Source organism: Herbidospora cretacea (assembly GCF_001570605.1).
Taxonomy (GTDB): domain Bacteria; phylum Actinomycetota; class Actinomycetes; order Streptosporangiales; family Streptosporangiaceae; genus Herbidospora; species Herbidospora cretacea.
On the sequence record NZ_BBXG01000019.1, the window covers coordinates 1 to 57,671 of the forward strand.

Below are 57,671 nucleotides of genomic sequence, written 5' to 3' on the forward strand. Positions count from 1 at the left end.
GCGGGGGCTGGTGCGGGGTCCGCTGCGCCGTTCTTCCAGGCCGGGCCAGCCTTCCTGGTGGTAACGGCGGACCCATCGGTGAGCGCATTGGCGTGAGACGCCCAGTTCGGCGGCCACGTGCGCGACAGGTCGGCCGTCGAACACGACACGGCGAACCAGCAGGCATCTGCCGTGAAACGTCAGCCGGGCGTTAGCGTGACCCATCAAGACCTCCGTGCGTGGGTGAAGCGGCTAACTCCACTACGCCCGGAGGTCTTCTTCATGATCAATCACCTGCGGCCACGTGTCACCAAGATCTCGGCCAAGTACACCTAGAGCAGCCCTTCGACCAGCGCCTCGACCACGTCGTCGGCCGGGGTGCCGGGGTCGATCGGGACGGTGAGCCGGTCGAACAGCAGCCCGTCGACGGCGTAGTGGAACAGCGCGATCTCCGCCGCCCCGCCCGGCAGCCCGGCCGCCTCGTTGTAGGCGACGTCGGCGCGGAACCCCTCCAGCAGGACGCCCCGCATGAGGTCGGCCACCTCGGGCCGCCGCGCCGCCTCCAGCCGCAGCTCGAACCAGGCCAGCGTGACCTCCGGGTGGGCGCTCAACCGGCGCACGATGTCACGCAGGTGACGGGCGAACGACTCCCGTCCGGGCGGCAGGGCGGCGAGCTCGGCCAGCACCTCCGGCGTCGGGGCGAAGCGTTCGCCGATCCGGGCGACCAGGCCTTCGAGCAGCTCGGCGCGGGAGCGGAAGTAGTTGGACGCGGTGCCGGTCGGCGCGCCGCACTCGGCGTCGACCGCCCGATGGGTCAGCCCCCGCGACCCCTCCCGCGCCAGCACCCTGATGCCGGCGTCGGCCAGCTCCGCCCGTCTCCCCGCGTTCCGCGCCATGGGAAAGAGAGTAGCGCAACCACGACACATGTAGTAGTTTCGAGTCAATCACTACAGGTGCTGTGGATGGAGAAGCGCATGCGAGAACTGACCTACTACGTCGCGGTGTCGCTCGACGGCCGGATCTCCGGCCCGGCCGACGACTTCTCGGCCTTCCCGGTCGAGGGCGACCACATCGAGATGATCAAGCGGGACTACCGCGACACCCTGCCGGAGGTCGGCCTGCGGATGCTCGGCCTCACCGCCGACGGATCGCGGTTCGACACCACGCTGATGGGCTGGAACACCTACGCCGCCGGCTTCGCCCACACCCGCGACCCCTACCCGCACACCCGCCAGTACGTCTTCTCCCGCACCCGCAGCGAGCAGGACGTCCCCGACGGCATCACCCTCACCGGCGAGGACCCGGTGGAGGTGGTCAGACGCCTCAAGAAGGAGGAGGGCGCCGGCATCTGGCTCTGCGGCGGCGGCCTGCTCGCCAGTGCCCTGATCGACGAGATCGACCGGCTGGTCCTCAAGGTCAACCCGGTCGTCCTCCAGGACGGCGTCCCGCTGTTCGCCGCCCCCTACGCCCCCCGCACCTTCCGCCTGGAGCGCACCACGCCCTACGAGTCAGGCGTGGTGGTCAGCGAATATGTTCACGGCTGAGGCTTGCAGATGTTCTGGGTCGCCGTGCGGGCCGCCGGGGTGGCCGCCGCCGACGGGGTCGGGGTGGAGGTCGGCACGGTGACCTTCTCGACCTTGTTGTGCTTGGTCCCGATGATGACCTCGATGCCCTCGACGTCGGCCTGGCGCATCTCCGCGCCCGGGAGGGCGGCGGCGACGGTCTTGGCCGAGTCCTCGCGGCCCGCGGCGTAGCGGACGAAGGTGTCGGTGTAGTCGCGGCGGGCGGTGTCGCCGGCCGTCTGGGGGACCAGGAAACCGGCGGCGAGCAGGGCGTCGCGGGTGCGGGCGCCGAGACCGGTCTGAAGAGTGCCGTTGAGGACGCGGATCTGGATGCGGTTCGGCGGCACCGACAGCGGGGTCGAGCGGCTCAGCGTCGGGGTGGGCGAGGCCGTGGTCGAGGGCTTGGCCGACGGCGACGGCTTGGCCGGCTTGGCGAGGTCTTCGTCGTTGTCGATGCGGCGGAACATGTCGGCGGCGGCCGTCTTGTCCCACAGCACCGCCGACTCACCGGTCGGCGTCGTGTAGTTGACGTCGGCGATCGGCACGGTCGCGAACGACACGTCGTCGGTCGACACGTCTTTGAGCTGGGTGGCCAGGCCGAGCATGTTGTCGGACAGCTCGCTGTCGACGGTGAGGGTGCGCAGGCTGGAGTTGACCAGCGCGCTCAGCTTGACCGGGTTGGCGAGCGTGCCGCCGCTGAGGGCCTGCTGGAGCATGGCCGAGATGACCTGCTGCTGGCGGTCGATGCGGTCGAGGTCGGAGCGGGCGGTGGCCCGGGTCCGGGCGTAGGCGAGGGCGTTGATGCCGTCGAGGTTGTGGGTCCCGGCCGTCAGGACGAGCTTGGTCTTGTCGTCGTTGATGGGGACGGGTGTGCAGACCGTGACGCCGCCGATCGAGTCGACCACGTCGATGAAGCCCAGCACGTTGACCTCGACGTAGTGGTTGATCCGCATGCCGGTGGCGGCCTGCACGGTCCGGACGGCGAGCTTCGCGCCGCCGAACTGGTAGGCGCTGTTGATCTTGTGGGTGCCCTGGCCGGGGATCTCGGTCCACGTGTCACGCGGGAGCGAGACCACTGTCACCTTCTTGTGGTCCTCCGACACGTGGACGACCATCATCGTGTCGGTCCGCTGGCCGACCTCGCGGCCGAGGTGGAGCTGGTTCTGCTGGCGGCGGGACAGGTTGTCGCGCTTGTCGACGCCCACCAGGAGGATGTTCATCGCGCCGCGGGCGGCCGATCCGGCGGTGCCGGCGTCGACCGAGGTGATGTGGCCGGACACGTAGTTGGGCAGCGCCCACGCGAAGCCCGAGCCGACCAGGACCAGACCCGACAGGGCGCCGGTCAGCATGATCGACCGCATGCTCGCCCGGCGGTGGCGGCGGCCCCGGCGGGGTGCTGCTACTCGGACCCCTCCGTAGGCGTCCCCGCCCACGTGAACACCCGAGTCCTCCACGCGCTCCCCCTTTGAGGTTGCCGTCCACGCCCCCTCGTACAGTAGCGTGAGCGCAGCCATGAACCCCTTCCTCGACGCGCCCCCCGCGGTCTCCGTCATCATGCCGGTGCTCAACGAAGAACGGCATCTACGCGAAGCGGTCCAGCAGGTCCTCGACCAGGACTATGCGGGCCCGATCGACGTCGTCCTGGCCGTCGGGCCCTCCCGTGACCGGACCCAAGAAGTCGCCGAGTCGATCGCCGCGGCCGACTCCCGGGTGACCCTGGTGCCCAACCCGACGGGTCGCACCCCTCATGCGCTCAACGCCGCGATCAACGCCTCCAAGGGCGAGGTGGTGGCCCGCTGCGACGGCCACGCCATGCTGCCCAGAGACTACGTGCGCACCGCCGTGGAGACCCTCCAGGAGACCGGCGCCGACAACGTCGGCGGCATCATGGCCGCCGAGGGCGTCTCGCCGTTCGAGAAGGCGGTCGCGCGGGCGATGACCTCGAAGATCGGGGTCGGCAACGCCGCGTTCCACGTCGGCGGCGAGGGCGGCCCGGCCGACACCGTCTATCTGGGCGTCTTCCGGCGCACCGCCCTTGAGCGGGTCGGCGGCTACGACGAACACTTCCAGCGCGCGCAGGACTGGGAGATGAACCACCGCATCCGGGAGACCGGCGGCCTGGTGTGGTTCCAGCCGCGCATGCGGGTCTCCTACCGGCCGCGCGCGACCGTCCGGGCGCTGGCCAGCCAGTACTTCCACTACGGCCGGTGGCGCCGGGTCGTGGCCCGGACCCATTCCGGCACCATCAACCTGCGCTACCTCGCGCCGCCGATCGCCGTCACGGCGATCGTGCTCGGGCTCGTCGCCGGGTTCTTCTGGCCGCCCGCCTTCGTCGTGCCGGTGGGCTACGTGCTGGCCATCGCCGCCGGTTCGGTGCTGACCGGCAAGGACCTCGAACCGGCCGCGCTGCTGCGCCTCCCGGTCGTCTACGCCACCATGCACCTGTCGTGGGGCACCGGCTTCATCACCAGCCCGAAGCGGCTGCGCAAGAAGTCCGAGACGGTCGGGTTACAGGACCTGTTTCACTAGCCCCTGCCGGTAGGCCTCGTCGACGGCCGCGGCGAACCGGGCCATCGGTTCGCCGTCGCCGAGCAGGTAGTCGCGCAGGCCGAGGCGGGCGTCGGCGAGTTCGTCCTCGCCCGGGTCCTTCGAGAGCTGGGCCAGGATCCCGGGGAGCTCCCGCAGGTCCTTCGACAGCAGGTAGGCGGCCCCGGCCGACGGATAGCGGGCGACGAACTCGGCGCGCTCCCGGTCGGCCACGTTGGTGACGACATAGGGCTTGCCCGAGGCCATGAAGTCGGCGACCACACTGGAGATGTCGCTGATGAGCAGGTCGGCGTCGTTGAAGCAGTCGTACAGGCTCGGGGCCGGGCCCATGACCACCGCGCCCCCGTCGGGGTGTTCGCGGCGCAGCCGGTCGACGATCGCGCCGTGCGCGCGGCGGACCGCCATCGAGCGGTGCCCGGTCAGCGGGTGGGGCTTGTAGACGACCCTGACCCCCTCGGCGAGCAGCGCGTCGACCAGATGGGGCCCCATCGTGGCCACCGAGCTGTGGAACAGGTCCTCGGTCCAGCCCTCCCACGTGGGCGCGTAGAGCACCGACCGCGTGCGCGGCCCCTTCTCGCTGATCCCGGCCAGCTGCGGCCGGCCCACTTCGACGATCGCCTCGTCGCGCACCCCGACACCGGCCCGCCGGTAGCGGTCGCGACCGGCCGGTCCGGCCACCCAGACCTGGTCATAGACCTTCGTGTACGGATTGAACGACGCCTCCTTGTCGCTGTCGCCGTGGCCGACGAACACGCTCACCACCCCCGGCACCCGGAGCATGTGGATGTTGTTGCCGACGTTGGAGGCGAACAGCGCCACCCGGGCGCTGTCGAGCCCGCGGAAGTTCATCATGTCGACGGCCGACGGGATGCACAGCACCGGCAGCGACGTCGGGGCCAGCGCCTTCAGCAGCGGCCGTTCGCGCAGCACCACGATCGCCCGCCGGGGCAGCGCCTCCAGCACGGGCAGCCACATCGACGCCTGGTAGACGGCGTTGGCCGATCCGGAGAAGTACAGGATGACCTCGGGGTCGTAGGCCCTGACCCGCTCGTCGACCAGGTGCGCGACCCGCCGCCGGTCGGCCACCGGCGCGGCCCGCCGCAGTCGCAGCCCGAGCACGGCCGTCACCGCCGCCATGCCCGCGAGCGTCACCGCCGTCCCGGCGTCGGCCGGCCAGGCCACCCCGGTCAGCCCGGAGAGCGCGGCCAGCACGACCGGCGGGACGTCGAAGTAGAGCAGCCGGGTGCCGCGCTGGCCGAGCAGCGACTCCGGCGGCGGCTTCGGCAGGGTGACCGCGAGGTTGCGCGACTCGACCGGCCGCAGGTGGTGCCACCGGTGCAGGAGCAGCGCCAGCCCGGTCTGGGTCGCGCGCATCGCGTGGAAGACGAACAGCCCGCCCGCCAGCGCCGCGAACGGCAGCCCGAGCCGGGCCAGCAGCAGCACCGCCGCCATCTCCCTGGCCAGGAACCGGACCGTCACCCCCAGGTGCACCCGGCTGAGCTGGTCGGCCGCCGCCTTCGGCAGCGCCAGTTCCGCTGTGTACGACACCAGCACCGCCGCCGCGAACACCCACGGCGCCGGGGCGAGCGCCGCCGCCGCCAGCACCGGATACGAGCCCAGCACAACGCCGGTGACCAGGACTTTCTTCCCCATAGGGGAGGGTTACCCCGTCAGTCGCACATCGATCACCTGTCCGGTCAAAGGCGACACCAGCACATCGATGCTGGTCTGCGCCACGGCGTACGGAGACAGCAGGGACGTGGGCGGCTCGTCGCCGAACGCGCGCTGCCGCATCGGCGTGGCGGTGCGTTCGGGGTTCACGCAGTTGACCCGGATGCCGTGGGGCGCCCACTCGTCGGCCAGCGCCTGGGTCAGGTTGACGACGGCGGCCTTGGTGGAGGAGTAGAGGCTGTAGTCGGCCCGGCCGCGCGTGTAGGAGGAGGAGGTGTAGAGCAGCAGGTGGCCGCGCGACTCGGCGAGGTACTTGAACGCCGCCCTGGCCACGTTGACCGGGCCCAGGTAGTTGACCCCGACGGCCTCCTCGACGGTCGTGAGGCCGGTGTCGGCCAGCTTGCCCATGTGGAGCACGGCGGCGGTGTTGACGACGTAGTCGATGCGGCCGGTGGCGGCGTACACCCCGTGAAGGGCCTCGGCCACGGCGGCGGCGTCCTGCACCGGGACCCCGCCGCGGGTGCGGGAGAAGACGTGGGTGTCGGCGCCGTGCTTGCCCGCGAGCTCGGCGACGTCGGCGCCGATGCCGTAGGAGCCGCCGAAGACGACCACCACCCTGCCGGTGAGGTCGAGGCCGGGCTGCGGCTCGGGCGGGGTGGCGGCGGCGAGCTGGAACAGCTTGTCGGCGATGTAGACGTCGACCGGGTGGGTCACCTTCATGTTGTGCTCGCTGCCGGGCACGATCGAGATCGGCACGTCGGGCCGGTAGCGCAGCATCACGCCGCAGTCGTCGGTGGCGGGCCGCCTGTCGAAGTCGGGGTCGGCCAGGGCGCGCCGGTAGGCGTCGCGGATCACCGACAGCCGGAAGCACTGCGGGGTCTGCCCGCGCCGCAGCCAGGCGCGGTCGGGGATGTCCCGGATGATCTCGCCGGACGGCCCGGGGACCGCCACCACCACGGTGTCGCTCGACGGGATCGCGACGTCGACCGCCTGGAACTCCTGGAGCTTCCGCACGCACTCGGCGATGATGCGCGGCTCGATCAGGGGCCGCACGGCGTCGTGGAGCAGGACGTCACATTCCTCGTCACCCAGGGCGGAAAGGGCTCGCCAGGTCGACTCGGTCCGGCTCGAACCTCCGTCGATCACCTTGCTGACCTTCGTGAAACCGTTACGCTCCACGAGCGCCCGCACCTCGTCGCCGAACCCGGGGGTCATCAGCACGACGACCTCGTCGATGTCGGGGTGACCGTCGAAGACGGACAGGGTGTGCTCCAGGATGGTCCGGCCAGCGATCTTGAGGAGCTGCTTCGGCGTGTTCAGCCCGACCCGCTGGCCGACGCCTCCGGCCAGGACGACACCGACCGTGCGCAACCGTGATTCGATCATCTTGATCCTCCCCGCCCGCACCATACCCGCCGGGGTGATTGCCCATTAGTGATCACTCGGTTACTTTTCGGGTTACGGCGGGCGTCGAGCGAAATGGGGTCTGACATGCAGGTTCAGCCCGACACGGTCACGCAGACCGTGGCGGTCGTGCTCGCCAACACCCCTGCGGCCCGGCTGGTCTGCGACGGGGGCACCGTGCTCGGACGGCTCACCGAGCAGCTCACCTCTATTCCGGTCGCGGTCAGAGTGGTCGGGCGCGCGGGCGGCGACCTCGCCGAGGACCTCAGGGAGATCGCCGTCGTGGCCAGGGCCGGCTCCGCGCCGCTGGCCATCATCTCAGGTGACGTGGTCGCCCACACCCAGGCCATCGCCGGACTGCTCGCCTACCCGGGGCGCGGCACCGGCGCGCTGGTCGGCCCCGACGGGCCCGGCCCGAGCCCGGTCCGGGCCGAGGACGACCGCGTCGTGGCCGCCGGGAACTCCTTCCACCAGCTCGTCGGGGCCAACGCGACCTTCCGGGGCGTGCTCCAGGTCGGCGCGGCCGATCTGCGCGCGCTGGCCTCGGTCGCGGCCGAGCTGAGCGACCTGGCCCGCGACGACCTGCTCGGCGGCGCCCGCGACGACGAGGCGGCCGACCTGCTGCTGGCCGGGCTGGTGCGCTCGGGCGTCCGGGTCGCGGCGGTGCCGCTGGGGCGGCTCCACGCCGAACGGGTGGCCGGGCAGGAGGCCGCCGACGCCGCGTTCGGCCGTCTCGGCGCGGTCGACGAGGAGCGCGCCCGCCTCGACGCCGCCGTCAAGCAGGACGACGGCTTCTTCGCCACCTACGCCGTCAGCACCTGGTCGCGCCACGTCGTGAAGGCGGCGGCCTGGCTGCGGCTGACGCCCAACGGGGTGACCGGCATCTCGGTCGGGCTGGCCCTGATGGCCGCGATCTGGTTCTCCAGCGGGACCCGCGCCGCCCAGCTCGCCGGGGCGGTCGCGCTCTACCTGTCGTTCGTGCTCGACTGCGTCGACGGGCAGCTCGCCCGCTACACCCGGCAGTTCTCCCCGATGGGGGCCTGGCTCGACGCGACGTTCGACCGGGTCAAGGAGTACGTGGTGTACGTCGGGCTGGCCATCGGCTACTCCGGGGGAGCGGTGGGCGGGCTCACCGGGCCCGACGGCATCTGGGCCCTGGCGGTCGCCGCGATGCTGCTGCAGGCCGTCCGGCACATGATCGATTTCTCGTACGCCGGTGCGGTCGCCGACGCCGCCAAGGTGGGTTCGGCCTACCGGACCCCCAGCGGCACTGTGGCGGTGGCCGCCGACGGCGTCGGGCTGGTGCGGCTGGCCGGGAGGTTCGAGAAGGGCGCGGTCACCCGCTGGGCCAAGAGGATCGTGGTGCTGCCGATCGGCGAGCGCATGGCGCTCATCGCGATCACGGCCGCGTTCTTCAACGCCCACGTCACGTTCGTCGCCCTGCTGGTCTGGGGCGGCATCGCCGCCCTCTACACGCTCACCGGACGGATCGCGAGGTCATTGTGAGGACACTGCCGTGACGACGGTTCACCTTTCGCCGGTGCCCGCCGGGCACGTGGTCGCCTACCGCGACGACGGCCCGCTCTCCGGCGCGATGGGCACGATGGTCTCCGGCCAGATCCCGCCGCTGCCGCCGGCCCTGGTGGGCATGGTCGTGACCGGCGTGCTGCTGGTCCTCGGCATCGCCGGCACCGACGGCCCGGCGGTCTTCGCCCCGGCGGTCGCGCTGCTGCTGGCCGGGCCCGGCTCCTCCCACCGGCACGACGGGCGGCTCGACTGGCTGGTGCCGCCGATCCTGCGCGTCACCGAATACGGCTTCGTGGCCATGGTCGGCTTCGCCCACGGGGTGCCCCCGGTGATCATCTTCCTGCTGCTCGGCGCTATCCTCTTCCACCATTACGACCTGGTCTACCGGGTCCGCCAGCACGTCTATCCGCCCGCGTGGCTCGCGGCGGCCGGGCTCGGCTGGGAGGGCCGGATGCTCGTGGTCGCCGCCGGGGCCTGGTTCGACGGCGTCGCGGCGGTGTTCGTGCTGCTGGCCGTCTACCTGTGGGGGATGTTCGGCTGGGAGAGCCTGACCTGCTGGCTGGCCGCCCCGCGTACCGGGACAGAGGCCGCCAATCTCGGCATCCAAGATTAATCTGAACATTAGCCCTCAAGCGGATTACACGTTCGGGTCCGGTTGGCAACTAACCTGTGGGGTTACACGCAGTTCGACCCCAAGGAGCGCACGTTGCTGGGAATGGTGCTGGCCGCCGGAGCCGGCCGCCGTCTAAGGCCCTACACCGACACTCTGCCCAAGGCGCTGGTGCCGGTCGACGGGGAGACGACGATCCTGGACATCGCCCTGGGCAACCTCGCCGCGGTGGACCTCCGCGAGGTCGTGGTGATCGTGGGCTACCAGGCGCAGGCCGTCGTCGACCGCAAGGCGGCCCTTGAGGAGCGCCACGGGGTGAACCTGACGCTGGTCTTCAACGACAAGGCCGAAGAGTGGAACAACGCCTATTCGCTGTGGTGCGCCCGTGACTACTTCTCCCACGGCGTGCTGCTGGTGAACGGCGACACCGTCCACCCCGTCTCGGTCGAGCACACCCTGCTGAACGCCCCCGAGACCAGCGACATCCTGCTCGCGGTCGACGACGTGAAGACGCTGGGCGACGAGGAGATGAAAGTCACCCTCGCGGGCGACGACCTCAAGCGCATCACCAAGCTGATGGAGCCCTCCGAGGCCTACGGCGAGTACATCGGCGCGACCCTCATCCGGCCGGGCGCCGCCGAACGCCTGGCCGACGCGCTGCGTACCACCTTCGAGCGCGACCCCCAGCTCTACTACGAAGACGGCTACCAGGAGATGGTCGAGCGCGGCGAGGCCATCCACGTCGCCCCGATCGGAGACGTGCGCTGGGTCGAGGTCGACAACCACGACGACCTCGCCAAGGCCCGCACCATCGCCACCACCTACTGAGAGGGGGGCACATGCCGATCCTGGCGAGGATGCTCCCCGCCCCCATCACGATGGAAGTACGCCGGGGCGCCATCGCGCAGCTCGGGTCGCTGCTGTCCGACAGCCGGGTGGCGACCTCCGGCCGGGTCGCGGTGGCCGTCGGCGCGGGCCTCGGCGACCGCATCACCAAGGTCATCGCCCCCTCCCTCGGCGACGCCGAGGTCTTCCGGGTGCCCGACGGCTCGGTCGACGCGGCCGTCGCCCTCGGCGCCGACCTGCGCAAGGGCGCCTACGAGGCGCTGGTGGGCATCGGCGGCGGCCGGACCATCGACGTCACCAAGTACGCCGCCTCGCTGGCCGGGATCCCCATGGTCGCCGTGGCGACCAACCTGGCCCACGACGGCATCTGCTCGCCGGTGGCCTCCCTCACCCACGAGGGCGGCAAGGGCTCGTTCGGCGTGCCGATGCCGCTGGCCATCATGATCGACCTCGACTTCGTCCACGACGCCCCGCAGGCGCTGGTGCGCTCGGGGGTCGGCGACGTGATCAGCAACCTGTCGGCGATCGAGGACTGGCAGCTCGGCAACGCCGAGCGCGGTGAGCCGATCGACGGGCTGGCCTGCTCGATGGCGCGGACGGCCGCCGAGGCCATCATCGGCAGGCGCGACTCCGTCGAGTCCGACGCGTTCCTGACCGTCTTGGCCGAGGCTTTGATTCTTTCCGGCATGTCGATGGTCATCGCCGGGTCAAGCCGGCCGACCAGCGGCGGCGATCATGAAATCATGCATGCCGTGGACCAGCTCTTCCCCGGGACCTCCAACCACGGTGAGCTGGCCGGGATCGGCGCCGCCTTCTGCTACTACCTGCGGGCGGACGAGGCGCGGTTCGGCCAGGTCGTCGAGTGCCTGCGCGGGCACGACCTGCCGCTGACCCACGGCGACATCGGCCTGACCGCCGACCAGTTCGTCGAGGCGGTCATGCTGGCCCCGTCGACCCGCCCGGGGCGGTTCACCATCCTGGAACACCTGCGCCTGTCCGAGTCCGAGATCCGTGATCGAGTTGAGGGTTATGTCCACGCCGTCGGTCGCTGAGGTACGCGCCAAGGCGCAGCCCGAGATGACCCTGGAGCGCCGCAACGGTGAACACTGGGCCGGCCTGCTCTACATGCGCAAACTGTCCATCTACGTCACCTGGGCGCTGGCCCGCACCCCCATCACCCCCAACCAGGTCACCGGTCTGATGATCGTGACCGGGGTGGCCGCGGGCGCGGTGCTGGTGCTGCCGGGGCTGGCCGCCGCCGTGCTGGCGGCGATCCTGGTGCAGGTCTACCTGCTGCTCGACTGCTCCGACGGCGAGCTCGCCCGGTGGACCGGCCGCACCTCCCTCACCGGGGTCTACCTCGACCGGGTGGGCCACTACTTCGCCGAGGCCGCCATCCTCATCGGCCTGGGCTTCCGGGCCTCCGAGACGTGGCCCGACTGGTACACCGTGCTCGGGTTCGCCGCCGCTCTGGGCGCGATCCTGATCAAGTCGGAGACCGACCTGGTCGACGTCGCGCGGGCCCGGTCGGGGCTGGTCGCGGCGACCGAGGTCTCGGCCACCCAGTTCCAGTCGCGCAAGCTGGCGCTGGCCCGGCGGGCGGCGGCGGCGCTGCGGTTCCACCGGGTGATCCAGGCGGTGGAGCTGTCACTCATCGTGGTGGTCGCGGCCGTGCTCGACTTCTGGTTCCCGGCGACGCGCATTCTTGTCGTGGCGTGCGCGATCATTGCCGGTGTGCAACTTATTCTGCACTTGGTGAGCATTCTCGCCTCACGGCGGCTCGCTTGAGTTTTGCGGCGATCTCTCTTCTCCGGACACTTCGTGTTTGGTGGGTGTTCGCCGCTGGTTCCGATACGCTTAGTCCGGATTTGCCCGCCCAAAAAGACTCGGTGATCATGAAATCGTGTGTCTCCCACCTCGCGCCGGGGCGATGACGCATGAAGATTTCCTGTGTCATTCTCACGATGGGTAACCGCATCCCGGAGCTCGACCGCGCCGTCGAGTCGGCGTTGACGCAGGTTGACGGGGATATCGAGGTCGTCGTGGTCGGCAACGGCGTCGACGTGCCGCCGCTGGGCGTGGCCCCGCCGCCCGGCTCCTCCGCCGTGGTGAAGACCGTGCGCCTCGACCACAACGTCGGCATCCCCGAAGGACGCAACCGGGGGACGCAGGAGTGCTCGGGCGACGTCGTGCTGTTCCTCGACGACGACGGCTGGTACGCCAACGACAAGGTCGCCTCCCACGTCCGCGAGCGCTTCGCGGCCGAGCCCGACCTGGCCGTCATCTCCTTCCGGGTGATGGACCCCGACGGCGGGGTCGTGCAGCGCCGCCACGTGCCCCGGCTGCGGGCCGGCGACCCCGAGCGGAGCTCGCCCGTCACGACCTTCCTGGGCGGCGCCTGCGCCATCAGGCGGTCGGCGTTCCTCCAGGTCGGCGGCCTGCCGGAGAAGTTCTTCTACGCCCACGAGGAGACCGACCTGGCCTGGCGGCTGCTCGGCGAGGGCTACCGGATCGAATACGACGCCGAGACGGTCATGTTCCACCCGCTCGTGCTGCCGACCCGCCACGCCGACTTCTACCGGCTCAACGCACGCAACCGCGTCTGGCTGGCCCGGCGCAACCTGCCGTGGCCGCTGGTGCTGCTCTACCTCGGCAACTGGATGCTGCTGACGCTGCTGCGCGACCGCTCGCCGTTCGCGCTGCGCGCCTGGTTCCGCGGCTTCGCCGAGGGCTGGCGCGAGTCGGCGGGCGAACGCCGCCCGATGGCGTGGCGGACGGCCTGGCACATGCTCATGCTCGGCCGCCCCCCGATCGTCTAGCTAGAACGCCTCTCCGAAGCTCATGGCGACGTGGGCGGCGGTCATCGACCCCAGCGCGCGCTTGGGCAGCCCGAGTTCGCTGAGCTCCTTGGCGATCGGGTGGTTGCCCAGCCGGATCAGCGCGCCGCCCGGCCGGGCCCGCACCCCGCTCGCCTTCACGCTCCAGCCGGTGCGCCGGGTCGCGCCGTCGCGCTGCGCGAACGCCTCCAGCGCCGGCAGCCCCGCGTTCGGCACCGGCACGCCGGGGCGGAGCAGGATGTCGAGCACGAGCCGCCCGTCCTTGCGCAGCACGCAGCGCTTGTAGGGCGTGCTCTGCCGGACGTCGATGTCGGCCAGTTCCTTCGGGAAGCCCCAGATCACCCGGCCCGCCTCCAGCGTGAACGTCTGGTCGACCGGCAGCCAGTGGACGAACGCGGCCGACCCGCTGGCCCTGATGTCGAGCACCCCCGCCCGCGCCGACCGGCGGGGCGGCGGCCCGGCCTCCGGAGGACGGACCCAGAAGACGACCCCGAACTCGTGGTAGGACCCCAGGTCGGAGTCCTTGTAGTCGGCGAAGAGGAGCGTGCACAGCGCCTTGCCCGGGAGGATCTCGGTCACGTCGAGGCCCGAGTAGGCGATGACCGCCCGAGCCGCGTCGGCCCGGACGAGATAGGTCGCCGCGCCCGCCGTCGCGTCCCTGACCTCCACCGGAAGGTCCACCCGGCGGCCCTGGATGAGATGGCTAGCCATAACCCCAGTACATCAACGCGGGCCCCGGAACGTACAGACTCACACCGCTACGGCGCGGTGCCCGCCGCGGACCGTCACCCGGCCGCGGGCCGAGGCCCAGTTCTCCAGCAGGCCGACGAACTCCGGCGCCCGGTCGGGCCAGTGGAAGGAGGCGCGCGCCTCGGCGTGGCCCTCGGCCGACAGCTTCGCGCGGTGCGCCGGGTCGTCGCGGAGCGCCAGCACCGCCCGGTAGGCGGCCTGCACGTCGCCGAACGGCACGACCGTGCCGCAGCCCTTCATGGCCTCGACGGCCCTGGGCAGCGGCGTCGTGATCACCGGCACGCCCTGGGCCATGTACTCGATCACCTTGGTCGGCGTGGAGTCGCGGTAGTTCGGCACGTCGTGCAGGAGCGACAGGCCCGCCAGGGCGCCCTGGGTCATCCGCAGGGCGTGCCGGTTGGGGACGTATCCGAACCAGTCGAGCAGACCGGTCCGCTGCGCGTCGCGGAGCATCGGGCGCACCTCGGCGTCGGCCGGGCCGATGAGGTCGATCCTGATCCCGTGGGGGCGCAGCAGCCTCGCCAGCTCGATCATCTCGGCCGCGCCGCGCGCCTCGGAGATGTGGCCGACGTACACGACCCGGGACTCGCCCGGAGGGGGTGGGGCGACCTCGGAGACGTAGGTGTGGTTGGGCACCACCGGGTGGTCCTGGGTGAACCGCTCGCGGTAGGACTCCTCGGCCAGGATCAGGTGCAGGCGGCGCTCCGCGCGGGCCTCGACGTTCCGCAGCAGCGGCGGGAGCGTGGTGCGGGCCCAGTCCGGCAGGTACGGCTTGGCGTCGAGGGCGGCGACGGTGTCCTCGTGCACGTCCCACACCGTCACCGGACGCCGCCTCGGCAGCGCCAGCAGCAGCTCGATGTCGTGGACCAGCAGAAGGTCGGCGTCGGCGCAGCCCCGCTTCAGCGCGCTCCGCGCCGCCCGCAGCGCCTTGGCCCGGCGCAGGCCGACGGCGCGCGGCACGTCGATCGCCCGGATGCCCGGCTGCGGGGTCACGTTGCAGTGGGTGAACGGCGCCACGTACGTGACCTCATGGCCCGCGTCGAGCAGCGCCCGGATCTGGCGGTGCATGATCCGGGCGTCCTCCGGATGGTGGACGACCGTGCCGACACATACCTTCATGCAGCGAGGCTGACCGGCAGGTCCGACATGCCCGGATGCGGGGCGTTAACCGCAGCCGAACTACGGCTGAACTTCCGACTGCGGCTTCCGGTAGAGCCAGGTCAGGCGCGGTTCCAGCACCCACCTGAAGACGGCCCTGGTGACCGGCAGGCAGAGGATGATGGCCAGCACGAACGAGCTCACGATGATCGCCAGGGTGCCGAGCGGGCCCTCCAGCCACGACAGCTTCAGCAGCCCGAAGTCCTTGAGGATCAGGATCGGGATGCCGTGGAGGAGGTAGGCGTACAGGGTCCGGGTGCCGAGGTCGCTGAACCAGGTCTCCCGCTTGGGGATGATCGACAGGATCGCGAAGCACAGCGCCAGCACGCCGGTCATCCAGGCCAGGCGGAAGCCGAGGGCGTACAGCCACTCCTGGTTGAGGTCGGCGTAGCTGTACCGGTTGTAGAAGACCTTCAGGCCGAGGTCGGGCGCGAGCACGACCGCCGCGGCGGTCCAGGCCGCCAGGACGAAGGCGCTGATCATCCGCACCCACGACTTCTGCAGCCACTCGAAGTGGTGCGGCTGCAGGATCATGCCCAGCACGAAGAACGGCAGCAGGCCGAAGAACCGGTCCATGCTGAAGTCCTGTTCGAGCTGCGAGAAGCCCGAGATCAGATAGACCGCGACCGCCACCGGGAACGGCCAGCGCAGCCGCCTCCACACCGGCACGGTGATCCGCCACAGCAGCAGCGCGACCAGATACCAGTTCATCCACGCCGGGTCGGTGATGGTCAGCGACCACTTGCCGCCGAGGCCCCACCGCAGCGCGGCGTAGCCGAGCTCCACGACCACATACGGGATGAGGATCGTGTCGACGAGCTTGTTGACCTTGCCCTTGGAGTCCCAGAAGTTCCGCGACAGGTAGCCGCTGATCATGACGAACAGCGGCATGTGGAACGCGAACGCCCAGATGTACCCGGCCTTGTTCGCCGGGTCGGCGTTGATCGTGTCGCGGAGGGCGTGGCTGGAGATGACCAGGGCGATCAGGACGAACTTGACGTTGTCGAGGTGGTGCGAGCGCGGCTTCTTGGCCGGCCGGGCCTCCTCCTCCGACCCCTGCGCCGGGGGCGCCGACATCGGCGGGTTGGCCGCCCAGGCGGGGAGCGGCATGGAGGGGGACTCGGGGAAACCGCCCGTGTGCTGGGCGCCGACGGCGGCGAAGCTGTCGGTCTGGAAGTTCTCGAACCCGGGCGGCTGGGTGGGCAGCGGAGCCGACGGCGGGTCGTAGGGGGAGCGGCGGCGCTGCCACGGGCTCCAGTCGGCGGGAGCCTCGGGTGCGTTCGGACCGCCCGAAGGCGCCGCGCCGGGGGGAGCGGCGGCGTGCGGAATCCGGGGACCCGCGGGAGCGCCGGGCTGCGGGCCGGGCGTGTGCGGGATGCGCTGGCCCGCCGGGGAACCGGGCTGCTGCCCCCGGGCCTCGGCCGGCGCGCCACCGCCGAAGTAGTCGAACCCCTCGCCGGGACCCTCGTCGGCCGAAGGGCGGCGGTCCCGCGGCTTGCGCTGCGGCAACGGCTCGGCCGACTGGGTGTGGGGGGCGGCGAGCGGACCGGTGCCGGAGTAGGGGGCGGGCGCGGACAACGGGCCGGATCCGGGGAAGGACCCGGGCTGCCCGGCGTCGGGGAAGGGATGGCCTCCGGTCGCGCTGCCGGGGAACGGATTGCCGCCGGTCGTGCTACCCGGGAAGGGGTGGCCGCCGGTCGCGTTACCGGGGGAGGGATTGCCGCCGGTCGTGCTGCCGGGGAAGGGGTGGCTTTCCGTCGTGCCGGGGAAAGGGTTTGCCCCTGTCGCCGTGCCCGGGAAGGGGTTTGCCGCCGCTCCGGTGCCCGGGAAAGGGGCGGGCTGTCCTGCGCCGGGGAAGGAGCCGGGGCCTTCTCCCAGACCGCTACCGGGGAAGGGGCCGGGCTGGCCCGCGCCAGGGTGTCCCGGGCGGTTCTGACCGGGGGCCGTGGCGCCGGGACCGTCTAAGTCGCCGGGGAAGGGGGACGGCTGGCCCGGCGGGGCGAAGGAGTCGGCGAGCCGGCCGCCTGAGGCGTAGGGGTTCGGCGGGAGGTGCTGCGGGCCGGTCGAGTGGGTTCCGTGGTGCCCGGGGGAGGTCTGCTGGTCGACCGGCTGGCCGGGGGCCAGGGGGTCGGCGCGGGGGATGGCCGGGAGATCGATGTGGGTGTCGTCGGTGATCCGGCCCATCACTCCAGTGGGTGCGTCCTCAGCGTCCGGATTCGGAACCGGGGGGCGGTTTCGGATGTCGCTCACGTGTCACTCACGGAAGAACGCTCAGCTATCTGTCAGAGGGCGGAAACAGACAAGGCCTGACAACACCCCCATGGTGGTTAAAAGGGGTGCCCAGGCCGGACACCCCACCTTAACGTTCTTGTCGCCGGGATGTCGCAGGAGGGCGGAATCTCCAGGAAATCCCAGATTCCACCCTCCGGCAACGGAAAACCCCGTCGAACAGGGGCGTCAGGTCGCGCAGATGTCGGTGTTCGCGTCCACCGTCGACTCGTCCTCGGCCGCCGACAACGGGACCTTGACGCCGCCGAAGTCCTTGCCGATGACCAGCTGGATGACCGGGCCGACGGCCTTCTTCGGCCCGCCCGGCGGCGGGGTGGCCGCGGTGAACGGCTTGGTGTTGGCCACCGGCAGCAGCGTCGTCGACGGGTCGATCGGCTTCAGCAGGGACGCGATGAGCATCTTCGACCCCTCCCAGCCCTCGCCCTTGTAGGCGACCGAGCTGGTCTCCTGGTCGCTGCCGTCGGCCTTGCGGCCGTCGCCGATCTGGGTGACCCGGAAGCCCTGCGCGGTCAGCGCCTCGGCGACCTCGCTGGCCTTGCCGGTGGTGTTGGTGCCGTTCACGACCTGGACCCGGACCTGCGCGGGCTCGGTCGGCTTCGGCGCGGGCGGAGCCGACGGCTTGGCCTCGCCGCCGCCCTCGCTCGATCCGCCCTCGGCCTGCGGGACGGCCGACGGGGGCGGGCTCGGTGCGGCCGTGGCGACCTCGCTGTCGGTGCGGATGGCCGCGAACAGGTTGTCGGCCTGCGGCTGCTTCCACTGCACCCGGTCGGGGTCGGCCACGTAGGCCTCCCAGGGGACCGTGATGGCCTTGAAGCCCTTGGCGGTCAGCTTCTGGGCGCTGCGCGCGATCTGGATCAGCGTCTCGGTGTTGAGCTGGTCGTCCATCTCGACCGAGCCGGTCGCGGCGCCGACGAACTCGGCGAGCTTCGGCAGGTCGCTGATCAGGTCGCTGCTGGTGGCCTTCTTCACGACCTGCGAGATGAAGACCTGCTGGCGCTTGATGCGCTCGATGTCGCTGCCGTTGCCGATCTTGCGGATGCGGACGTAGCCGAGCGCGGCCTCACCCTTCACGACCTGGCGGCCGGCCGGGAGGGTGAGCTTGGAGGCGCGGTCGTTCACGGCCTGGGGCAGGCAGATCTCGATGCCGCCGAGCGCGTTGACGATGTTCTTGAACCCGGTGAAGTCGACCTTGAGGTAGTGGTCGATGCGGATCTGGGTGAGCGACTCGATCGTGCGGATCGTGCACACGATGCCGCCCAGGTTGAACGCCGAGTTGATCATGCCGAGCTGGGCCGGCATCGCCTGCTTGGTCTGCACGTTCTCGCACGACGGGATCTGCACCATCGAGTCACGCGGGAAGCTGATCAGCCGCGCCTGGTCGCGCTGCGGCGAGACGTGGAGCAGCATGATCGTGTCGGTGCGCTCGCTGTGGTCCTCGCGGGCGGCCTTCTGGCCGTAGCGGGCGTTGTCGCCCTGCCGGGTGTCGGAGCCGACCAGCAGCACGTTGATCGCGCCGGTCTGGTTCTCCGGACGGTCGGCGCCCAGGGCGTCGTTGACGTTGACCTGGCGGATGTTGCCGAGCGTGCGGCGGTAGACGGTGTAGGCGGTGAGGCTGCCGGCGACCATCACGGTCGTGAGCACGACGCTGATCCAGCCGAGCGCGCCCAGGCCGGGCTTCTTCCCCCGGCCGCCGCCTCCGGCCTTCGGGGCCTTCTGCGGCCCGCCGGGCGGAGCGGGCGGAGGGCCGCCGACCGACGCCGCGAGCGGCGGCCCGGGCGGCGAGGACATGGCGGCGGCCGGGACGTGGTGCTGAGGCGGGACGGGGACGTCGCCCTCGTCGTCCTCCTCGTCGTTCTTGCGGCGCTTCAGCCAGCGGAACCGGCGCGGCTCCTCGTCGTCGTCGTCCCAGCGGTCGCCGACGCCCCAGCGGTGTTCGTCGAAGTCGGGGTCGCCCGCGGTCTCGCGCTGGCGGGAGGCCTGCTCCGGATACATGGGCGGCGGCTCGAAGGCAGGCTGCTGCTGGGGGCCGCCACCGGGGTCGGCGGCGCCGAAGGACCACGCACCGCTGCCCCAACCTGGCTGGTCGCCGGAGGGGACGTTCCGGTGGTCGCTCATACCGTCTCCTCGACTGAAAACGCGTCGAAGGCGGGGGCGTCGTGAATGTTTCGCTCGCTCATTGCGCCTTCGAGATTAGGTCACGATGCGGTCGCCCGGCCCAGCGATCTCTTATTTGGGCTGGCGGACAGCATACTCATTTAGGGACATTTCACGGTATGCGGTTGTGCTGAGCTTTACTTGCATTTCACTGACGTCGCAGATGAGAGGGCCAGCGCGGCGGCCAGGAACGCCAGGGGGGCGGCGGGCAGAACATACCGGTAGTCGAAGACCGCCGTGGCGGCCGGGACCACCAGGAGCGCCCACGCGACCGCCCACGGAATGAGGACGTCCGAACGGCGCACCGCGATGACCGGACAGAGCAGAACGAGCAGGAGCAGCGGCCCCGGTAGTGCCAGCACACTCTGGTAGTTACGGAGCCAGCCCGCCACAGGTTCGATGACTTGCGTTGATATAGGGCCGTTTTCATAGCGGCGGGCGAGTTCGATCCCAAGCGTGTCCCGGGTCTGCGGCTCGGCCGGGACCGCCTGCGGGAACTCGTAGGCGGCGTACACCTCGGCGTTGGGGTAGACCGGCCGGCCCGGCTCGAACGCCCTGACCAGATCCCGCGCGACCACGGCCAGGTAGTCGCCCGGCTGCCTGGTGATGGCGAGCACCGCGAACCGCTGCGCCAGGGCGTCGTTGGCCGCTGTGAACGTCTCTCCCGGCAGCCTGACCAGGGGAGACGTCTCGTCCCACACGTAGTCCTGGGCGGGCGGCCTCGGGTCGCGGTCGTCGCAGAGCACGGCGAGGTCGGCGGGCGGCTTCATGACCTGACATTCGGCGAAGGGCATGACGCGGACGTAAAGGAAGGCCCCGTTCGCGCCCACGAGTCCCACCCGGTCGTGGGTGGCGTGGAACCACGCCGCGTAGGCCACGACCGGCACCAGCGCCCCGACGGCGAAGATCCCCGCGAGCCTGCGGGCGCGCCATCCGTACAGGACCAGGAAGACGACGATCAGCGGCAGGCCGACGGTCCGGGTGACCGTGGCCGCCGCCAGCAGCAGCCCGATCCCCAGCGCCCGGCGCCAGGTCGGCGGCCGCAGCGCCAGGACGGTGGCCGCGACGACGAGGAACAGGAAGAGCGTGTCGGAGACGAGCAGGTGTTCGAGCTGGATCTGGTACGCGTCGAGCAGCACCACCGCCGCCGCGACCACCCCGAGGACCTTCCGCCGGATCGCGCCGTAGACCATCGCCGCGACCGCGAGCCCCATCAGGTGCTGGACGACCACCACCAGCCCGAAACTGTGGAAGGGCTCGAACAACCGCAGGAAGAACGAATACCCGGCCGGCCGCACGAGATCGGGCCGCGGCCGGATGGCCGTCACGACATAGGTGTAGGTGTCCGGAAACCAGAGCGCGGGCTGATACCCGATCACCGCCAGCCCCCGCAGCGCCGCCCCGAGCAGGAACACCCCGGCGAACCACCGGTTCTCCCGCACCCAGGCGAGCCCCCGGTCCAGCCGCGACGGCACCGCTCGCGTCGCCTGGCGCTCCGCGCTCACATCCTCAGCGGTCACGCGACCGACCCGACGCCGGGCGGCTGGCGGAGGAGGCGGCCGTGCTGTCCCGTCCCGGTGAGAACAGCCGACGCTCGGCGGCCCGCCGACGGCGGTGACTTGCGGGGTGGGCGATGGGCGGTCATCGGGCTCCAGGTCAGGGCCGGTCGTAGGGGCGCGTCGCCCGGCCACGGTACACCGCTAGGCTCTGGCCCATTCGCGCGCTGAGGATCGACCTGTCACCGGGACGGCTGCTGGCCGTCGGGTCGGCGCTGCCCGCGCTCGCCCTGTCGGGCTGGCTGCTGGCGGGGCTGGCGCTGGTGTTCCTCGGCTGGTTCGGGATCTGGCAGATGGTCCTGCTGGGGGTCCCGGCGGCGGCGCTGTTCGCGTGGGCGGGGTGGCCCCGCGACGCCGTCGAGGCGAACTGGGCGCAGGCGGGGGCGGTGTTCCTGGTCGCCGTCGCGTCGGGGGTGTTCAACACCGTCTACGCCTCGCAGCAGTACATCGTCCGGCGCGACCCGGCGACCTACGAGCAGTACGCCATCTGGCTGCAGAGACACGGCGGGCTGCCCATCCCCGAGAACGCCGCGGCCTTCGGCGGAGGCGACGCGGCGCTCCGGTTCGCCAGCATGGGGTTCTACGCCCACGACGGCGCGGTCGTGCCGCAGTTCATGCCGGGCGCGCCGATCCTCTACGCCTCCGGGTTCACCCCGGCGATCCTCGGCGCGCTGGCGGTGCTGACCGTCGGGGGAGTGACCGCCCGGCTCGCCGGGGCGCGGCACGCGTGGATCGGGGCGCTGGCGTTCGCGGTGGCGCTGCCGATCCTCTACACCTCGCGGACCACGTTCAGCGAGATCCCGTCGCTGGTCCTGCTGTTCGGCGGGATCGCCCTGGTGCTGGCCGGGCGGCGGATGTTCGTGGCCGGGCTGGTGTTCGGGCTGGCGCTGCTGGTCCGGATCGACGGGCTGCGGGACATCCTGCCCGTGCTGGTCTTCGGGATGGTCGCGGAGCGGAAACTGCTGGCGGGGGTGGTCGCCGGGGGCGGGGTCGGGTTCGGCGCGGGGTTCGTGCTGTCGCGGCCCTACTTCGACTACCTGAGCGGCTCGCTGCTGCCGCTGCTGGCGATCTGCGCGGTCGTGCTGGTGGTGGCGCCGTTCGTGAAACGGGTCCCGCGCCGGCTGCCCGGCGTGGCGGCGGCGGGAGTGGTGCTCGGGGTGCTGGCCTTCGCGGTCAGGCCGCTGGTGGAGACGGTGCGGCGGCCGGTGACCAATCCCGACGACGAGCTCACCGCCCAGCTCATCGCGGCGGTGCAGAAGGCCAACGGGCTGCCGGTCGACCGCACACGTCTCTATTACGAGGACTCGCTCTACTGGGTCGTCTGGTACGTCGGCCTGCCCGCCCTCCTGCTCGCGGTCTTCGGCGCGTTCACGCTGGCGCGGAAGATGGAGCGGCCGTGGCTGCTGCCGACGGCGATCATCCTGTGGACCACCGTGACCACGCTCTACCGCCCGGCCATCACGGCCGACCATCCGTTCGCCGCGCGCAGGCTGGTCCCGGTGATCATCCCCGGGCTGGTCCTGCTGGCGGCGTGGGGGGCCAGGAAGCTCCCCCTGTGGGCGGCCGCCGGGCTGCTGGTCGTCCCGCCCGTGATCACCTCGATCGGCACCGCGTTCACCCCGATCGAGCGGGGGGAACTGGCCGCCGTACAGGGGATGTGCGACGCGATCCCGGAGGGCTCGACGGTGCTGATCGTCGAGCGGGTCACCGGCGACCGGCTCACCCAGGTGGTCAGAGGGCAGTGTGGCTTCCCGACGGCCAGAGTCGCCTACCCCGAGGGGAAGGACGTGCCCCTCGAAGCCGATGTGCGCAGGATCATCGCGAAAACGCGTGATCCGGTGCTGCTCGCGGCCGAACCCGGGCAGCTCACCGCCTATGGGACACCCCGGCAGGTCATGGCGCTGCGGACCCGGCAGGACGAGCGTTCTCTGGTCGAAGCCCCTGACGGCACGTGGTCGCTGAGCGTCGACGTCTGGCTCGCCGTGCCGTGATGTGCGGTCGGCGTGCGACTGGGCAGAGTACCCTCTTCCGACGTGGACATGCCCCCGGAGAGTGGACCAGTGGTGAGCGAGAATCCCTACGTCACGATCGTGCTGCCCTGCTACAACGAGCAGGACCATGTGATCGACGAGGTCGAGCGGATCAGCGCCGCCATGGACTCCTCGGGCTACACCTACGAGCTGGTCGCCGTCGACGACTGCTCGACCGACGACACGCTGGAGCGGCTCCGCGAGGCCGCGCCCCGGTTCCCGAACATGCGCATCCGCGCCTTCCACCGCAACGGCGGGTCGGGCACGGTCCGGCGCATCGGCTCGCAGGAGGCGCGCGGTGAGATCGTCGTCTGGACCGACGCCGACCTGACCTACCCCAACGAGCGCATCCCCGAGCTGGTCCAGATCCTCGAGAAGGACCCGACGATCGACCAGGTCGTCGGGGCCCGCACCACCGAGGAGGGCTCCCACAAGCTGCTGCGGGTGCCGGCCAAGTTCGTGATCAGGAAGGTGGCCGAGCGGCTGGCCGGGCAGAAGATCCCCGACCTCAACTCGGGCCTGCGGGCGTTCCGCAAGTCGGTCGCCAAGCCCTATCTGCGGCTGCTGCCGCCCGGGTTCTCGTGTGTCACGACGATCACGCTGGCGTTCCTGTCGAACCAGCACGACGTCTACTACCTGCCGATCGACTACGCCAAGCGGGCCGGGAAGTCGAAGTTCAGCTTCTTCGGCGACGCCTACCGCTACATCCTGCAGGTGCTGCGGATGATCATGTACTTCAACCCGTTGAAAGTGCTCATGCCGCCCGCCCTGTGGCTGGTCGGGATCGGCCTGGTCAAGGGCGCCTACGACGTCGTCAACTACGGCTTCTACCTGACCAGCAACGCCATCGTGATCTTCCTGTCGGGCATGCTGATCGGCTCCGTCGCGCTGCTGGCCGACCTGATCGTGCGGTCGCGCGGCAACGAGTGATGAGAGTCGTCATCGTCGGGCCGACCTTCCCCTACAAGGGAGGCGGGGCCCAGCACACCACCGAACTCGCCCACCGGCTCGCGCGGGCCGGCCACGACGTCGTGATCGAGTCGTGGCTGGCGCAGTATCCGTCGTTCCTCTATCCGGGCGTGCAGACCATCGACACCCCCGAGGGCGAGCCGTTCCCGGACACCCGGCGGATCCTCGACTGGCGCCGCCCCGACGGGTGGGTCGCCTGCGGCCGCCGCTCGCGCGACGCCGACCTGGTGATCCTGACGGTCCTGTCACCCGTGCAGGTCCCGCCCTATCTGGGGATCCTGCACGGCCTGCGCAGGCGGACCCGGGTGATCGCGCTCTGCCATAACGTGCTGCCCCACGAGACCAAGCCCTACGACAAGCCACTGATGAAGGCGCTGCTCAAGAGGGTCGACGGCGTGCTGGTCCACTCGGAGGCGCAGGGGACGCTGGCGCGGGAGCTCGGCCAGCCGTTCGTCAAGGTCGCGCCCCTGCCACCCCATCTGCCCTCGATCGGGCTCTCCTCCGAGGGCGCTCTCAGCAGGCGGTTGCTGTTCTTCGGCATCGTCCGCCCCTACAAGGGCCTCGACCTGCTGCTGCGGGCGCTGGCCCAGGTCCCGGACGTGCGGCTGACCGTGGCCGGGGAGTTCTGGGGCGGCACCGAGACCACGATGGCGCTGATCCACGAGCTCGGCCTGGCCGACCGGGTGGAGCTGCGCCCCGGTTACGTCCCGGCCGGCGACGTGCCGAAGCTGTTCGCCGAGGCCGACGCCCTCGTGCTGCCCTACCGTTCGGCGACCGCCTCCCAGAACGTCTGGCTCGGCCACGAACACGGTGTCCCGGTCATCGCCACCCGGGTCGGCGCGCTGGCCGACAATGTGACCGACGATGTCGACGGCCTGCTGGTCGAACCCGGCTCCGCCGACGCCCTCGCCGCCGCCCTGCGCCGGTTCTACGAACCCGGCACCCCCGAACGCCTCCGGGCCGGGGTCAAGGCGGTCGACCCCGAGCCGTACTGGTCCGCCTACCTGGCCGCGCTCTGACACTTCAGCACGAGGGAAGGACGCCCGTGGGCACCGAACGCGCCGCGCAACTGGAGTACTCCGAGTTCCAGTCGGCGATGCTGGACGAGGCCAAACGCCGCCGCAAGGCCGCCAAGATCATCGCCGTGCTGGCCCACTTCCTCGGTCGGGCCGAGCGCCCGCTCGAAGGCCTGACCGTGGCCGACATCGGCTGCTCGGCGGGCTTCATCGCCGACGAGCTCGCCCTGGCCGGGGCCCGGCACACGTTCGGGATCGACATCGACGTGCCGGGCCTGCGCAAGGCCTCGGCCCGGTTCGGCGAGCGGGTGGCGTTCGTGTGCGGCGACGGGACCCGGCTGCCGTTCCCCGACGGCTCGGTCGACGTCCTGGTCTTCAACCACATCTACGAGCACGTCGTCGACCCCGACGCGGTGATCGCCGACATGCACCGGGTGCTGTCCGACGACGGCGTCCTCTACCTGGGCCTGGGCAACAAGCTGGGGATCATGGAACCCCACTATAAGCTCCCGTTCCTGTCCTACCTGCCGCCCCGCGCCGCCGACCGCTACGTCCGGGCCTTCGGCCGGGCCGACAACTACTACGAACGCTTCCGCACGCGCGGCGGCCTGCGCCGCATGCTCGACGACTTCCACGTGTGGGACTACACCTTCCCCGTCCTGGCCACCCCGGAGGCCTTCGCCGGCGGCGAGCTGTTCGCCGGGGCGGCGGGCAAGGCCGCGAAGGCCACCCTGGAGAAGACGCCCCGCCCCGCGCTGCGCGCGCTCCTGCCGATCGTGCCCACCTATATCTGGGTCGCGACCAAGACCCCGCGCCGCCCGGCGGGCATCATGCTGCCGCAGCCGCCCGAGGCGGTCCTGACCCGCAGGCAGGCAGCTCCGGCGTCGTGACAAAGGCTGATGAATCCGGCGTGGAAGAGGACGGGCAGGCAGGCACTGGCGCTTCGCGCGGCGACGACGTAGGGAGCCGCTCCGGCGGGCCGGCAGGTCCTGCCGATGAGCGAAGTTCCGGTGGGCCTGGTCGCGCGGCCGGTTCTGGCGGCTCTGGTCACGCGGCCGCTTCTGGTCACGCGGCCGGTTCTGGTCGCGTGGCCGGTTCTGGTCGCGTGGCCGAGGAAGTGGTCGCGCCGCCTCGGAAGTCGCTGGTGAAGCGGGTCGTCAGGTTCGGGTTCCTGGCGGTGGCCCTGGGGTTCGGGGTCTGGGCGGTGGTCTCCCAGTGGGAGGCGATCAGCGACGGGCTGAGCCGGCTCTCGTGGCCGCTGCTCGGGTTGTCGCTGGTCGCGGTCATCGTGGCGTTGCTGGCCGGGATGCTCATGTGGCGGGCGCTGCTGGCCGACCTCGGGTCGCCGCTGCGGCTGGCCGACGCGTCGAAGATCTTCTTCATCGGGCAGCTCGGGAAGTACATCCCCGGCTCGGTCTGGCCGGTGCTGGCGCAGATGGAGATGGGCAAGGACCACGGCATCCCGCGGGCCAGGAGCGCGGCGGCCTTCTTCCTGACCTACCCGATCTATCTCGCGACCGGCCTGCTGGTCGCCGTCGCGACCCTGCCCGCCTTCGCCGGTGACTCGGTGGCCGGGTATGCCTGGCTGCTGCTCCTGCTGCCGGTCCTCGCTGTCGGGCTTCATCCGAAGGTCGTCAACGGGGTGCTCAATCTGGGGTTCAGGCTGCTCGGGCGGCCTCCGCTGGAGCGGCCTCTCACGGCGAGGGGGGTGCTGACCTCCACGGGGTGGGCCTTCGCGGGGTGGGTGGCCTACGGCGTGCAGCTCGCGGTGATCGTGCACGGGCTGGGGGCGACCGGGCCGCGCGCGGTGGTCCTCAGTTTCGGGGCGTTCGCGCTCGCCTGGTGTCTCGGGTTCGTCTTCGTGCTGGCCCCGGCGGGGGCGGGGGTGCGGGAGGTCGCCATGGTGGCGGCGCTGGCCCCGGTGCTCGACCAGGGGTCGGCGATCGCCGCCGCGCTGGTGTCGCGGGTGGTGGTCTCCGTGGGTGATCTGGTCTGTGCGGCGTTTGCGGGTTGGCGTGCGAGCAAAACGGAAAAAACCGTGGAATAGCTACGGAATCCGTTCCTGGAACGTGGCCGCTCGTGTGATTTCGCTCACGATTGGCGTTCCAGGCGGCCTACAGTTAAGGACACAGGCGAAGGAATCGGGGCCTTCCGTCACGAACTTCCTTCGCCGCGCTGTGCTGAGGGGAGCGACCACGTTGAAACCCCGAGTGCTCGTCGACGCCGCGGCCGTACCGGCCGACAGAGGCGCCCTGATCCGCTACGTCGACGGACTGCTGGCGGCCCTCGACCAGCAGGGCGCCGATCTCGTCATCGTCTGCCAGCGGGCCGACGCCGAACGGTACGCCCATCTCGCGCCCGGCGCGAAGATCGTGCCCGGCCCCCACGCCATCGCCAACCGGGGCGCCCGGCTCGTCTGGGAGCAGACCGGGGTGCCGCTGCTGGCCCAGCAGGTCGGCGCCGACGTGATCCACGCGCCCTTCTACTCGGTGCCGCTGCGCTCGGAGGTGCCGAGCGTGGTCACCATCCACGACGTCGCCTGCTTCACCGAGGCCGACCAGTACGAATCCGACCGCGCCGCCTTCTTCCGCTCGGCCACCAAGACCGCCGCGCGGGCCGCCCGCCGGGTGATCACGCCGTCGAAGGCGACCCGGGACGAGCTCATCCGGGTCGTCGGCGCCGCCCCCACCCGGATCGACGTCGCCTACCACGGCGTCGACCTCGACCTGTTCCACCCGCCGGCCGAGGCCGAGGTCCGCCGGGTGACCAGCCGCCTGGGCCTGCACGGCCGCCCTTACGTCGCTTTCGTCGGCCCGGCCGAGCCGCGCAAGAACGCGCCCAACCTGATCAGGGGCTTCGCCAAGGCGGTCGAGGGCATGGACGAGCCGCCCGCGCTGGTCATCGCCGGGCCGGCCGAGAGCGGTCGTGAGGTCGAGGCGGCCATGCGGTCGCTGCCCGAGGGCGTCACGGTCGTGCGGACCGGCTATCTGCCCTTCGCCGATCTCGCCGGGTTCTACGGCGGCGCGCTGGTGGCGGCGTTCCCGTCCCGGTGTGAGGGGTTCGGGATGCCGGTGCTGGAGGCGATGGCGTGCGGCACACCGGTTCTGACGACCCGGCGCACCTCTCTTCCCGAAGTGGGCGGGGACGCGGTGGCGTACACCGAACCTGATTCGAGGAGCATCGGGGTGGCGCTGCGGACCCTTCTCGACTCACCCGGGCGACGCGTGGAACTGGGTGCCGCGGGGCTGGCCAGAAGCCGGGAATTCACGTGGAAGATGTCCGCTCACGCACATCTGGTGTCCTATCAGCGTGCGACGGAACATTGAGTTAGCCTCGCCCATGTGACGGAGCCTTCTTTGCCCCAGCCCGGCCAGCTTGAGGCGATTCTCCTGGTGGGAGGGCAGGGCACGCGGCTGCGTCCGCTGACCCTGTTCACCCCGAAGCCGCTGCTTCCCACGGCGGGGGTGCCCTTCCTCGCCCACCAGCTCGCCAAGGCGCGGGCCTGCGGGGTGACCCGGATCGTCTTCGCGACCTCCTACAAGGCCGAGATGTTCGCCGAGGCGTTCGGCGACGGGTCGGCGTTCGGGCTGGAGATCGTCTACATGACCGAGGAGACCCCGCTCGGCACCGGCGGCGCGATCCGCAACGCCGCCGAGGGACTGACCGTCGCGCCCGACGCGCCGGTGCTGGTGCTCAACGGCGACATCCTCTCGGGCCACGACATCTCCGCCCAGGTCGCCTGCCACGTCCAGGGCGGCGCCGCCGTCACGCTCCACCTCACCGAGGTCGACGACCCCTCGCGGTTCGGCTGCGTGCCGACCGACGACCACGGCCGGGTGACGGCCTTCCTGGAGAAGACCCCCAACCCCGTGACCAACCGGATCAACGCCGGCTGCTACGTCTTCACCCGGTCGGTCATCGACACGATCCCGTTCGGCGAGGTCGTCTCGGTCGAACGGCAGACCTTCCCGGGCCTCATCGAGGCGGGCCGGACGGTGCTCGGCTTCGCCGACTCGACCTATTGGCTGGATGTGGGCACTCCGGCGGCCTTCGTCCAGGGTTCCTCCGATCTCGTACGCGGCCTGCTCGCCTCCCCCGCCCTCCCCGGCGCGCCCGGAGAGGCGCTGGTGCTCGACGGCGCGACCGTTTCGCCCGAAGCCAAGATCACCGGCGGTTCGGTGATCGGGGCGGGGGCCTCCGTGGGGGCCGGGGCGACCGTGCGGGGTAGCGTGGTGGCCGAAGACGCCCAGATCGCGGCCGGTGCGACGGTGGTCGACTCGGTGGTCGGCGCCGGGGCGTCCATCGCCGAGGGGGCCGTGGTGCGGGAGTCGGTGATCGGCGACAGGGCGTCCATCGGGGCGCGCAACGAACTGACGGCGGGAGCCCGGGTCTGGCCCGGCGTCGACCTGCCGGAATGCGCGGTGAGATTCTCAAGCGATGGCTGATGCCCGAACGTAGCTGGCGGCCCGGCGGCCCCCTGAACCTGGGGCTCACGCTGGCGCCCCACCGGCACGGCTCCGGTGACCCCGTCTGGCAGACCACTCCCGACGGGGCCCTCTGGCGCGCCTGCCGCACGCCCGAAGGCCCGGGAACGCTCAGGATCTCCGTCGTCGCAGGTCAGGTCCATGGCCTGGCTTGGGGGCCGGGCGCCGAATGGCTTCTCGACACGATGCCCGACCTGCTGGGCGCCGGCGACCCCGCCGAGGAGTTCGGCGCGCTGCTCGACGCGATGGGCGACGACCCCGTCGCCGGATTCCTCAAGGCCCTGCACGTGCGCGCCGCGGGGCTGCGGATCGGCCGGGCCGGGCGGGTCTTCGAGGCGCTGGTGCCCGCCGTGCTGGAGCAGAAGGTGGTGGGCCGGGAGGCGTTCCGGGCGTGGCGCTGGCTGGTCCGCAAATACGGCGACCCCGCTCCGGGCCCCGGCCCCGAAGGGCTGAGGGTGCCGCCGTCGCCCGACACCTGGCGGCTCGTGCCGTCGTGGGACTGGCACCGGGCGGGTGCGGAGGCCGTACGGGCCAGGACGATTGTCAACGCGGCCCGCCACGAGGGAAAGCTGGAGACGGCGAGCACCACGTGGGAGGCCGACCGCCTGCTCAGGGCCCTGCCCGGCATCGGCGTCTGGACCTCCGCCGAGATCCGCCAGCGGGCCTGGGGCGACGCCGACGCCCCCAGCGTGGGCGACTTCCACATCCCCGGCCTGGTCGGCTACGCCTTCACCGGCGAGAAGACCGACGACGAGGGCATGCTCCGCCTCCTGGAACCCTTCGCCGGCCACCGCCACCGGGTGGTCCGCCTGATCGAGATGAGCGGCCGCCGTCCCCCGGGCCGGGGCCCGCGCATGGCTCCCCGCGACTACCGATCTTTCTGATCAACGTAATGTGCAGGGTATGACGGCAGGAATGCGACGGGCGCTGGCACGCGCACGCGACGGCAAGACGATCGACGTGGCCGAGGCGGCCATCCTCCTGGAGGCCCGCGGCGCCGACCTCGACACCTTGCTCGACCACGCCTCCCGCATCCGCGACGCGGGCCTGGCGGCGGCGGGCCGCCCCGGTGTGATCACCTACAGCCGGAAGGTCTTCATCCCGCTGACCCGCCTGTGCCGCGACCGCTGCGGCTACTGCACCTTCGCCACCGCCCCCGCGAAGCTGCCGAGCCCGTTCCTGTCGCCCGACGAGGTGCTGGCCATCGCCCGCGAGGGCGCTTCGATGGGCTGCAAGGAGGCGCTGTTCACCCTGGGAGACCGGCCCGAGGACCGCTGGCCGGTCGCGCGAGAGTGGCTCGACGCCCATGGCTACGACGACACGCTCTCCTACGTACGCGCCATGGCGATCCGCGTGCTGGAGGAGACCGGCCTGCTGCCCCACCTCAACCCGGGGGTGCTGACCTGGCGTGACTTCCAGCGGCTCAAGCCGGTCGCGCCGTCGATGGGCATGATGCTGGAGACCACCTCGACGGCCCTGTTCACCGAGAAGGGCGGGGCCCACTACGGCTCGCCCGACAAGGCCCCGGCCGTCCGCCTGCGCGTCCTCGAAGACGCCGGGCGCTCCAACGTGCCGTTCACGACCGGCATCCTGATCGGGATCGGCGAGACGATCCTCGACCGGGCCGAGTCGATCTTCGCCATCCGGCGGGTGGCCCGCGAATACGGCGGCATCCAGGAGGTGATCGTCCAGAACTTCCGCGCCAAGCCCGACACGGCGATGCGCGGCATGCCCGACGCCGACCTCCAGGAACTGGCCGCCACGATCGCGGTGACCCGCCTGGTGCTGGGCCCGCGCATGCGCGTGCAGGCCCCGCCCAACCTGATCGGCGACGAACACGGCCTGATGATCCGGGCCGGCATCGACGACTGGGGCGGGGTGTCCCCCCTGACCCCCGACCACGTGAACCCGGAACGTCCCTGGCCGCACATCGACGACCTCGCTTCACGAACGGCTGTGTCCGGCTTCGACCTGCGGGAACGCCTGACGATCTACCCCGAGTACGTCCGCGCCGGCGAACCCTGGCTCGACCCCCGCCTGCTGACCCACGTCTCCGCGCTGGCCGCCGACGACGGCATGGCCCTCGACGTGAATCCGTCAGGCCATCCCTGGCAGGAGCCTGACGGCGGCTTCGCCGCGTCGGGCCGCGTCGATCTGCACACCGAGGTCGACGTGTCCGGCCGGACCAACGACCGCCGCGACGACTTCGACGACGTCTACGGCGACTGGGACGCCCTTCGCGACCGCCTCCCCACGGCGGTGTCCATCACCGGCGACGGCGCCGAGGCCCTCCGCCAGGCCGCCCGCGACCCCCTGGCCCTGACCGACGCCCAGGCCGAGGCCCTGCTGAGCCTGACCGGTGACGCCCTCGACGAACTGTGCGCCCTGGCCGACGGCCTCCGGCGCGAGGTCAACGGCGACGACGTGACCTACGTCGTCAACCGGAACATCAACTTCACCAACGTCTGCTACACCGGCTGCCGCTTCTGCGCCTTCGCCCAGCGCCGCACCGACGCCGACGCCTACACCCTCAGCCTCGACCAGGTCGCCGACCGCGCCGAGGAGGCCTGGGCGGCCGGCGCGACCGAGGTCTGCATGCAGGGCGGCATCCATCCCGACCTGCCCGGCACCGCCTACTTCGACATCGCCCGCGCGGTCAAGGCGCGGGTCCCGGACATCCACGTCCACGCCTTCTCCCCGATGGAGGTCATCAACGGCGCCAGCCGCACCAACCTGTCCATCGAGGACTGGCTGACAGGAGCCCGCGAGGCGGGCGTCGACTCGCTCCCCGGCACGGCCGCCGAGATCCTCGACGACGACGTCCGCTGGGTGCTGACCAAGGGCAAGCTCCCCACCCGCGAGTGGGTCGACGTCATCACCACGGCCCACCGGGTGGGCATCCCCACGACCTCCACGATGATGTACGGCCACGTCGACAACCACGCCCACTGGATCAAGCACATCCGCCTGATCCGCCGTCTCCAGGAGGAGACCGGGGGCTTCAGCGAGTTCGTCCTGCTCCCGTTCGTCCACCACAGCGCCCCCATCTACCTGGCGGGGATCGCCCGCCCCGGCCCCACCGCCGACGAGAACCGCGCCGTCCACGCGGTGTCCCGGCTGCTGCTGCACGGCGCCATCCACAACATCCAGTGCTCCTGGGTGAAACTCCAGGACGACCTGTGCCGCCAGGTCCTGGCCGGTGGAGTCAACGACATCGGCGGGACCCTGATGGAGGAGACCATCTCGCGGATGGCGGGGTCGGAGAACGGGTCGTACAAGACCATCTCCGAGCTCCGCCGGATGGTCGAGCTCAGCGGACGGCCCCTGCGGCAGCGCACGACCGAATACGGCACCCCGTCCCCGGAGCGCCAGGCAGCGGCGGCGGCGAGCGACGGGGTGTGCGCGAGCGTGCGACGGGTGCTGCCCGTGGTGAACTGAGTCGCGAAGTGGTTACGAACCGTGTCCTGCCGGACGGATGACCCGAAACTGATCGGGTGGCAGGGCGGTGGTGGCGGTGGATGGTGGCCGGAGCGGCCATGGGTGTGGCCGCCGTGGGCCTGGGTTTCCTGCTGCGCTCGTGGGAACTGGGCGACCTGGCGGATCTCGCCCAGCTCGTGTCGTTGATCGGCCTGGTTCCCGTGATCGCCGGGATCGCCGATCTGGTCCGGAGCCACCGCTTCGGACGGCGGCTGACGCCCGAAGCGGTGGCGCTCTCGATGAGCTGGTCCGGACGATCGGTGAGGCGTCCGACCGGGTCGAGCAGTCGATGGTCCGCCAGGACGCGCTGGGGGCCGGGCTGCTGGAGATGCGCGAGCGGCTCGCCGAGGCGACCGCCCGCCTGACGGCCGAACGGCAGACGCTGCGTGACGACCTGTCGGCCCGGGAGCGGTTGGTGGCGGCCGACGATCAGGAGCGCAGGCGGCTGAAGGCCGAGGTCGAGCGGCTGCGCGAGGATCTGGAGTCGACCCGGCGGCGCTTGGAGGACACCGAACGACTGCACGTGGAGATTCAGCGACGGCTGGACGAGTCCGAGCGCCAGCGCGCGGAAGCGGAACGGCTGCGCATCCGCGCTGATGAGCAGGCGGCGGACGCGCGGCGGCAACTGGCCGAGCTGGCGGGTCAGCGCGGGAACAAGACGCCGCCTGCCGATGAGCTGGTGCCGTTCATCACCGTGCGGGAGCTGATGGGGGAAGAGGACCAGCAGGTCGCCGAGGAGATCCTGCGGCGGGTCGACACCGTGCTGCGGCACGAGGCGGCCGCCCTCGGAGAGGTGAGCGACCACCTCGCCATGAGCCAGGAGATGGCCGGTCATCCCCCGGCCATCGACCGACCGGACAGAACCGGCCCGGCGGGGCGGGCCGGTTGGAGGAATCGGGACGGTGCGGCGATGATGCTGGGCCTCTCGGCCCTGGTCACGTTCCTGATCGTGGTGCCGTTGGGGTGGAGTCAGCTCGGGGAATCGGAAGTTCCGACGCCCTCGCCGTCATTCTCGCCCTCACCCTCTTCGGCGGCCCGGCCGGTGGGCTCGGACTGGACTCCCCGCAACTTCGCCTTCGGCCGGCAGATCGGACATCCGCTCCAAGGTCACAACAGCGATGTCCTGGCGGTGGCGTTCGGAGAGGTCGACGGCGTTCCGGTCGCCGTGTCCGGCGGAAGTGACTACAAGGTGCGGGTATGGGATCTGACCAGCGGAAAGCCATATGGCCAGGCCATGACCGGCCATACCGGAGATGTCTGGTCCGTGGCGGTCGGGCAGGTGGGCGAGGTTCCCGTGGTCGTGTCCGGCGGGGAAGACGGAACGGTGCGGGTGTGGGGTCTGGCCAGTGGGCGGCAGCGTGGTGAACCTCTGAAGGGCCATAGCGGCCCGGTCTACGCGGTGGCGTCCGGCGAGATCGACGACGTTCCGGTGGCTGTGTCCGGAGGAGCCGACGGCACGGTGCGGGTGTGGGATCTGGTCACCGGCCGGCAACGCGGTCTCCCGCTGAAAGGTCATACCGGTGTTGTCAGGGCGGTGGCATTCGGATACGTGGACGCCACTCCGGTCGGAGTGTCCGCCGGGGGTGACCACACGATGCGGATGTGGGATCTGGCCAGCGGCAAGCAGCGCGGTAGGACGGCGAAGGCCCCCGCGGGTGATGTCCTGGCGCTGGCGGCCGGGCAGAAGACTTACCGGAGCTTCGGGCAGCCGGCTTCCGAATCGTTCGCGGTGTCCGGCGGGGTCGACGGCACGGTGCGCGAGTGGAACCTCTTCAACGGTGAGAAGCATGGTTTCACCCGGGGAGGCGGTCGCGACGGGGTGAGTGCGGTGGCGGTGGGGGAGATCGACTCGGATTCGGTCGCGGTGTCCGGTGGAGAAGACGGCACGGTGCGGGTGTGGGACATGGACGCCGGGCAACAGCGTGGCCCCCACTTGGAAGGCCACACTGATGAGATCACCGCGGTGGCGTTCGGCGAGCTGGACGGCGTTCCGGTCGCCCTGTCCGCCGGGCTGGACAACACCGTCCGGGTCTGGAGCCTGAAGTCCTGACGGATCACCGCGTCACGTAGAAGTCCTCCGCCGACCTCGGCGCCCGGTCCCTCGGCGGCTCGGCCGCGTGCCCGATCGCCACCGCCCCCATCGGGTCCCAGTTGTCCGGCAGCCCCAGCACCTCACGCACCACCGGCCGGCAGAACATCGTCGACGACACCCACGCCGACCCCAGCCCCTCCACCGCCAGCTGCACGAGGAAGTTCTGCACCCCCGCTCCCGTCGCGACCACGAACATCTCGCGCTCCGACGCGTTGCGCCGGTCGTCCCGGTAGGTGTGCGACCCGTCCATGACCAGGCACGGCACCGCCAGATACGGCGCGTCGCGCAGTACGTCGCCCCGCCGGATCCGCTTGGCGATCGACTCCTCGCTGAACCCGTCGCCGCGCAGGTCGGCGATCCACGCCTCCCGCATCGCGTCGACCAGCTCCACCCGGGCGGCCGCCGTCTCCAGGAGGACGAAGCGCCACGGCGTCGTGTGGTGCGGCGCGGGCGCCGAGATGGCCGCCGCCACGGCGCGCCGGACGGCCTCCCCGTCGACCGGCGCGCCGGAGAACCTCCGGATGGTCCGCCGGGCGAAGACCACGTCGGCCGAGCCGAAGCGGAACATGTCCTGGTCGGCGGGGCGGATCAGGGCCGCGCCCCCGGGACCGTCGTCGTCGCCGACCAGGTGGCCCAGCCCGGACACCACGGCCACCGGCACGCCCGACAGCTTGCCCTTGACCAGTTCCGCCGCCGCCGCGATCTCGTCGATCAGCGCCGTCACGGTCGCGTTCAGCGGGTTGCCGTAGGTGTCGGTGGTGCCGCGCAGGTCCTCCAGCGGCTGCACGCCCGACGCGCCCAGGGCCACGTCGGTCAGCCCGTGACGCCACGGCCGCCCGAACGTGTCGGAGACGATCACGCCGACGCGCACCCCGGCCACGTCGCGCAGACGCCGCCGGATCGCCGACGCCGACGCGTCGGGGTCCTCGGGCAGCAGCAGCACGGTCCCGGGCGCGGTGTTGGACGCGTCCACCCCGGCCGCCGCCATCACGAAGCCGTGGCGGGTCTGGGCGATCACCGTCTCGCCCCGCCGGGCCACCACCCGGGCCGTCTCGGCCGCGATGGCCGCCGAGCGGTCGTCGCCGCGCACGACCCGGCCCTCGGCCTTGCTGACGATCTTCGAGGTCACCACGACCACGTCGCCGTCGGCCAGGCCGGGGGCGGCCTTGGCGATCAGAGCGGCGATGTCGTCGCCGAAGCCGATCTCGGGCAGTCCCGGCACCCCGCTGACGGTGATCACGCGGACACCTTCCCCGCCAGGTCGAGGGCCGCCGCGGCCAGGTCCCGGGTCGCCTCGGGCGAGGACATCAGCAGCGGGCGCGCCTCCACCGCCACGCCCTCCAGCGAGGTCGCGGCGTCCTCCTCGGCGACCAGCCAGCCGTCGAGCAGGTCGGCCCCGTAGAACTCCAGCACGCCCTGCGCCGAGGTCTCCACGCCGATCGCGGTCAGGCAGGCGTCGGCCATGCCGCGCACCGGCGCGCCGCCGATGATGGGGGACACGCCGACCACGGTCTTCGCCGCCACCGCCTCGCGGATGCCGGGGATCTGGAGGATCGTCCCGATGCTCACCACCGGGTTGGACGGCGGCAGGATCACCACGTCGGCCTCCTCGACTGCCTCCAGCACACCCGGTGCGGGAGTGGCCGAACCGGCCCCGACCAGAGCGAACTCCTGCGCGGGCTCCGACGCGCGCATGCGCACCCACCACTCCTGGAAGTGGACGGCCCGCCGGGCGTGCTCCTCGCCGACCACCACATGGGTCTCCACCTGGTCGTCGGTCATCGGGATCAGCCGCACACCGGGCTGCCAGCGGTGGCACAGCGCCTCGGTCACCGCCGACAGCGGATAGCCCGCCGCGAGCATCTGCGAGCGCACGATGTGGGTGGCGAAGTCACGGTCGCCCAGGCCGAACCACTGGGGCTCCATCCCGTAGGCCGCGAGTTCCTCTTTCACGGTGAACGTTTCAGCCGCGCGGCCCCAGCCCTGCTCCTCGTTGATGCCGCCGCCCAGCGTGTACATCACGGTGTCGAGGTCGGGGCATACTCGGAGGCCGAAAAGCGTGATGTCGTCACCGGTGTTGCCGATGACGGTGATGGTGGAGTCCGGAGCCGCCGCCTTGAGGCCGCGGAGGAACCGGGCGCCGCCGATTCCGCCCGCCAGGGACACGATGCGCATGCCTGACAGTCTGGCATTGCGTGGGAATCGTGAGATTGATGGGTCGCCGGGCATCCATGTCAGGCATATGCAAAACTCAGTTCCCATAAGCCGCATGAAAACCTGGGGGTAACTGTGGTGAAGCTTGACCCGGCGAGGCTCCGTGAGCCCGCCGCGTGGCTGCTGCTCGCAGCCGCGGCGATGACGGTTCTCGTCGCGGTGTTCCGGCTCTTCTTCAGCGGTTCGTCGTCGGCCGGCGGAACGACGGAGTTCGGCATGCGCGCGATCTCCGCGCTGTCCACGCTCACCTCCCCGGTCAACGTCGCCCTCGCCGTCGGCGCGGTCCTCCTCTGCACGAAGCTCGGCGCGCCCACCCCCAAGAGCCGCCTCGTCACCCTGGGCGCCGCGGGCACCCTCGCCCTGGCCGCGCTCGTCGGCGCGATCAGCCTGCTCGGCGTCCTGTTCAACGACCTCGGCTTCGGCGACAAGCTCCGCTACCTGCTGCCGGGGGTGCCCACCCTGGCGCTGACCGGGCTGGCCCTGCTCTACCTGCTGACGATGGTGTCCCCGGGGGCGGCGGGCGCGGCCAAGCCGAAGAAGTCGCGGCGGCTCGCGGCGGTCCCGGCGGTCATCCCCTTCCCGCAGACGGGCGACGCGCCTCCCGTCCAGAGCTATCCGGCGGAGCCGGACTACGCGCCCTACCCGCAGGGCCCGGTCTTCGACCAGAACGGCTACGCGGGTCAGCAGGTGGTCGAGGAGCAGCCGCTCCCGCCGGTGGCCCCGATCGCCCCCGTCGTCCCGCCCGCCTCGCAGGGGGAGCGCTACTCCTACCCCGAGCCGGTCTACAACGACGACGCCCCGGCGACCTGGGAGTCCTCCCCGTTCTCCGGCTTCTCGGGCCCGCAGTTCGCCCGCCAGGCCTACGAGCCCCCGGTCATCGAGACGCCCTTCGACAGCTCGGTCCGCGAGGTCTCCCGCGCGGCGTCCCGGGAGACGCCGCAGGAGGCGGCCTACGAAACCCCGGCCTACGAAACCCCGGCCTACGAGCCGCCGCTCGTCGTCGAGGCCGGTTACGAAAGTTCCGTCCGTGATTCGGTCTACGGAGCCCCGGCCCGCGAGACGACCTATGAGTCCGCCCGCCGCGACTCGGGGTACGACGCCCCCGCGCCGCCCGTCTACGGCGCCCCCTACGAGCCCGGCTACGAGGGCGACATAAGGGAGCAGCAGCTCGCGCAGGCCTACCAGCAGGCGCAGAGCTACCAGCAGCAGCCGGCCGCCCACCGCCAGAGCAACCCCTTCGGCTACTCCCAGGCCGCGCATCTCCAGCAGCCGGTCCAGCCGCAGCGCTACCAGGGCGACCCGCTCAGCGACCCCCTCCGGGCCGAGGACATGATCGATCCGATCGACCCGGTCGCCATCTACCGCCCGGCAAAAACCGGGGAAGGTCTTCCTGCCGATCCGGCATCTACAGATTCGGACGTGACCGCTCATTGGTACAGTCCGGACCGCCGGGATCGCTGAGATCACCTGAGGGCCGACAAGACCAGCCCTTTCCCCCGGTATCCCCATGGCGCTTGACGGGGCACGACTTACACGCGTGTAATTACAGCCATGTTGTTACGCCTTCTCCGAGGTGGGTAAGGGGAGGGCGTCCATAGGGGGGCACCAACTTTCGGGGTTGGTGACGGGCGGGCGACAGGGAGGTGTGCCGTGACCGAGCTGGTCATCGCACAGGCGCTCGACGGTGAAGATCTGGGTTGGCAGGAGCGGGCATTGTGCGCTCAGACCGACCCGGAGGCGTTCTTTCCAGAAAAGGGCGGCTCCACCCGAGAGGCGAAGAAGGTGTGCCGTGCGTGTGAAGTGCGCGCGGAGTGCCTGGAGTACGCATTGGAACACGACGAACGATTCGGCATCTGGGGCGGTCTGTCGGAGCGCGAGCGCCGACGCATGAAGCGCCAGGCCGTTTGAGGATAAGCACTCGCGACAAGCGGAGGTCACAGTTGTGGCCTCCGCTTGTCATTTGGGTCAGGGGCCGGTGCGGCGTGCCGTAGTGTTGGCGCGCAAAAGCCGCACATACCCCCAAGGATCCCCGTGCACTCGGTCACCGCGATCGTGGTCGCCCATGATGGCTCCCGCTGGCTCCGGGACACTCTCCGGGCGGTGCTGGCGCAGACCCGGCCGATCGACCGGGGCGTAGGGGTCGACAACGGCAGCCGCGACGGCAGCGGCGCGCTGCTGGGCGAGGCGTTCGGCAAGCACAGCGTGGTCCAGATGCCGCGCAGCAGCGGCTTCGCCGAGGCGGTCCACGAGGTCGTCCGGCGGCTTCCGGAGGCGCCCGGCCAGACCGAGTGGCTGTGGGTGATCCACGACGACTGCGCGCCCGACCCCCGGGCGCTGGAGCTCCTGCTTCACGCCGCCGACGAATATCCCGAGACCGGCATCCTCGGTCCGAAACTCCGTGACTGGCTCGACCGGAAGCTGCTGCTGGAGGTCGGTGTCACCGTCGCCCGCTCGGGACGCAGGGAGACCGGGCTGGAGGCCCGCGAATACGACCAGGGCCAGCACGACGCCGAACCCCGAGGGGTGCGCGACGTGCTGGCGGTGTCCACGGCCGGGATGCTGATCCGCCGCGACGTCTGGGACGAGCTCGGCGGCCTCGACGCCAAGCTCCCCCTGTTCCGCGACGACCTCGACTTCTGCTGGCGGGCGCGGGCGGCCGGGCACCGGGTCCTCGCGGTCACCGGCGCGGTGGCCTGGCACGCCGAGGCGTCGTCCAAGCGGCGACGCCGGATCGCGGCCAGCGACGACCACCCCCGGCGGCTGGCCCGGCGCTACTCGCTGTTCGTGCTGATGGCGAACCTGCCGTTCTGGACCATGCTCTGGTCGATGGCCCGCAACACGGTCGGGTCGCTGATCCGGACCGTGCTGTTCCTGGTGGCCAAGCAGCCCGCCCACGCCGTCGACGAGCTCGCCGCGATCGGCTCGGTGCTGGTCCACCCGCTGCGCCTCCACCGGGCCAGGAAGGCGCGCAAACGCAGCCGGGCCGGATACGCGCTGGTCAAGCCCATGTTCAGCCCGCCGATCCTGGCGTTCCGGCGCGCCTGGGAGATGGTGCAGAACCAGCTCTCCGGCGGCGGGCCGATGGACTCGGCGGGGCGGCACCACGCCGTCCAGCTGCCGGGGGCCGAAGAGGGCGACGAGCTGCTCAACGACGACGACGGGTTCCTGCGGCGGACCTTCGCCAGTCCGGGCGTGCGGCTGTTCGTGCTGCTCACGGCGGTCGCCATCGCGGCCGAACGCGACCTGCTGGCCGGCGGGACGCCCGGTGGGTTCCTGGGCGGCGGGGCGCTGGTGCCGGTCGCCGGGGGAGCCTCCGACCTGTGGGCGTTCTACACCGGCGAGTGGGCGCCGCCCTACGTCGCGGTGCTGGCGGCGCTGTCGACGATCACGTTCGGCAAGACCTGGCTGGCGGTGTCGATCCTGCTGCTGGGCTGCGTGCCGCTGTCGGGGCTGAGCGCCTACCTGGCGACGAGGAGCTTCGTCGGCTACCGGCCCGCGCGGGTGTGGCTGGCGGCCACCTACGCGCTGCTCCCGGTGGCGACCGGCGTGGTGGCGTCCGGCCGGATCGGGTCGGCGGTGGTGTTCATCCTGCTCCCGGTCTACGCCTCGCTGGCGACGAAGGTGCTGGCCGACACCCGCAAGCCCGCCCGCCGCGCCGCCTGGGGGCTCGGCCTGCTGCTGGCGGTGGGAACCGCGTTCGCGCCGATCCTGTACGTGTTCGTCGCCGTCCTCGGCCTGCTGGCCGCCGTGTCGTTCGGGGGAGTGCGCCGGGGGGTCGGCGGGAACCTCCTCATCGCGCTGGGCACCCCGCTGCTGCTGCTCGGGCCCTGGCTGGCCACGATCGTCGAAGACCCGGTCCGCATCCTGCGGGAGGCCGGGCTGCCGATGACGTCGGCCCCGACGCTCGCGCCGGAGGCGCTGCTCACCCTCAACCCCGGCGGGCCGGGCGCGCCGCCGATCTGGGTCACCGCCGGGCTGCTGGTGGTCGCGCTGGGAGCGCTCCTGCTCCGCCGCCACCAGTTCATCGTGGCGGTCGGGTGGGGCGTGGCGATCGTCGGCGTGCTGGCGGCGACCGTGGTCAGCCGCCTGTCGACCTGGCCGGGGGTGCCGCTGGCGTTCGCGGCGACCGGGCTGCTGGTCTCGACCGCGCTGGCCGCCCCCCGGATCGCCGAGTTCCGCCAGGCCGGCGGGTTCCGGCGGGCCGGGGCGTTCCTGGTCGTGCTGGTCGCCTTCGCCACCCCGGTCGCCGCCGCCACCTTGTGGATCATGAACGAGGCGGGCGGCCCGCTCCGGCGCGACGTCCGGTCGCCGCTCCCGGCGATCGCCGAGGCCAACTCCAAACCGGGTGAGGGGACGCTGCTCATCCGTACCGCCGAGACGGGCCTCACCTACACGGTCCTGCACGGGCGCACCCCCGTGATCGGGGAGTCCGAACGGGCCGCCTACGGCTCCGAGTTCACCGACGCGGTGGCCGGGCTGGCCTCCGGGCGGGGCGGCAGCGACGCGGCGAAGCTGGCCGCCCAGGGGGTCGCGTTCGTCAGCGTGCCCGGCCCCGTCGACCCGACGATCAGACGGGCCCTCGACTCCGACCCGGCCATCGCCCGGGTCACCCTCACGGACCGGGCCGGACTCTGGCGGATGACCGGCAGGGTCACCCCCGCGCCGGTCCCCGCCGACGGCGCGTGGCACCGCTATTGGCTGTACGGTCAGGGCGCCCTCGTCGTGGTCGTGCTGATCCTGGCCGCGCCGGGAGCGCGTCCGGCCGAAGCGGAGACGCCCGAGGAGATCCCGGCCGGCCGAGAGCGGGTGGCGGTGTGAGACGGCTCATCGAGAACCGGTTCGGCATGCTGGCGCTGGTGCTGATCGCGCTGGCCGCCGTCTACGGCGTCGCCTTCGCCAGCCGCCCCGCCCCCGTCGCCCCCGTGAGGGCCGAACCGGTGAGGGCGCCGATCGCGTCGGTGTCCACGGTCTGCCCCGACCCCGGCGGCGCGATGGTCACCGCCGTCACCCCGCCGAACGTCGGCGGCGCCGGCCAGACCTTCATCGACGACGGCGACGACCCGTTCACCATGGACGAGCCCGGCAAGCTCTGGCAGAAGACCATGCCTGCCGGCACCGACCCGATCAGGGTCCACGCCACCGGCGCGATGGCCTCCGGCCTGGAGGCCGCCCAGACCAGGCGCGCCCTGTCGGGCGAGGCGCGGGGCCTTGCGGGGGTGCGCTGCGTCGACCCGGGCGCCGCCGCCTGGTTCGTCGGACCCGGCCCGGCGGCCGGGGAGCTCAAGCTCCACCTGGCCAACGTCGAGTCGGCCCCGGCCGACGTGGCGCTGGTCGTCTACTCGGGCGAGGGCCAGGTCATCGCCGACCGGGCCAGCGGCCTGATCCTCAAGCCGGGCGAGCACCGCACCGTCGACCTCAAGACCGTCGCCCCGTCGCCGCTGGTCATGGCGCTGAACGTGTCGACCGGCCGAGGCCGGGTCGCCGCCGCCGTCGAGGCGGCCACGCCCGAGGGCGTCGACTGGCTCCCGCAGACCACCGAACCCGCCAGGCGCGTCGTGGTGCCGGGCGTGCCGGGCAGCGCCGGACGCCGCGAGCTCTACGTCGCCGCCCCCGGCGACCAGGACGCCATCGTCCAGATCAAGGCCGTGCTGAAAGACGGCTCCTACGCCCTGGAGAACCGCGAGGACGTCGAGGTGCCCGCCGGTTCGGTCGCCACCCTCGACCTGTCGACCGGGGTGACCGGCCAGCCCGCCGCGATCGTGCTGACCTCGGACGTCCCCGTGGTCGGCGGCCTGAAGATCATCGGTACCGGGAGCAGGACCGACGTCGCCTACACCGCCGGGGCGCCCTCGATCGACCTGGGCAGCGTCGTCGCCGACGCCCGCTCGACCAAGGCCGTCACCTCGCGCCTGATCCTCAGCGCGCCCGACAAGGCCGCCGACGTCACCGTGACGCTGCTGCCGCGCGAGGGGGACGCGCCGGAGCCGATCGAGGTGGCGATCCCGGCGCAACGTACCAAGGAGATCATCCTGAAGGGCTCGGCCAAGGGCTTCAGCGTGGTCGTCACGCCCAAGGCCGGCTCGGGGCCCGTCTACGGCGGCCGGGTGATGGAGGAGCGCGTGTCCGGCGGCCAGCTCGTCACCGCGCAGCCGCTCGCCGTGGCCCGCACGTGGACGCTCGTGCCCAAGGCCACCGAGGCGCCCTCGGTGATCCTGCCGCCCTACTCGTCGTAGCCGGGGTCGACCTGTTCGGGGGTCAGCCCCAGCAGCGTGGAGACCTGCTCGACGACGACGGTGTGGACCAGCGCGGCCAGGCTCTCGCGGTCGCGGGCGCGGGCCTCCAGCGGGCGGCGGTAGACCACGACCATGGCCGCCTCGCCGCGCACCGCCGGTTCGGCCCGGCCGAACGGGATCGGGTCGGAGGTCAGCCGCGCCGGGCCGTCGATGAGCTCGGCGACCGGGGGCACCTCCTCGACGCCGAAGTCGACCGACGCGAGCTCCTTGGACCAGCGCACGCGCAGCCGGTCGACGGCGTCGAGCACGAGGTCGTCGAACCGCTCGCCACGCGACTTGGCGATCGGCACGTGGGAGGGCGCCAGCGGCCCCCGCATGCCCCGCCCGTGGCGGTCCCGCCGTCGAGGAGTCATCAGATCAGCTTAGAGGTCCGCGCTGTGTTCGATTGAGGCAGATTCAGGGCGCGAGCCACGGCCGTCCTTCGGCCGTCCGCGTCTCGCTTCATGGTCTGTCCGGATTGTGGCGACACGCTCGTTAAGAGGGGCGGGGTGGTGGCAATGTGCGGGCCAACCGGATACGGTCCCTCCGTGAGCCCCGTCCGCAGCTGTTCCCGTACCGCCTGCAGGCAGCCTGCCGTCTTCACACTCACGTACGTTTACGCCGACTCGACCGCCGTTCTTGGCCCCCTGGCGACGTACGTCGAGCCGCACTGCTATGACCTGTGCGCGGAGCACGCCGAGCGGCTCACCGCGCCCCGAGGCTGGGAGGTCGTCCGGCTGCCCTACGAGCCCGGCGCGCCCTCCGGCGACGACCTCGAGGCCCTGGCCAACGCCGTCCGCGAGGCCGCCCGCCCGGCGCCCGCCCCGGGTGAGCCGACCGGCCAGGCGGTGGAAGTCGGCCGCCGTGGCCACCTCCGGGTCCTCAAGTCCAATCGCGACCGCTGAAGGCGCGCGCCCACTAGGCTGCGAATCCTAGGGATCTGCGACATATAGGGGCGGAATTGGGCGACCTCGCCAAGATCTTCAAGGCGTATGACGTACGCGGTGTCGTGCCGGACGAGTTCGACGAGGAGATCGCCGAGGCCGTGGGTGCGGCCTTCGCGGAGGTGGTCGGGGCCGATCGCATCGTGATCGCCCATGACATGCGGGAGTCCTCCGGCCCGCTGGCGGCGGCCTTCGCACGCGGCGCGACCTCCCGGGGCGCCGATGTGATCAACGCCGGGCTGGGCTCCACCGACCTGCTCTACTACGCCAGCGGCAGCCTCGGCCTGCCGGGCGTCATGTTCACCGCCAGCCACAACCCGGCGCAGTACAACGGCATGAAGATGTGCCGGGCCGGGGCGGTCCCCATCGGCTCGGAGACGGGCATGGCCGAGATCCGCGACCGCGCGGCCGGTCTGCTCGGCGTGCCGACCCAGGACCCGACCGGTTCGGTCACCCACCAGGACCTCCTGAGCGGCTACGCCGCCCACCTGAGGTTGCTCGTCGACCTGTCGGCCATCCGGCCCCTGAAGGTGGTCGTCGACGCCGGCAACGGCATGGGCGGCCACACCGTGCCCGAGGTGTTCGCCGGGCTGCCGATCGACCTCGTGCCGCTCTACTTCGAGCTCGACGGCTCGTTCCCCAACCACGAGGCCAACCCGATCGAGCCCGAGAACCTCAGGGACCTGCAGAAAGCGGTGGTCGACCACGGCGCCGACGTCGGCATCGCCTTCGACGGCGACGCCGACCGCTGCTGGGTGATCGACGAGAGGGGCGCCTCGGTCTCGCCGTCGACGATCACCGCGCTGGTGGCCGCCCGCGAGCTGGCCAAGAACCCCGGGGCCACGATCATCCACAACCTGATCACCTCGCGCGGCGTCCCCGAGATCATCAAGGAGAACGGCGGGGTGCCGGTCCGCACCCGCGTCGGCCACTCGTTCATCAAGGCCGAGATGGCCAAGGCGGGCGCCGTCTTCGGCGGCGAACACTCGGCCCACTACTACTTCCGCGACTTCTGGTACGCCGACTCGGGCATGCTGGCCGCCCTCCACGTGCTGGCCGCCCTCGGCGAGCAGCGGCGCCCGCTTTCCGAGGTGCTGTCGGCCTACGCGCGCTACAGCGCGTCCGGCGAGATCAACAGCACCGTGGCCGACCAGGCCGCCGCGACCGCCAAGGTCCGCGCGGTCTTCGGGTCCCGCGAGGGTGTTACCTTCGATGAGCTGGACGGCCTGACCGTCACCGGTCCGACCTGGTGGTTCAACCTGCGCCCGTCCAACACCGAACCGCTGCTCCGGCTCAACGCCGAGGGCGACGACGAGGTGACCATGGCTGGTGTGCGCGACGACGTACTGAGAGAGGTTCGAGGGATTTGAAGATCGACGACTGGCTGCTGGAGATCCTGGCCTGCCCGGCGTGCAAGTCCCCGCTCCGGGCCGAGGCCGGCGAGCTGGCCTGCACCTCCGAGAGCTGCGGCCTGGTCTACCCGGTCCGCGACGACATTCCCGTGCTGCTGGTCGACGAGGCACGGAAGGCATGATCTGGGAGCCTGAGCTGCTCGACGACCAGGGCCACCTGGTCGCGGCCGATCCCTCGGGCATGCTTCCGGCGGTCGCCTCGGCGGCCGCCCAGATCCGCACCGGCCGCCGGCTGGCCGCCGAGGCGGGCGTGGGGGCGGTGGCCGCCGACGGGCGTCCGCGGGCGATCGTGACGCTCGGCATGGGCGTCAGCGGCGTCGCCGGGGAGATCCTCACGGCCGTCTGCGGCAACGGCGCGCCGATCCCCGTCACGACCGCGAGCGGTCACCGGCTGCCCGGCTGGATCGGCGCCAACGACCTGGTGTTCGCCGTGTCCGCCTCCGGGGCCACCGAGGAAACCCTCGGCCTGGCCTGGGAGGCGTCCCGGCGCGGCTGCCGCCTGGTCGGGGTCGGCCGTCCCGGCTCGCCCCTCCAGTCGCTCTGCACCCAGCGGGGGGCGCCGTTCGTCCCCGTCGAGGCCGCGTCGGGGCACGCCCGCGCGGCGCTGTGGGCGCTGACGGTCCCGCTCATCGTGGCGGCGTCGTCGCTGGGCCTGGCCGACGTCGCCGAGCCGGTGTACGAATCCGCCGCCGCCCTGCTCGAAGACCTGGCCCACCGGTGCCGCCCGTCGAGCGAGACGTTCATCAACCCCGGCAAGACGCTGGCCATGGAGCTGGCCGAGTCGGTGCCGATGGTGTGGGGCTCCTCCGCCCTGCCGATCGTGGCCGCCCACCGGCTGGTCCACCAGCTCTACGAGAACGCCAAATACCCGGCGATCTTCGGCGAGTTGCCCGAGGCGGCCCACAACCAGGTGGCCGCGTTCGACGGCCCGCTCGCCGAGCGCGACATCTTCGCCGACACGCAGGGCCGTCAGCTGCGGCTGTTCGTGCTCCGCGACACCGAGGAGGACGAGCGCGAGACCAGCACCCGCGGCACCACGGTCCGGCTGGCCGAAAACCGCGACGTGCGGGTGTCCGAACTGATGGCCGAGGGGCGTCATCCGCTTGAACGGCTGGCGACGCTGATCGGGCTGGCCGACTTCGCCAGCGTCTATCTGGCACTTGGTTATGGAATCGATCCCACTCCGGTGAGCGCGGTCCGGGAGTTGAAGGCCAGAATTGCCCGTTAGGATCTTCTGGCCGAAAACTGAGGGAGTGTCATCGTGAGCGCCAGTGGCGGAACGAAGGCGATCGTCGCGGCATTGGTCGCCAACCTGTCGATCGCCGTGGCGAAATTCGTCGCCTTCCTGTTCACCGGATCGTCGTCCATGATCGCCGAGTCGGTCCACTCCGTGGCCGACTCGGGGAACCAGGCGCTGCTGCTGCTGGGCGGCAAGCGGGCGGCCCGTGAACGCACCGAGCAGCACCCTTTCGGCTACGGCCGTGAGCGCTACTTCTACTCGTTCGTGGTGGCGGTCGTGCTGTTCACGATCGGCGCGCTGTTCTCGATCTACGAGGGCGTCCACAAGCTCCAGCACCCCGAGGACCTGAGCTCCCCACAGTGGGCGTTCGGCGTGCTGATCTTCGCGATCATCGCGGAGGCCTTCTCGTTCCGGACCGCGATCAAGGAGTCGCTGCCGCACAAGGGCAACCTGACCTGGTGGCAGTTCATCCGCCGGTCGAAGTCGCCCGAGCTGCCGGTCATCGTGCTCGAAGACCTGGGCGCGCTGCTGGGCCTGATCTTCGCCCTGTTCGGCGTCACCATGGCCGTCGTCACCGGCAACGGCATCTGGGACGGCGTCGGCACCGTCATGATCGGTGTCCTGCTGGGGGCCATCGCGATCATCCTGGCCATCGAGACCAAGTCGCTGCTCATCGGTGAGAGCGCCGGCCCCGAGGTCGACGCGCAGATCCGGAAGGCCCTGGAGAGCGCGCCCGAGGTGACCGGGGTCATCCACATGCGCACCCTCCACGTCGGCCCCGAGGAGCTCCTGGTCGCCGCCAAGATCGCGGTCGAGCACGACGACACCGCCGCCGAGGTCGCCCGGGGCATCGACGAGGCCGAGCAGCGCATCCGCGAGGCCGTCCCGATCGCCCGGATCATCTACCTCGAACCGGACATCCAGACCTCAGCGCCCGCGAAGCAGCCGTAGCGCCTTCTCCTTCTCGAAGTCCAGCGCCCTGCGGGGCGCCTGGATGCGCCCGATCCGCACGCCCAGGTCTCTGACGGCCTGGGCGACGGCCGGTTCCGACAGCGCCCGCAGCGCGAAGGCGAGTTCGCCGGGCGAGACGTCGAACCGCTTCTCCAGCTCCATCGCCTTGGTCACGGCGGCGAGCTCCTCCTCGCCGAACCGGCGGTGGGAGCCGAGATCGCGTACCGGCGGGAGAAGCCCGAGAGCCTCCCGATATCGCAGCATTCGTGGCGACATGCCCAACTTGGCGGCGGCCTCTGTGATGCGCATGAGCCCATTCTTACATTCTTGTGTCAGGATCGGCGCTCGTAGGCGGTGTTCGGCCCTACAGTGGCAGAGACGCTACGAGAGGGGACACCCCAAGATGGACTTCAAGGTCGCCGACCTGTCGCTCGCTGACTTCGGTCGCAAGGAGATCCGGCTCGCCGAGCACGAGATGCCCGGCCTGATGGCGACGCGCAAGGAGTTCGCCGCCTCCCAGCCGCTCCGGGGCGCGAAGATCATGGGCTCGCTGCACATGACCATCCAGACCGCCGTCCTGATCGAGACGCTGGTCGCCCTCGGCGCCGACGTGCGCTGGGTCTCGTGCAACATCTTCTCCACGCAGGACCACGCCGCCGCCGCGGTCGTCGTCGGCCCCGAGGGGACCGTCGAGGAGCCCAAGGGCGTGCCGGTCTTCGCCTGGAAGGGCGAGACGCTGGAGGAGTACTGGTGGTGCACCGACCAGGCGCTCCAGTGGCCTGACGGCTCGGGCCCGAACATGATCCTCGACGACGGCGGCGACGCCACCCTGCTCGTCCACAAGGGCGCCGAGTTCGAGAAGGCCGGCGGCGTCGTGCCGACCGCCTCCGAGGACGACCCCGAGGAGTGGGGCATCATCCTCGACCTGCTCCGCCGCACGGTGGGCGACGACCAGCGCTGGACCAGGACCGCCGAGGCGATCAAGGGCGTCACCGAGGAGACCACCACCGGTGTCCACCGCCTCTACGAGATGTTCAACAACGGCCAGCTGCTCTTCCCGGCCATCAACGTGAACGACTCGGTCACCAAGTCGAAGTTCGACAACAAGTACGGCTGCCGCCACTCGGTGATCGACGGCCTCAACCGCGCCACCGACGTGCTGATCGGCGGCAAGGTGGCCGTGGTCGCCGGCTACGGCGACGTCGGCAAGGGCTGCGCCGACGCGCTGCGCGGCCAGGGCGCCCGCGTCATCGTGACCGAGATCGACCCCATCTGCGCCCTCCAGGCCGCGATGGACGGCTTCCAGGTCACCACCCTGGAGGACGTCGTCGGCATCGCCGACATCTTCGTCACCACGACCGGCAACTTCAGCATCATCACCGCCGACCACATGGCGCAGATGAAGCACAACGCGATCGTGTCCAACATCGGCCACTTCGACAACGAGATCGACATGGCCGGCCTGGCCCGCATCCCGGGCATCGAGAAGGAAGAGGTCAAGCCCCAGGTCCACACCTGGCGCTTCCCCGACGGCAAGCAGATCATCGTGCTGGCCGAGGGCCGTCTGATGAACCTGGGCTGCGCCACCGGCCACCCCTCGTTCGTCATGTCGAACTCCTTCACCAACCAGGTGATCGCGCAGATCGAGCTGTTCACCAAGACCGACGCCTACCCGATCGGCGTGTACGTGCTGCCCAAGCACCTCGACGAGAAGGTCGCCCGCCTCCACCTCGACGCGCTCGGCGTGAAGCTGACCACGCTGTCGAAGAAGCAGGCCGAGTACATCGGCGTCGACGTCGAGGGCCCCTACAAGCCCGACCACTACCGCTACTGATCATGGATGCCGTTCTGGCCGAGGCCGGTGAGCGCCGCATCGGGTGGGCCTCGCGCGCCATGCCGGTGCTCACCGCGATCGGCGCGGGGTTCGGCGGCGACCGTCCGCTCGACGGGCTGAAGGTCGCCGCCTGCCTCCACGTCACGGCCGAGACGGCGGTGCTCATGGGGGCGCTGAAGGCGGGCGGCGCGGAGATCGCGCTGGCCGCCTCCAACCCGCTCTCGACGCAGGACGACGTCGCCGCCGCCCTGGCCGACTACGGCATCGCCGTGCACGCCAGGGCGGGGGTCGACCGCGACACCTACTACCGGCACATCCACCGGGCCCTGGACATCGGGCCCGACATCGTCCTCGACGACGGCTGCGACCTGGTCAACATCCTGCACACCGAACGCTCCGACATGGTCGTCAAGGGCGGCTGCGAGGAGACCACGACCGGGATCATCCGGCTGCGCCAGATGGCCGCCGAGGGGGCGCTGAAGTTCCCGATGGTGGCCGTCAACGACACCCGGACGAAGCGGATGTTCGACAACCGCTACGGCACCGGCCAGTCGACGATGGACGGCATCATGCGCGCCACCAACGCGCTGCTGGCCGGCCGGACCGTCGTGGTGGCCGGGTTCGGCTACTGCGGCCGGGGCGTGGCCGAGCGGGCCAAGGGCCTGGGCGCGCGGGTCGTGGTGACCGAGATCGACCCGGTGAAGGCGCTCGACGCCTCGCTCCACGGCTACGGCGTGGCCACGATGGCCGAGGCGGCCGAGATCGGCGACGTGTTCGTGACGGTCACCGGCAACCGCGATGTGATCAGGGCCGAACACCTGGCGGTCATGAAGGACGGCGCGATCCTGGCCAACGCGGGCCATTTCGACGTCGAGATCGACGTGCGCGCCCTGGAGTCGATGGCCGAGGAGGTCCACTACCAGGTGCGGCCCAACACCGACGAGTTCGTGGTGAACGGCCGGCGGCTGCTGCTGCTGGCCGAGGGGCGGCTGGTGAACCTGGCGGCGGCCGAGGGCCATCCGGCGGCGGTGATGGACATGTCGTTCTCGGCCCAGGCGCTCGCGGTGGCGTGGCTGGCGGCCGAGCACGCCTCACTCAAGCCGGGCGTCTACGACGTGCCCGACGGGATCGACGCGCGGGTGGCGGGGCTGAAGCTGGCGGCAGCGGGGATCGCCATAGATGGGCTTACTTCCGACCAAGAGGCATATCTTCACTCTTGGCGCACAGGATCGTGACAATTTCCGTACAAACGGATGTATTACCCCATGGCTACCCCGGGGTTGTCGTACTACGGTCATAGCACTCGGCTCGTTCAAGGCCAGTCACCTGAGCCGAGATGACGGGCGGGTACGACCGGTTCGCCTCTCCCTCTGCGCTCCGGACGTACCCGCCCAACCCCACTGCAGGCGTGCCCCATGCCTGCGTTCGTCACAACTGCCCCTGGCGTCCACCGCTAAACCTCGCGATGTCGCGGCGGCGGCGTTCGGCGAGCACGGCGGCCAGGTAGGCGTAGGGCGGAACCCCTGGTGGCGGCGGCGGTTGCACCCGCGCCGAGACCTGAGAGGCGATCCGGTAACCCATCTGCTCGGCGGCGACCGGCGACAGCTGCGGCAGCCGGGTCAGGTACTGCCGCGCCACGTTGGCCAGGTCGTCGGTGAGGCCGGTCAGCTCCAGCGTGGCCGCCCAGGCGGCGAGCTGCGGCGGCATCTCGGGCGGCGGCCCGGAGTCCTTCGGCGCGCGTTCGGAGATGACGACGGTCCCGCCGAACAGGTCGCCCAGGCGCTTGCCCTTCTGGTTGACCAGCGAGCAGATCACCGCCGGCGCGCCGCTCAGCATGAAGATCTCGACGACCGCCGTCAGGCCGCGGAAGAACGCCTGCCGGAACCGCTCGGGGCCGCCGTCGTCGGCGACCACCCGCAGGCCGAGGGCCATCTTGCCGAGGCTGCGCCCGCGCGACAGGGTCTCGAACGTCACCGGATATCCGACCACGATCGCGACGACCGAGACGATGACCAGCGCGGTGGCCAGCGACTCGTCGATGTCACCGGTCGCGAACGCGATCAGCAGCAGCGCCCCCACCAGCAGCACGATCTGCACGACCAGGTCGAGCAGGAACGCGACCACCCGGATCGGCAGCTGCGCCAGCGGCACGTCGAGCGCCACGGCGTCACCGGTCACGACGTCAGGGCGCGGCACTTCGGACATGTCCCGACCCTACTAGGCTCGCGATCGTGGACATCGACGCCTTCAGAGCCGCCCACCAGCCGACCTGGGACCGGCTCGACGACCTGGTGAAGCGGCGGCGGAGGCTGACCGGCCCCGAGGTCGACGAACTGGTCGAGCTCTACCAGCGGGTGTCCACCCACCTATCGATCGTCCGCTCGGCCTCCCGCGACGGCGTGCTGACCGGCCGGCTGTCCGCCCTGGTCGCCCGGTCGCGGACCGCCGTCACCGGCGCCCACGCGCCCGCCTGGCGGGAGTTCCTCCGGTTCTGGACGGTCTCGTTCCCGGTGGTCTGCTACCGGTCGTGGCGCTGGTGGCTGGGCGCGGCCGTGGCCTCGGCGGTCGTCGCGGTGGCGGTCGGGATCTGGGTGGGCGCCAACCCCGACGTGCGGGCCGCGATGGGCACGCCCGAGGAGATCAGGCAGCTCGTTGAGCACGACTTCGCCGACTACTACAGCGAGAACCCGGCCGGGTCGTTCGCCACGCACGTGTGGGTGAACAACGCGTGGGTGGCGGCCCAGTGCGTCGCCTCGTCGGTGATCGGAGGCGTGCTGATCCCGTACATCCTCTTCCAGAACGCCGCCAACGTCGGGCTGCTCGGCGGGATCATGATCGACTCGGGCCGGGGCGAGGTGTTCTTCGGCCTGATCACCCCCCACGGCCTGCTGGAGCTCACGGCGGTGTTCCTGGCCGCCGGGGCGGGCATGCGGGTCGGCTGGTCGCTGATCGCGCCGGGCCCGCGCCCGCGCGCGCAGGTGCTCGCCGAACAGGGGCGCGCGGTGGTCGCGGTGGTGCTCGGGCTCGCCGTCGTACTGCTGATCTCGGGCCTCATCGAGGCCCTCGTCACGCCTTCGCCGCTGCCGACCTGGGCCCGCATCGCCATCGGCGCCACCGCCGAGATCCTCTTCCTGCTGTACGTCGTCCACTACGGCCGCCGGGCCGCCAGAGCCGGCGAGACGGGCGACATCGCCGACGCCCCTGATTTCGTGCCCACGGCTTAGATGATGGATTCCAAGCCCTTGGCGTGAGGTCAGTGGTCGTAAGCGGTCGGGGGTCGTTTCACCGGCTGGCCGGAATGAACCTTGTGCCAGATCCCGGCGGTGATGGCGAGGACGCGGACGATCACGCGGATGACGACGTCGGGGATTGTCCGCCCGCCGTGGCGTTCCAGGTCCAGCTGAGCTTTGATGTGGTGTATCGATTCGATGGTCTGGCGTAAGGGCTTGATCAGGGCGCTTCCGCGGGCTTGCGCAGCAGGGTCAGTCCCTGGCTTGCCAGGGCGGTCTCGAAGTCGCGGCCGAGTACTGCATGTCGGCCAGGATGGTCCGGCCGGGATGGCGGGCCACCGATTCGCGCTCGGCGGCTTTGGCACTGGTGAGGGGGAAGGCGACGGGCGCTCCACCGGGGGTGCAGAGGTGGTGGAGGCGCAGGCCCCAGAAGAAGCGGCTATGGGAGGAGCAGTAGCCGAATTCGGCCAGCCGGCCACGGCGCTGCCGTCACCCGGGAATCGGCTTCACGAACCTGCGGCTGTTTGCCCGCCCTGGATTCGGCGTGAAACCCACATATTTATCGCGGGGCCGAAAGAATTCACCATTGCTCAAATGGGGTATCTTGTGGCGTCATGTGATTAATTGGGGCTCGGGGCCGGGCAAGGGCGGGAGCGTCGATGTATTCGCAGGCCACTGATCCGCTGACATGACCTCTGGCCCCTTGGTGGACTCGTGGATCGCCGCGGTTCACCTGACGGAACACGACCGCGAACCCGTGGGATCCGCCGTCGTCATCGACAATCGCCGCGCCCTGACCGCGGGTCACGTCGTGGTCCACCACCACAAGGTGGTCGAGGAATTGTGGCTGGCCTTTCCCAAGGCGGACACCGGCCAATATCAGCGCCGCCGCGCCCGAATAAAGTTACCCGCCGATCACCGGACCGCCGACCTCGCGTTTCTGGTCATGGACGAGGACGTCCCTCCAGGCGTGCAGCCCGCCCAGCTTCGATTACCGCGCCCCGCCGACCTGGTCGGCAGGCAGTGGTGGGCCTTCGGTTTCCCGCTGTCCGACCCCCTCGGCGACGTTACGAGCGGCGAGGTGGACGCCTCGCTCGGATACGGCTGGATCCGGCTGACCACCACGTCTCCCTATCCGTTGGCGCGCGGCTACAGCGGGAGCGGACTCTGGTCACCCGACTACGCCGCCGTGGTCGCGATCGTCGGGCAGGCGCACCACGAGGGCGGAGGCCGGGCTGTCACTCTCTACGAGGCCGACCTCTGGTTTCCCGAGGAGAAGCTGCGGTCCCTGATCGAGAAGTGGTCGGCGGAGCAGGCCGATCCGGAGGCTCTCGCCTCGTGGGGCTGGAGCCTCGACACCGACCCTGAGGGAACCCGTCACTGGCGGCCGCGGGCCCGTGGCGTCACCGTGGACAGCGAGCGCGGATACCGGTTCCGGGGCCGGACTGCCGCGCTGGGCCGGATCGTCGACTGGCTGACCCGCGTCCAGCCCGACCGCCGTGCGCTCGTCGTCACCGGTTCACCGGGCGTCGGCAAGTCGGCTGTGCTCGGCCGGATCGTCACGACGGCCGACGCGGCGGTCCGGGCAGAACTGCCCGCCGACGACCAGAGCGTACGGGCGCCGATCGCCTCCATCGCCTGCGCGATCCACGCCAAGGGCAAGACCGCGCTCGACGTGGCCCGAGAGATAGCGCGGGCGGCCTCGGCGGCCCTGCCGGAAAGCGTCGAGGACCTGGAGACGGCGCTGCTCGCGGTCCTGCCGGAACGCAGCCGGCGGTTCAACGTCGTCATCGACGCTCTCGACGAGGCCACGTCCCCGACCGAGACCCGGACGATCATCACCCATGTAGTGCTCCCGATCGTGGAGACGTGCGCCGAACTCGGTGCGCAGGTGATCATCGCCACCCGTCGCAGAGACGACGGCGGCAACCTCCTCAGCGTGTTCGGCGGCGCGTCGTCCGTCGTGGACCTGGACGAGCCGCTCTACTTCGCCCGCGAGGACCTGACCGAGTACGCCATGGCCACCCTGCAGCTCATCGGTGACGAGCGGGCCGGTAACCCCTACGCGGAGGATGAGGTGGCGCGTCCGGTCGCGGAAGGGATCGCCGCACGCTCCGACCGGAACTTCCTGATCGCCGGGCTGGTGGCCCGCACCCACGGGATGCACGACCTCCAGGCGATCGACCCGGCATCGCTGTCGTTCACGGCGACGGTCGAGGAGGCGCTGCGAACCTACATCAGGCGACTTCCGGACGTGGGCAGAATCCCGGCCTCCACGGTCCTGGCGGCGCTGGCCTTCGCCGACTCACCCGGCTTCGATCTCGACCTGTGGATCCTCGCGATCCAGACCCTTGACGGCGTGACCACCACCGCCGGGCAACTGGCGCGGTTCGCCCGATCGTCCGCCGCCAACTTCCTGGTGGAGTCGACGACAGGAGACCAGGGCGGGGTCTACCGGCTGTTTCACCAGGCCCTCAACGACGCCCTGCTCGCCGTCCGTGCCCGCGTCTCCACCCGCGCCGAGGACGAGCGCATGCTCGCCCGCGCCTTCCTCGCCCGGGCCCATCGGGTGTCTTGGGAGAAGGCCCCGCCTTACCTGCTGCGATCACTCGCGGGTCACGCGGCCCGCGGCGGCGTTCTCGAGGAATTGGTGGCCGATGAGAAGTATCCCTTGTACGCAGACCTGCTGCGGTTCAGCTCACACGCGGTCAGTGCCGCGTCCGCGGACGTGCACACGAGGCGACGGCTCATCCAGCTCACTCCGCTGGCCTTCGACGCGCCGCCCGCCGTGCGCGCCGCGCTGTTCACGGTGACCTCGGCGATGGCCGACCTCGATTTGGAGGTGCCCAGCCCGTCGGACTCGGTGCCCTATCGGGCCGTCTGGGCCTCCGCGACGCCGCGCGCCGACCAGGCGATCTTGTACGGCCACACCGGCAGGGTCACCGGTGTCTGTTCCTTCGTCCTGAACGGTCGAGTCCTGCTTGCCACCACCAGCGCCGACCAGACGGTCAGGATCTGGGACCCGGCCACCGGGCAGGAGGAGAACGTCCTTACCGGCCACACAGCGAGAGTGAACGGCATCTGCGCGTTCGGCCGAGGCGATCACGTCAGACTGGCCACGACCGGTGAGGATCGCACCGTGCGCGTGTGGGACCCGGCCACGGGTCAGGCTCTGCACACCCTGATGGGACACACCGAGAGGGTGAGTGGCATCTGCGCGCACCCGCGCGCTTCGTCCAGCTATCTGGCCACGGCCAGCGATCTGCGAGTCGTGAAGACCGATCTGCTGGCCACGACGAGCGATGACGGGACCATCCGGGGGTGGGATCCCGATACAGGCGAGGCCATGTACGTCCTGCACGGTCACAAGGGACCTGTCACCGCCGTCTGCGCGTTCGAGGAGAACCGGCGGGTGATGCTGGCGACCACCGGCCGTGACGGCACAGTCCGGATCTGGGACACGGTCACGGGACGGCGTGTCCGCCTGCTGGCCGACCATGCGTTCCGCCCCGCCGCCCTCTGCGCCTTCAACCTCAAAGGTCGTCTCACCGTCGCCGTGGCCGACGTTGGCGGGATTCGCATCAGCGATTCCACGTCGAACAGGGCGAAATATGTCCTCAAGGGACACCGCAGCGGTGTCACTCACGTCTCCGTGTTCTTCTCGGGAGATCGGTTCCTGCTGATCAGCGCAGGAGAGGACCAGACCCTACGCGTGTGGAATCCGCTCACCAGGGAAACCCAGCGAACATTGACGGGACACACCGGCGAGGTCACCGGCGCCTGCGCGTTCTCCCTCGGGAACCGGCTGCTGCTCGCCACCACCAGCGCCGACCAGACGATCAGGATCTGGGACCCGGCCGTGGGCCGGTCTCCGAAGGGAGTCGTGCGGCACCAGGGCCGCGTGAACGCGGTGCGCGGGCTCGACTTCCGCAAGCGCACCTACATCCTGACGACCAGCGACGATGGGACAGTACGCGCCTGGGAGAGCGTCACCGGAGGTCACTTCCAGACGATGAAAGGCCATCTCGGCCGGGTGAACGCGGTCTGCAGCGTGACCGTGCGCGGCGAGATCCGCGTCGCGACGACCGGGGACGACGGGCTGATCAGGCTTTGGGACCCGAAGACGGGATACCTCCACACGGGTTTCATCGGGCACACGGGGACCGTCTCGACGCTCTGCACCGTCGACATCGATGGCAAGGTCATGCTTGCCTCCGGTGGTGACGACCGGGCGATCCGGATCTGGGACCCCTCGACCGGGCGGGTCCACCGTAAGCTCTATCGTCGGCCGAACGCCTTCTTCTCCGCCATGGCCCGATTCGTGTTCAGAAGGCCTGTCCTGGACGCGTACCTTCACGGGATCCGGGCCATCTGCGAGGTCCGTCACGTGGACGGGGCCTGGCTCGCCACCACAGCCGACGAGGGCACGATCCTGCTCTGGGACCTGCGGACGAGCCGATACCGGGAGATCCCCATCGACAAGGTCGGCAACGCCGTCGACATGTGTGCGTTCACCCTGGACGAGGACCCGTACCTCGCCGTCGCCAGCACCAGACCGGATGTCGCCATCGTCGATCTGCGGACCGGGCGCCCACGGGGCGCGCTGACCGGGCACT

At 71.0% G+C, this 57,671-nt stretch carries 47 protein-coding genes and 1 pseudogene (1 of these 48 running past the window's edge); 32 read left to right on the forward strand and 16 right to left on the reverse strand.

The genetic code is table 11. From position 1 onward, the window contains the following. Positions 1 to 204, reverse strand: a 204-nt coding sequence (locus AW270_RS38100) for a helix-turn-helix domain-containing protein (protein ID WP_157522790.1), incomplete at its 3' end; no start/stop codon positions are given. Positions 205 to 311: 107 nt separating this feature from the next. Further along, positions 312 to 875 carry a TetR/AcrR family transcriptional regulator gene (locus AW270_RS29200; RefSeq protein ID WP_061299339.1) on the reverse strand — a complete coding sequence of 188 codons (564 nt, stop codon included), beginning with the start codon at positions 873 to 875 and terminating at the stop codon, positions 312 to 314. A 78-nt stretch (positions 876 to 953) separates the two neighbouring features. On the opposite strand from AW270_RS29200, the gene AW270_RS29205 reads away from it, so the two are divergent. Next, the gene (locus AW270_RS29205; protein ID WP_061299468.1) at positions 954 to 1,523 is read left to right on the forward strand and encodes a dihydrofolate reductase family protein; all 570 of its coding nucleotides are present in this window, start codon (positions 954 to 956) and stop codon (positions 1,521 to 1,523) included. Here AW270_RS29205 and AW270_RS29210 read toward each other — a convergent pair. Continuing rightward, the gene (locus tag AW270_RS29210; protein WP_245674908.1) at positions 1,514 to 2,995 is read right to left on the reverse strand and encodes an LCP family protein; all 1,482 of its coding nucleotides are present in this window, start codon (positions 2,993 to 2,995) and stop codon (positions 1,514 to 1,516) included. The genes AW270_RS29205 and AW270_RS29210 overlap by 10 nt on opposite strands. Positions 2,996 to 3,053: 58 nt before the next feature. Here AW270_RS29210 and AW270_RS29215 point away from each other — a divergent pair, with 58 nt between their 5' ends. After that, positions 3,054 to 4,070 (forward strand): glycosyltransferase family 2 protein, encoded by a 1,017-nt coding sequence (locus tag AW270_RS29215; protein ID WP_061299340.1) that lies wholly within the window; start codon positions 3,054 to 3,056, stop codon positions 4,068 to 4,070. Here AW270_RS29215 and AW270_RS29220 read toward each other — a convergent pair. Both AW270_RS29220 and AW270_RS29225 read right to left on the reverse strand, forming a co-directional pair. Beyond that, positions 4,050 to 5,741: a CDP-glycerol glycerophosphotransferase family protein gene (locus AW270_RS29220; protein WP_061299341.1), complete on the reverse strand. Its 1,692-nt coding sequence runs from the start codon at positions 5,739 to 5,741 to the stop codon at positions 4,050 to 4,052. The genes AW270_RS29215 and AW270_RS29220 overlap by 21 nt on opposite strands. 9 nt (positions 5,742 to 5,750) lie before the next feature. Beyond that, entirely contained in the window at positions 5,751 to 7,145 is a 1,395-nt protein-coding gene (locus AW270_RS29225; protein WP_061299470.1) for a bifunctional cytidylyltransferase/SDR family oxidoreductase, read from the reverse strand. Positions 7,146 to 7,250: 105 nt separating this feature from the next. Between AW270_RS29225 and AW270_RS41920 the strand changes: the two genes are divergently transcribed. From AW270_RS41920 to AW270_RS29255, 6 genes are all read left to right on the forward strand, one after another. After that, positions 7,251 to 8,669 carry a CDP-alcohol phosphatidyltransferase family protein gene (locus AW270_RS41920; RefSeq protein WP_275477784.1) on the forward strand — a complete coding sequence of 473 codons (1,419 nt, stop codon included), beginning with the start codon at positions 7,251 to 7,253 and terminating at the stop codon, positions 8,667 to 8,669. A 10-nt stretch (positions 8,670 to 8,679) separates the two neighbouring features. Beyond that, positions 8,680 to 9,303 (forward strand): DUF5941 domain-containing protein, encoded by a 624-nt coding sequence (locus tag AW270_RS41925; RefSeq protein ID WP_061299343.1) that lies wholly within the window; start codon positions 8,680 to 8,682, stop codon positions 9,301 to 9,303. A gap of 93 nt (positions 9,304 to 9,396) precedes the next feature. Further along, a complete protein-coding gene (locus tag AW270_RS29240; RefSeq protein WP_061299344.1) occupies positions 9,397 to 10,128 on the forward strand; it encodes a phosphocholine cytidylyltransferase family protein in 732 nt (243 codons plus the stop codon). Between the two features lie 29 nt (positions 10,129 to 10,157). Then, positions 10,158 to 11,198, forward strand: coding sequence for an iron-containing alcohol dehydrogenase family protein (locus AW270_RS29245; RefSeq protein ID WP_061299471.1), 1,041 nt, complete (start codon positions 10,158 to 10,160; stop codon positions 11,196 to 11,198). Continuing rightward, positions 11,176 to 11,934 carry a CDP-alcohol phosphatidyltransferase family protein gene (locus AW270_RS29250; RefSeq protein ID WP_061299345.1) on the forward strand — a complete coding sequence of 253 codons (759 nt, stop codon included), beginning with the start codon at positions 11,176 to 11,178 and terminating at the stop codon, positions 11,932 to 11,934. Before AW270_RS29245 ends, AW270_RS29250 begins: the two co-directional genes overlap by 23 nt. A 149-nt stretch (positions 11,935 to 12,083) precedes the next feature. Beyond that, positions 12,084 to 12,965: a glycosyltransferase family 2 protein gene (locus tag AW270_RS29255; RefSeq protein ID WP_061299346.1), complete on the forward strand. Its 882-nt coding sequence runs from the start codon at positions 12,084 to 12,086 to the stop codon at positions 12,963 to 12,965. On the opposite strand, the gene AW270_RS29260 is transcribed toward AW270_RS29255, so the two are convergent. The 5 genes from AW270_RS29260 to AW270_RS29280 form a co-directional block, all read right to left on the reverse strand. After that, entirely contained in the window at positions 12,966 to 13,694 is a 729-nt protein-coding gene (locus AW270_RS29260) for an acetoacetate decarboxylase family protein (protein WP_061299347.1), read from the reverse strand. A gap of 39 nt (positions 13,695 to 13,733) precedes the next feature. Then, positions 13,734 to 14,852 (reverse strand): glycosyltransferase family 4 protein, encoded by a 1,119-nt coding sequence (locus AW270_RS29265; RefSeq protein ID WP_061299348.1) that lies wholly within the window; start codon positions 14,850 to 14,852, stop codon positions 13,734 to 13,736. A 60-nt stretch (positions 14,853 to 14,912) separates the two neighbouring features. Then, the gene (locus tag AW270_RS41930; protein ID WP_061299349.1) at positions 14,913 to 17,075 is read right to left on the reverse strand and encodes an acyltransferase family protein; all 2,163 of its coding nucleotides are present in this window, start codon (positions 17,073 to 17,075) and stop codon (positions 14,913 to 14,915) included. Positions 17,076 to 17,348: 273 nt separating this feature from the next. Next, positions 17,349 to 19,295: an LCP family protein gene (locus AW270_RS29275; RefSeq protein ID WP_061299350.1), complete on the reverse strand. Its 1,947-nt coding sequence runs from the start codon at positions 19,293 to 19,295 to the stop codon at positions 17,349 to 17,351. 176 nt (positions 19,296 to 19,471) lie between these two features. Next, positions 19,472 to 20,854, reverse strand: a complete 1,383-nt coding sequence (locus AW270_RS29280; protein WP_245674909.1) for a hypothetical protein — start codon at positions 20,852 to 20,854, stop codon at positions 19,472 to 19,474. 299 nt (positions 20,855 to 21,153) lie between these two features. Between AW270_RS29280 and AW270_RS29285 the strand changes: the two genes are divergently transcribed. The 11 genes from AW270_RS29285 (at position 21,154) to AW270_RS29335 (ending at position 34,916) form a co-directional block, all read left to right on the forward strand. Continuing rightward, positions 21,154 to 22,881, forward strand: a complete 1,728-nt coding sequence (locus AW270_RS29285) for a hypothetical protein (RefSeq protein ID WP_082801916.1) — start codon at positions 21,154 to 21,156, stop codon at positions 22,879 to 22,881. Between the two features lie 48 nt (positions 22,882 to 22,929). Beyond that, entirely contained in the window at positions 22,930 to 23,850 is a 921-nt protein-coding gene (locus AW270_RS29290) for a glycosyltransferase family 2 protein (protein WP_061299352.1), read from the forward strand. After that, the gene (locus AW270_RS29295; RefSeq protein WP_061299353.1) at positions 23,850 to 24,908 is read left to right on the forward strand and encodes a glycosyltransferase family 4 protein; all 1,059 of its coding nucleotides are present in this window, start codon (positions 23,850 to 23,852) and stop codon (positions 24,906 to 24,908) included. Before AW270_RS29290 ends, AW270_RS29295 begins: the two co-directional genes overlap by 1 nt. Positions 24,909 to 24,934: 26 nt before the next feature. Continuing rightward, complete coding sequence (locus AW270_RS29300; protein ID WP_245674910.1) at positions 24,935 to 25,795, forward strand: class I SAM-dependent methyltransferase; 861 nt, start codon at positions 24,935 to 24,937, stop codon at positions 25,793 to 25,795. Positions 25,796 to 26,010: 215 nt separating this feature from the next. Then, entirely contained in the window at positions 26,011 to 26,952 is a 942-nt protein-coding gene (locus AW270_RS29305) for a lysylphosphatidylglycerol synthase transmembrane domain-containing protein (RefSeq protein WP_245674911.1), read from the forward strand. A gap of 151 nt (positions 26,953 to 27,103) precedes the next feature. After that, entirely contained in the window at positions 27,104 to 28,231 is a 1,128-nt protein-coding gene (locus AW270_RS29310) for a glycosyltransferase family 4 protein (RefSeq protein WP_061299355.1), read from the forward strand. Between the two features lie 15 nt (positions 28,232 to 28,246). Further along, positions 28,247 to 29,350, forward strand: a complete 1,104-nt coding sequence (gene manB, locus AW270_RS29315; RefSeq protein ID WP_082801917.1) for a mannose-1-phosphate guanylyltransferase — start codon at positions 28,247 to 28,249, stop codon at positions 29,348 to 29,350. Further along, positions 29,350 to 30,273, forward strand: a complete 924-nt coding sequence (locus AW270_RS29320) for a DNA-3-methyladenine glycosylase family protein (protein ID WP_061299357.1) — start codon at positions 29,350 to 29,352, stop codon at positions 30,271 to 30,273. The genes manB and AW270_RS29320 overlap by 1 nt, the downstream gene beginning before the upstream one ends. A gap of 10 nt (positions 30,274 to 30,283) precedes the next feature. Then, on the forward strand, positions 30,284 to 32,827 hold the full coding sequence (locus AW270_RS29325; RefSeq protein WP_082801918.1) for a bifunctional FO biosynthesis protein CofGH: 2,544 nt from the start codon (positions 30,284 to 30,286) through the stop codon (positions 32,825 to 32,827). Between the two features lie 56 nt (positions 32,828 to 32,883). Continuing rightward, positions 32,884 to 33,231: a hypothetical protein gene (locus AW270_RS29330; RefSeq protein WP_157522796.1), complete on the forward strand. Its 348-nt coding sequence runs from the start codon at positions 32,884 to 32,886 to the stop codon at positions 33,229 to 33,231. Next, a complete protein-coding gene (locus AW270_RS29335) occupies positions 33,156 to 34,916 on the forward strand; it encodes a WD40 repeat domain-containing protein (RefSeq protein ID WP_061299360.1) in 1,761 nt (586 codons plus the stop codon). Before AW270_RS29330 ends, AW270_RS29335 begins: the two co-directional genes overlap by 76 nt. 4 nt (positions 34,917 to 34,920) lie before the next feature. Here the strand turns inward: AW270_RS29335 and AW270_RS29340 are convergent, their stop codons facing one another. Together AW270_RS29340 and cofD are read right to left on the reverse strand one after the other, a co-directional pair. After that, complete coding sequence (locus tag AW270_RS29340) at positions 34,921 to 36,198, reverse strand: coenzyme F420-0:L-glutamate ligase (protein ID WP_061299361.1); 1,278 nt, start codon at positions 36,196 to 36,198, stop codon at positions 34,921 to 34,923. Then, on the reverse strand, positions 36,195 to 37,133 hold the full coding sequence (gene cofD, locus AW270_RS40785; protein WP_061299362.1) for a 2-phospho-L-lactate transferase: 939 nt from the start codon (positions 37,131 to 37,133) through the stop codon (positions 36,195 to 36,197). Before cofD ends, AW270_RS29340 begins: the two co-directional genes overlap by 4 nt. A 117-nt stretch (positions 37,134 to 37,250) precedes the next feature. Here cofD and AW270_RS29350 point away from each other — a divergent pair, with 117 nt between their 5' ends. The 4 genes from AW270_RS29350 to AW270_RS29365 all read left to right on the forward strand — a co-directional run bounded on the left by AW270_RS29350 (position 37,251) and on the right by AW270_RS29365 (position 43,405). After that, positions 37,251 to 38,633 (forward strand): hypothetical protein, encoded by a 1,383-nt coding sequence (locus tag AW270_RS29350; RefSeq protein WP_061299363.1) that lies wholly within the window; start codon positions 37,251 to 37,253, stop codon positions 38,631 to 38,633. Between the two features lie 189 nt (positions 38,634 to 38,822). Beyond that, entirely contained in the window at positions 38,823 to 39,080 is a 258-nt protein-coding gene (locus AW270_RS29355) for a WhiB family transcriptional regulator (RefSeq protein ID WP_030451269.1), read from the forward strand. A 123-nt stretch (positions 39,081 to 39,203) separates the two neighbouring features. Continuing rightward, a complete protein-coding gene (locus AW270_RS29360; RefSeq protein ID WP_157522799.1) occupies positions 39,204 to 41,990 on the forward strand; it encodes a glycosyltransferase family 2 protein in 2,787 nt (928 codons plus the stop codon). Beyond that, complete coding sequence (locus AW270_RS29365) at positions 41,987 to 43,405, forward strand: DUF5719 family protein (RefSeq protein WP_061299364.1); 1,419 nt, start codon at positions 41,987 to 41,989, stop codon at positions 43,403 to 43,405. The genes AW270_RS29360 and AW270_RS29365 overlap by 4 nt, the downstream gene beginning before the upstream one ends. Here AW270_RS29365 and AW270_RS29370 read toward each other — a convergent pair. Next, positions 43,393 to 43,818: a metallopeptidase family protein gene (locus AW270_RS29370; protein ID WP_061299365.1), complete on the reverse strand. Its 426-nt coding sequence runs from the start codon at positions 43,816 to 43,818 to the stop codon at positions 43,393 to 43,395. The genes AW270_RS29365 and AW270_RS29370 overlap by 13 nt on opposite strands. 174 nt (positions 43,819 to 43,992) lie before the next feature. On the opposite strand from AW270_RS29370, the gene AW270_RS29375 reads away from it, so the two are divergent. From AW270_RS29375 to AW270_RS29390, 5 genes are read left to right on the forward strand one after another with little or no spacing between them, the layout of a single operon-like run. Next, complete coding sequence (locus AW270_RS29375; protein ID WP_030451265.1) at positions 43,993 to 44,349, forward strand: DUF3499 domain-containing protein; 357 nt, start codon at positions 43,993 to 43,995, stop codon at positions 44,347 to 44,349. 56 nt (positions 44,350 to 44,405) lie between these two features. Further along, a complete protein-coding gene (locus AW270_RS29380) occupies positions 44,406 to 45,758 on the forward strand; it encodes a phosphomannomutase/phosphoglucomutase (protein ID WP_061299366.1) in 1,353 nt (450 codons plus the stop codon). Beyond that, on the forward strand, positions 45,755 to 45,922 hold the full coding sequence (locus AW270_RS38105) for a Trm112 family protein (protein ID WP_082801920.1): 168 nt from the start codon (positions 45,755 to 45,757) through the stop codon (positions 45,920 to 45,922). The genes AW270_RS29380 and AW270_RS38105 overlap by 4 nt, the downstream gene beginning before the upstream one ends. Continuing rightward, positions 45,919 to 47,028: an SIS domain-containing protein gene (locus AW270_RS29385; protein ID WP_061299367.1), complete on the forward strand. Its 1,110-nt coding sequence runs from the start codon at positions 45,919 to 45,921 to the stop codon at positions 47,026 to 47,028. Before AW270_RS38105 ends, AW270_RS29385 begins: the two co-directional genes overlap by 4 nt. A gap of 33 nt (positions 47,029 to 47,061) precedes the next feature. After that, positions 47,062 to 47,991: a cation diffusion facilitator family transporter gene (locus AW270_RS29390; protein ID WP_061299368.1), complete on the forward strand. Its 930-nt coding sequence runs from the start codon at positions 47,062 to 47,064 to the stop codon at positions 47,989 to 47,991. Here AW270_RS29390 and AW270_RS29395 read toward each other — a convergent pair. After that, positions 47,968 to 48,300, reverse strand: a complete 333-nt coding sequence (locus tag AW270_RS29395; protein ID WP_061299369.1) for a MerR family transcriptional regulator — start codon at positions 48,298 to 48,300, stop codon at positions 47,968 to 47,970. The genes AW270_RS29390 and AW270_RS29395 overlap by 24 nt on opposite strands. Before the next feature lie 94 nt (positions 48,301 to 48,394). On the opposite strand from AW270_RS29395, the gene ahcY reads away from it, so the two are divergent. Both ahcY and AW270_RS29405 read left to right on the forward strand, forming a co-directional pair. After that, complete coding sequence (gene ahcY / locus AW270_RS29400; protein WP_061299370.1) at positions 48,395 to 49,825, forward strand: adenosylhomocysteinase; 1,431 nt, start codon at positions 48,395 to 48,397, stop codon at positions 49,823 to 49,825. A gap of 2 nt (positions 49,826 to 49,827) precedes the next feature. Further along, the gene (locus AW270_RS29405; protein ID WP_061299371.1) at positions 49,828 to 51,060 is read left to right on the forward strand and encodes an adenosylhomocysteinase; all 1,233 of its coding nucleotides are present in this window, start codon (positions 49,828 to 49,830) and stop codon (positions 51,058 to 51,060) included. A gap of 193 nt (positions 51,061 to 51,253) precedes the next feature. Here AW270_RS29405 and AW270_RS29410 read toward each other — a convergent pair whose 3' ends face one another. Continuing rightward, on the reverse strand, positions 51,254 to 52,030 hold the full coding sequence (locus tag AW270_RS29410) for an RDD family protein (protein ID WP_061299372.1): 777 nt from the start codon (positions 52,028 to 52,030) through the stop codon (positions 51,254 to 51,256). Positions 52,031 to 52,056: 26 nt separating this feature from the next. On the opposite strand from AW270_RS29410, the gene AW270_RS29415 reads away from it, so the two are divergent. Continuing rightward, entirely contained in the window at positions 52,057 to 53,049 is a 993-nt protein-coding gene (locus AW270_RS29415) for a stage II sporulation protein M (protein ID WP_061299373.1), read from the forward strand. Positions 53,050 to 53,078: 29 nt separating this feature from the next. Here the strand turns inward: AW270_RS29415 and AW270_RS42300 are convergent. Beyond that, a pseudogene (locus tag AW270_RS42300) lies at positions 53,079 to 53,523 on the reverse strand (transposase family protein); the annotation flags it as partial. A 220-nt stretch (positions 53,524 to 53,743) separates the two neighbouring features. Here AW270_RS42300 and AW270_RS29420 point away from each other — a divergent pair. Next, on the forward strand, positions 53,744 to 57,671 hold the 5' portion of the coding sequence (locus AW270_RS29420; protein WP_157522801.1) for an AAA family ATPase. The gene runs 254 nt beyond the window's last position; 3,928 of the gene's 4,182 nt are visible here — the first part of the coding sequence; the start codon lies at positions 53,744 to 53,746; its stop codon lies beyond the right edge, outside the window.

Coding starts and splice junctions, on each gene's coding strand:
- AW270_RS29200 (WP_061299339.1), bottom strand. CDS start 875: ATGGCGCGGAACGCGGGGAGACGGGCGGAGCTGGCCGACGCCGGCATC.
- AW270_RS29205 (WP_061299468.1), top strand. CDS start 954: ATGCGAGAACTGACCTACTACGTCGCGGTGTCGCTCGACGGCCGGATC.
- AW270_RS29215 (WP_061299340.1), top strand. CDS start 3,054: ATGAACCCCTTCCTCGACGCGCCCCCCGCGGTCTCCGTCATCATGCCG.
- AW270_RS29220 (WP_061299341.1), bottom strand. CDS start 5,741: ATGGGGAAGAAAGTCCTGGTCACCGGCGTTGTGCTGGGCTCGTATCCG.
- AW270_RS29225 (WP_061299470.1), bottom strand. CDS start 7,145: ATGATCGAATCACGGTTGCGCACGGTCGGTGTCGTCCTGGCCGGAGGC.
- AW270_RS41920 (WP_275477784.1), top strand. CDS start 7,251: ATGCAGGTTCAGCCCGACACGGTCACGCAGACCGTGGCGGTCGTGCTC.
- AW270_RS29245 (WP_061299471.1), top strand. CDS start 10,158: ATGCTCCCCGCCCCCATCACGATGGAAGTACGCCGGGGCGCCATCGCG.
- AW270_RS29250 (WP_061299345.1), top strand. CDS start 11,176: ATGTCCACGCCGTCGGTCGCTGAGGTACGCGCCAAGGCGCAGCCCGAG.
- AW270_RS29255 (WP_061299346.1), top strand. CDS start 12,084: ATGAAGATTTCCTGTGTCATTCTCACGATGGGTAACCGCATCCCGGAG.
- AW270_RS29260 (WP_061299347.1), bottom strand. CDS start 13,694: ATGGCTAGCCATCTCATCCAGGGCCGCCGGGTGGACCTTCCGGTGGAG.
- AW270_RS29265 (WP_061299348.1), bottom strand. CDS start 14,852: ATGAAGGTATGTGTCGGCACGGTCGTCCACCATCCGGAGGACGCCCGG.
- AW270_RS41930 (WP_061299349.1), bottom strand. CDS start 17,075: ATGGGCCGGATCACCGACGACACCCACATCGATCTCCCGGCCATCCCC.
- AW270_RS29275 (WP_061299350.1), bottom strand. CDS start 19,295: ATGAGCGACCACCGGAACGTCCCCTCCGGCGACCAGCCAGGTTGGGGC.
- AW270_RS29290 (WP_061299352.1), top strand. CDS start 22,930: ATGCCCCCGGAGAGTGGACCAGTGGTGAGCGAGAATCCCTACGTCACG.
- AW270_RS29295 (WP_061299353.1), top strand. CDS start 23,850: ATGAGAGTCGTCATCGTCGGGCCGACCTTCCCCTACAAGGGAGGCGGG.
- AW270_RS29320 (WP_061299357.1), top strand. CDS start 29,350: ATGCCCGAACGTAGCTGGCGGCCCGGCGGCCCCCTGAACCTGGGGCTC.
- AW270_RS29335 (WP_061299360.1), top strand. CDS start 33,156: ATGGTCCGCCAGGACGCGCTGGGGGCCGGGCTGCTGGAGATGCGCGAG.
- cofD (WP_061299362.1), bottom strand. CDS start 37,133: ATGCGCATCGTGTCCCTGGCGGGCGGAATCGGCGGCGCCCGGTTCCTC.
- AW270_RS29370 (WP_061299365.1), bottom strand. CDS start 43,818: ATGACTCCTCGACGGCGGGACCGCCACGGGCGGGGCATGCGGGGGCCG.
- AW270_RS29385 (WP_061299367.1), top strand. CDS start 45,919: ATGATCTGGGAGCCTGAGCTGCTCGACGACCAGGGCCACCTGGTCGCG.
- AW270_RS29395 (WP_061299369.1), bottom strand. CDS start 48,300: ATGCGCATCACAGAGGCCGCCGCCAAGTTGGGCATGTCGCCACGAATG.
- ahcY (WP_061299370.1), top strand. CDS start 48,395: ATGGACTTCAAGGTCGCCGACCTGTCGCTCGCTGACTTCGGTCGCAAG.
- AW270_RS29405 (WP_061299371.1), top strand. CDS start 49,828: ATGGATGCCGTTCTGGCCGAGGCCGGTGAGCGCCGCATCGGGTGGGCC.
- AW270_RS29410 (WP_061299372.1), bottom strand. CDS start 52,030: ATGTCCGAAGTGCCGCGCCCTGACGTCGTGACCGGTGACGCCGTGGCG.